The organism is Halomonas sp. 5021 (genome assembly GCF_036663435.1).
In the GTDB taxonomy this organism is placed as follows: domain Bacteria; phylum Pseudomonadota; class Gammaproteobacteria; order Pseudomonadales; family Halomonadaceae; genus Vreelandella; species Vreelandella janggokensis.
The window spans coordinates 1-56,458 of the sequence record NZ_JAXOVU010000006.1; the positions used below are offsets into that span (position 1 = coordinate 1).

Below are 56,458 nucleotides of genomic sequence, written 5' to 3' on the forward strand. Positions count from 1 at the left end.
GTTACTCACCACGGCGAGCAACCCCAGGCGTTGGAAGAGGACGGCATCACCCAGGGTGATGCAAACGGTATGACCCGCTACCACAATCAGGTCACGCTGATCCCCGGCGATGCCCCCTGGCGGGCCACGCCAAATCCCAAGCCCCGTGTCGACGGCCCCCAGGTCGCCTTTGTGGTCGGCCCCGAGGGCGAAGAGATTCACTGCGACGAACACGGCCGGGTCAAGGTCCAGTTCCCCTGGGACCGCTACGCCGAGCCGAATGAAACGGCCAGCTGCTGGGTGCGGGTTGCCCAGGGCTGGGCGGGCGGCGGCTATGGCAGCATCGCCATGCCGCGCATCGGCCATGAGGTGATTGTTTCGTTTCTGGAAGGCGACCCGGATCAGCCGCTGGTCACCGGTCGTACTTATCACGCCGTCAACACCGCGCCGTACCCGCTGCCGGAACACATGACTCGCACGGTGCTGCGCACCCAAAGCCACAAGGCAGAAGGCTTCAACGAGCTGCGCTTTGAAGACGAAGCGGGCGAAGAGCAAATCTGGCTCCATGCCCAGAAAGACCTGGAGCTGCTGACGCTCAACGACCGTATTGAAGAGACCCGCAACGACAGCTTCTTGAAGGTCAATAACGACCGCATCAGCGAGGTCGACAACGACGATCACCACACGGTGCACGGCAACCGTTTCGAGCATACCGAAGGCCAGCAGCACCTGACGGTACAAGGCACCCTGCATATCAACGCAGGCCAGGCCTGGCTTAGTGAAAGCGGCCGGGAACTGCATATCAAGGCAGGTCACAAAGTGGTGCTTGAGGCGGGTGACGAATTAACCCTGAACGCTGGCGGCAGCTTTCTCAAGCTGGATGGCAGCGGCGTCACCGTGGTGGGCCCCAAGGTGCGCGTCAACGCAGGCGGCAGCCCCAGCAGTGGCAGCGGGCAGGCGGTGGAAGGCCCGCTGCTGCCAGGGCATGCGGTGGCGGAAGCGCATGAGGTCATACCGCCCGTCACCCATGAGGCGCTGCTGGAAGCTTCAGCACAGGAGGCTAGCATCGTCCAACTATGCCAAAAGCAGACCGATGGCAGTTGCCCACTGTCTGACTGTCCATGCCGGGGTAGGGCGAGTTAATGCGTTATGCAGTGAATCTTCCAGAGCAAAGAGAACGGCGCTACTGGTTGATCGATACGGCCAGCCTTCCCGAAGGTGAGGTGTTGCGTCGCTTCTATAGCGTAGTGGACCAGCCCATGTTTCGCTGGCTTTACGACGGCACGGCCTATCACGGCGTGCGAGAAAGCGGCCCCGTGCTGTTGGATATCACACACAATGCCAAGGTGTGGCAGCAATGCAGTGCAGACTGGATGCCGTATGCCGCATCGGTGGTCATCGACACGCCTGCCTCTCTGGATGACCTGCAACAGCGCCTGGCCGCCTGTTTGACCATCGACACGTCTGGCAGCGGGATGGGGCTGCTGCGCTTTCACGAGCCAGCCGTCTTGCACCTCTTGCTGGGTGAGGAACAACTCGATCAGACAGACCGCCTTGTCCTGATGGGGGAGGACACTTGCTGGTCGTGGCCGCTTTGCCTGAGTCAGGAAAACATCGTCCATGAACGCTATTTCTCGGCGGGCGGTAACAACTGGCCAGACGGTAAGCCGCTACGATTGGCGCCGGAGACTCAGCAGCGTCTGCAAGGCTTGAGGCAGTTTTCCCGGCTGATGCCCTTACTGGGAGACGCCGTCCACCGTTTCGACCTGCTGCAAAAAGAAGACGACTGCATCACCTCTCTATGGTGGGCGCTGGAGCACTACTGGCACGACACCTGGCAACTCAATCTGTCACGCAAGCAAGCGGTGGAAAACGCGCAAGGCAAGCTGATAGCGAGTGACGCATTTGAACACTTCATCGAGTCCCTTTCTCTCGATGCAATGACATGACAAAGGACACGGGAATGTCACAGAACCATGCGTGCAGCCCCAAGGCGATCTACGTGGAAATCACCGGTCGTCATACGGATAACGACCAGAATGAATACTGGCTTTATCAGGGTGACGCCGCCGAAGAATGCCTGGCAGAGGGAGATGCTTCGGAAGGCCGTTACGGGCCGATTGTCGAGACCCAGCAAACGTACTTAGAAGAAGAGTTGGCAAACTATCGCTTGGTACAAAAGATAGGCGATATTGAAGTGCCGCTACTGCAGGTGGAAGAGGTATCTAAATGCGGCCTGATTCCCAAGCAACGCGCCTTCCAGCACAACCTGATGGTCTCGACCTTGCCCATGCTGTACATCGATCATCAGGAGCTGGCGGCAGGGCCATGCCGTGGCGGCTTCATCTACGTGTTTCTCGACAACCGACTGATCAGGGAGTTGGTGGTATCCGGCGAGCCGAACCAAGCGCCGCGGTTCACCGATAGCGACATCGCGACGTACCGGCAACAGGGTGACGTTTCCACCGTTCGCGAATTCACCGGTCCCGCTCTGGCACAGCTCCATTTGCCCCTCAAGCTCAACGGCGAAGCAGCCAATGTGCGCCTGGCTTTCTCTGATCACCCCTGGCCCTGGGCGCATATCGAACAGTTGGAAGCCAACCCAGCGTTGATCAACCAACGCTGCCAACCGCTTGCCCTCAATGAATCGTCAGTGAGTGCCATGCTGCAGGGCGACATGCGCAACATGTACATCCATAGCGTGGAGGTCGGCCGTGACGAGTGCGCTGGCAAGGCCGCCCTGGACTGGCTGCCGTCCATGCGCCCACGCGATGCGGTATATGAGCAAGCATGGGGTAGCCCAAGAGACTATATTGAAGACCCGACTGCAGAAGGCTGGAGCGCATTAATCGACCAGCTTGAGTCAGAACGTGCCTTTTTCGATTCCGAAGAGGAAGACGCAACGCTCCCGGATATCGATATGGCGAAAAGGCAGCGTAACTTCTCGCCAGGGCTGCGTGGCACCCTGTTACAACAGTGGTGCAACCCCCTAAGGCCTAATGATGAACAGGCTGAAGAATCAGAGTTAGCGCTTATAAAGGCGCCTACCGCCACAGAGGATTGTTTTGCAACGCTACGCGATCAGCAGCTCTGCTGTCTCTTTCTGCGTGATCCTAAGCAGACAGTAGAACACCTGATGGCCGATATCCAAGCCACGACCGAATTGCTGATGGTGCTGGCGGAGAGCATGAAGTACCACCCTCATGGCGCCTCGGCAGAACTGATACATGCTAACTGTTTTATGGCCGAAGGACCGGATGGTGAAAGCAACCCCCGCTACCTGGATGAGTGGTTTGACCGTAAGCTTGACCGTGGTCGGGAAAGCCTGTTTTGTCGGCTAGTCAAAATGGAAGAGCGCCGCCTTGCGCGATTAAGGCGCGATCAGGCCCTTACAGCCCTTGCCGAATTGCTGAATGACGTCTCGCCAGGGGCGCTTGCACATGCTCTGCATGATGCCATGCTTTTCGATGACATCAATCTGCTCGAACCCTATGTCATCCTGGCTCGAAGTATCGATATGTTGCTGAATGGGTTACGGCCCTTTGACCCCAAGGGCACCACAGAGGAACTTGCTGACTACCACTCCCCGGAGCGGTGTCGAGCTACTCTTGATGCCCTCTATGAGGGTAAGCACCCTGTCTCAACGTTCTTCTTCCAAGGGAAGCTGTGCGATGTAAATAACAGCTGGGGTGAAGCTTATGAAAGAGACTTGGATCGAATCACCCAGGCATCGCAGCAAATACTTTCTCAGGAAGCCAACGCGGCTACGATGACGGCAGATGACCTGCTGGCCCTGCAGAACCAGCTTGTCGAAGAAACAAACCCCACGGCGGATGTTATGCGCCGTGTGCTTAATGGCTCCGACGCGATTGTCATTAATACACTGCCTCCGCTGATGGCCGCGATTCCCTGGCTCAAACTGGGCCAGTCCATGTCTGTGGATATCGCTTCGGACTATGCTGATCTAAAAGGCGCCTTGGGAGGCGGCTTGCCGATCAAAGCCGAACTAAAGGGCGGCGGGATTGTATGGATTGCTCCGCGCGAGTTCAAAACCGTCACCGAAGAAATGGCCCAAGCCAGTGCAGCTCTAAAGGCCACTGCCACCACCAATGCTCTTGGGGGCAATCACACCTCGTCGTCCCCTTCACAAACCGTTCGTGTCACTGGTCGGGAGACAACCGAATGGCGTTTTAATATGGCGCGGACAGGCTATACAGCGTTTTGGGCAGTTTTGGTGGTACTAGAAACTGCCAACTTATCAAATAGTAGTGGTGATCTCATCACTGATCCAAGCTTGGAGAGTTTTGCAAAATTCGGTAGCGCATCGGCCGACGCTTTTTTGCTTAGCGCACAAGGATTGAAGCTTGCAAATAGTAAATGGGGTTGGGCAGTCAAGACCAACAACTTTCTAGATACTTCCTATGTCAGATCTGGCGCTTGGCAAGAAGCCATGGCCGATGCGGGAAAATACCGTGGTTTAGCGACATTAGGGGCCGGTTTGTTGACTACCATGCTTGTGGCCAATGATGCTTATCAACTGGCCCAGCGTGGTGAGCAGCGAGCTGCACGATTGACCGCCGCTCAGGCCGCCGCTATAGGCGTGGCGACCGTTTATGGCTCTGGTTTCGGTACAGCTGCCAGTCGTGTATCCGAGGCTAGATTATTACCTTATCATCTTGCTAACCGAGTATTGGGCTGGGTGGGTACACCAAGACCAGTGCCCATCACCGTGATTAGCCTGGCGGCCTCTGTTTTCTTTCAGTACCTGGCTACGAATAACCGTGATGATGGCTTCTCTCTTTGGGTGCATTACGGCCCCTTCGGCAGCCGTCGCGATGAACTGGAATCGCGCTTGGCCCAGCTCGCCGCCCAAGAGGATGATCAGGATTCAGCCGCCATTCATGATTACCTGGTACAGCTAAAAGGGGCCAGCCCCCACCAAGCCTATCTTTACCTACTGCAGGGGCTGCATGACACTTATGCTGAACTTGTCTCTCCTCGAGCGTTAGCTGAGCGATCTCCGCGCTTCGCAGATTGTGATATCGCGGTCAAATTCAGCTGCGCCGGGTTACGCTATGGTGAGTTCCAGCTTCCCCCTCTAGGCGTCAGCGCGGACTATTTGGCGCCGGTGCCTGATATGGGCTTCACTTATCAGTATTACCCGGTCGTCAAGGGGCAGCGCTTGGTGGCCTCTGCGGAGGCAGAAGACCCTGAAGATAAAGCTATCCGTTATCTGGGAATTTCCTTGCCCCGCGAATGGCAGCGCATGGGTATTCCCAGCTCGCACTTAGGTGTAGACCCACGCTGGTTGCGCAATAGCCGTGGCCGTTTTCAGCATGAGCCCGATTACACGCAGGAATATCATCAGAAAGCCAGTCTAGTGCGTCTGTATCTTGATGACCTAACGGGGCAGGGCTCCATTCAGTTCTGGGATCGGGCTAGCAGAACCTATCAACCCATTGAGGACGAAATGACCTTCACTACGCACCCAGCGTCGTTGACCTGGGTATGGAATCAGCAGGGAGGCCGTCGATGAGCTTGCAAGACGAAGCGCTAACACCAGCGGGAGGAGGCTACGACGAAACTGCTTACCGCGCCGATGCTATTCCCGAACAGAGCTATGCCCCTCAAAACGAGATGCTGCGCGGACGCATTTTGGAAACTCGCCTTCCCTGGGGCAGTTATCTAGGTGTCAACCCGACTACCTATCAGTATTCGGAAAGCTGGTTTCGGGAGTATCAATATATCGGCGACAACTATCATGACTATACCATGATAAACGAGCATCGCTGGTCAAAGAGGGTTGATGAAAACATAGGCATTCTTTATCGCCTGTTACGCTTTATCTTTGTTATCTACTCCCATGGTTTTAGCTTTATTCGAACAGGTGGAGGTGTGGGCGGAGGGGTGATATTTACAGGCATCGCAGTCTTCACCTTTTTAGTAGGCACGATAGGGCAGTTCTTTGTGGAAGAACCTCAATTCCCGTTTGTGCTTTTTGGAGTTCCGATAGCTGTTGCTACATTTTGTGGTGTCGCTACTCTTCTTCTGAAGCTTTGGGAAAAGCATGAGTTGAAATTCTACAAAGGTAACCGTAATTGGTCAGATGACTATGCTTTTTGTCGACGCACCGGCATGGTCATGACCTCTCGAGGTGATTTCCCCTTCTATGAGTTTGATCCCTATATCGAAATGCGGGTAGGCACCCAAGGGTCACAGTTTCACTCGTTCAAAGTAATCCACCGCTACCCCCACCGTAGCCCTGACCCGCTTACCAATAACCCACTTGAATTTAGCTTTGCTGTGGATGGCAGTATCGCTCAGCTATACGCCGTCTGGGATATGCTGCAGCGTTATATGGATGTCTCTCAGCCGCTGCCGGATGTACCTGAATTAGAACCCTTTCGTCACCTCGACCCGACCACCAAGGCCTACGACGAAGCGGGTAAGCGTGGTCGTCCCGCTACCTACTGGCGTGATTTATATGCCCATAGCAGCGAGGAGGAACTCAAGGCATTGCGCGAAGCGCATCGCGCCGAGGTGGATGGTGCCCACTGGGGCGGCCGCCCAGACCTGATGGAACTCTCCGTGCCCAACTACCGCGAAACTCGCAAGGGCGAGCCGGAGGACGTCAACGACTTTGGGCGCTTTCCTTGGAAGGCAGGAAAGTTCTCTGATCGGCCAGAAGCGACCCAGTCCGTGGATTCACATGATCAGCAGCAGAACGACGAAAACCGACGCTGATAGCTAATTCGGCAAACATCCATTGGTTATCCGTCCGGGAAGGCAGCAATTGCCTTCCTTGGCGGTAGCGTGCGTAGTCGGCCCCTTATTGACTGAGGACGAAATGACCTTCACAACGCAACCCTCGTCGTTGACCTGGGTATGGACCCAGCCGGGAGGCCGCCGATGAGTTTGCAAAACGAATCGCTAACACCAGCGGAAGGCTACGCCGAGACCGCATTCCAGGCCGACGCCATTCCCCGCCAGGAACCACCGCCAGCAAAAAGCACTTGGAAAAAACTGGGCAGCAATTTAGATGTGGCCCGGCTACCTTGGGGAAATTATATTGGCGTGAATCCCACCCTATATGAGTACGACAATGAGTGGTTTGAGGATTACCAGTATATGAAGGAGGATTATCTAGCCTATGCCATGATTAATGAGTCGCGCTGGTCAAAGTTTGTCGATGAAAATATCAGCTTGCTTTATCGTTTCTTGCGATTTTGGTTTGTGGTCATCTCCCACGGGTTTAGTTTTATAGGTGGGGGGGGTATTTTATTGTTGGACTTACTGTTGTGGCTTCATTGTTGATTGCAGTGCCACAAATTTTTTCTGAGAATCCTGAGCTATCAGTTAACTTATTGATCATTCCAGCATGGACTATCGCTTTCTGCGGAGCAGCTACCATACTGCGAAGACTTTATGAGACATACAGCATTCGCTTTTACAAAAGCAATAAAAACTGGTCTGACGATATCGCTTTTTGTCGGCGCACGGGTATGGTGAAGACCTTCCGTGGGGAGTTCCCTTTTTATGAGTTCGATGCCTTTATCGAAATGCGCGCGGATATGAAGGGTAATCAGTTCCATAGCCTCAAGGTGCGTCATCGCTATCCACAGCACAGCAAAGACGAGCGCAACGGTCTACCGCTTGACTTCGATTTCCCGGCCGACGGGAGCATTGCCCAGCTGTATGCCATGTGGGACATGCTGGGCCGCTATATGGACGTTAGCCAACCGCTGCCGGATATCCCCCGCTTGGAGCCATTCCGTCATCTCGACCCGACCACTAAGGCCTTTGATGAGGCGGGTAAGCGTGGGCGTCCGGCGACCTACTGGCGTGATCTCTACGCCAAGGCCAGCGAGCAGGAACTGAAACAACTCCGCGAAGAGCACCGAAAGGTGGTCGACGCCGCGCCCTGGGGCAGCCGCCCGGACTTGATGGCCCAATCCGTGCCCGGCTATGGCGACAGCTATACCGCTGAGCCCGAAGACGTCAACGCCTACGGCCGTTTTCCCAACAAGGCGGACCGCTTTGTCGAGCGCGCTGAAGCAAAAGAAGCATCCCAGCAGAACAAGCGCGACAGCCATTAACGACACCACAGCAAGCGTTATCAATACGTTCTTTCGGAAGGCCGCTGGCGGCCTTCCCATGGCGGTAGCGTGGCTAAACGGGTATGGAACAAACAAGGAGCTGGAGTATGAGCCTGACGGAACAGCCACAAGATCACTATGCCGAGACCGTCTTCCAGGCTGACGCCATTCCACGCCAGGCACCACCGCCAGAAAAAAGCGTTTGGGGGAAACTGGGAAGTAACTTTGACGTCGCGCGGCTACCTTGGGGGCACTATGTCGGCATTAATCCCTCGGAGTTCGAATATGAATATTCCGGAGGATGGTATCGTGACTACGAGTATATGGGAGAGCAGGATTTCCATGACTTTAATCATATTAACGAATTGCGTTGGTCGAAGTTCGTCGATGAAGATATCAGCCTGATCTATCGTTTTTTTCGATTCTGGTTTGTTATTGTCAGTCATGGTTTTAGTTTTATTGGACCTGGAGGAGGAAAGGGGGGAGGGTGGTTTTTTTCAGCCATTGCTATGGTACTGCTCGTGCTTCTCCTGGTTTTGGAGGTTTTTGATCCAAGTGAAAAATTTCCTTTCGGCGCACTAGCTGTTCCTTTGTCAGTTTTTGCACTCTGTGGTGTGGCGACTGTATTTAAAACTCTGTTTGAGAAACATAGTATTCGTTTCTACAAGAGTAACCAGAACTGGTCGGATGATGTTGCTTTCTGTCGTCGTTCCGGCCTGGTCAAGAGCTTTCAGGGGAATTTTCCATTCTACGAGTTCGATGCCTTTATCGAAATGAGCGCGGACATGAAGGGCAATCAGCGTCACACCCTTAAGGTGCGTCATCGCTATCCGCAATTCAGCAAGGACAAACACAGCGGCTTGCCGTTGGAGTTCACCTTCCCCACCGATACCGGCAGTATCGCCGAGCGCTATGCCATGTGGGACATGCTGGGCCGCTATATGGACGTCAGCCAGCCACTACCTGATATTCCTCGACTAGAGCCCTTTCGTCATCTCGACCCCACCACAAAGGCCTTTGATGAGGAGGGTAAGCGCGGTCGACCGGCGACCTACTGGCGTGACCTCTACGCGAATGCCAGCGAGAAGGAACTGAAACAATGGCGCGAGGAGCACCGAAAGGTGGTCGATGCCGCGCCCTGGGGCAGCCGCCCGGACCTAATGGCCCAATCTGTGCCCGGCTATGGCGACAGCTATACCGCAGAACCCGAAGACGTTAACGCCTACGGCCGCTTCCCCAACAAGGCGGACCGCTTTGTTGAGCGCGCTGATGCAAAAGACTCAACTGCGCAGAACAAGCCTGACAATCATTAACGACGTCGCATTAACTACGATTCCGCCAGCGCTGCCCGCCAACCATCACCAGGTGCAGCGGCAGGTAGACGGCTACCGGCCATATCAGCGCCAGTAGGAACAGATAAAGCACTGGGTCGAGGCTGTCTTGAGGTTGGCCAAAGGGCCCGTGTACCCAGTTGATATTACGGTCTGGGTCGGTGAGCAAGTAGGACAACGGCACCACGATCCAGGTCAGCAGGGTCTGCCACAGCAGGGCGCGGCGCGCGTAGCCCAGTTTCGCCACGCCGATGCCTGCCACCAGCGGGAGTACAACGTGATAAAGCGACATGGCCCGCGTCATGGGTGGGTGCTCGGGGTTGAACATGTACTCGGTGCCACCGATGGGGTGTACGCCGGTGAACGCCGCCGTCGCGACGTCAAACGTCCAGAGGCTACCGACCAGCGCCACTGCCAGCCACTGCATCGACATCAGGGTACGGTGCTCCGTCCAAAGCGCCACCAGCAACAGGAAGTTTGCCACGTTGCACAGCCAGAAGAAATTCTGGGGGCCCAGCAGCACTGCATAGCTCGGCGCCCAGATCAGGACCCACAACGAAAAGGCCAGCTTCAGCCATCGAGGCACACCCGCTACCGGGGAATCGGCCATGGTCGTCTCCTTGTTGGCTAGACAAATCAACGTCGCTAGTTCACGGCACCCTTACTTCTCCAGCTCATCCCGCCAGGAATGGCGCGGTGTAAAGCCGACCAGACGACGCGCTTTCTCAATGCTATAGAAGGTCTCGTGCTCGCCCATTTCCCGCTTGATCGGTACCCCTGAGTAGAAGCGTTCAATCACCTGGGCGTTTGTTAGCCCCACCGATAGATCGTCATTGGCGACGTTGAACACCTGGTAGCCCAGGCCGTCCGTCTTCAGGCAGCAATCGACCATCTGGCCCAGGTCGCGGGCGTCGATGTAGGCGAAGATGTTGCGACGGCGCAGCGCCGGGTTGTCCATGTAGGTCGGGAAATGCTGGCGGTACTCATGGGGCTCGATAACGTTATTGATGCGCAGGCCGTAGATATCGATACCCGAGCGTGCCTGGAAGGAGCGCGCGGTGACTTCGTTGACCACCTTGCTCATGGCGTAGCTGTCCTGGGGCACGGTGGGGTGCTCTTCATCGACCGGCAGGTAATCCGGTTGCACCTCGCCGTCGGCAAAACATACGCCGTAGGTCGTCTCGCTGGAGGCAAAAATCACCTTGGGAATACCCAGCTTGGTGGCGGCATCCAGTACGTTGTAAGTGCTCAAGGTGTTGATGCGATAGGTCTCGTTGTCCGGCCGGTGCAGGATGGCGGGTATCGCCGCAAAGTGGACAATGGCATCGTAGCGCGGCACGCCGGTGCCCGGTTCCAGCTCGTCCATTCCGGCGTAGGCGTGGCAGGCGTTGAACACCTGGCCAGCATCGGTGAGGTCTGTCTTCAGAGTGGTAATGCCGGGCACGTCGGATGTTGCCCAGTCCAGGTTGGTGACGCGGTGACCCTGGTCGCGAAGATAGGCGGTCGCATGGCGGCCCGCCTTGCCACTGCCACCGGTGAATAGAAGTCGCATAGGTATCCCTTGGTTAATGGTAAGCACCACATCACCTTAGCAAACAACGGCTAACCCCGCTGATTGATCACCTGGCTGTGCGCGTCATGACTAAATAGCATTGCGAAAACGCATCATCTGGCTGCCGTCGATGGGGTCGGCGAAGATATCGGCGTAGACACCAAAGGTCTGGCGTAGCCGGAATGCCGTCAGTACCTCTTTAGGCGGGCCGCTATCCACCAGGCGGCCGCCGTCCATTACGCCGATGCGGTCACACTCCATGGCGTGGTTCAGGTCGTGCAGCGAGATAATCACCGTAACCGGAAGCTGCCTGACCAGCTCAAGGATCGACAGCTGGTGGCGGATATCCAGATGGTTGGTGGGCTCATCGAGCAGCAGAATCTTGGGTTGCTGCGCCAATGCGCGGGCAATATGCACGCGCTGGCGCTCACCGCCGGAAAGCGTGTGCCAAAGCCGGTCGGCCATATGCGCCATATCGACATCGACCAGCGCCTGAACCACGATGGCATCATCTTCAGTTGACCAGGGGCGCAATGCGGTAAGAAAGGGCGTCCGGCCCAGCGCCACTACGTCACGCACGCTAATTCTATCGGTGGTATCAGCCTGTTGCTCGACTAAGGCAATAGACTGTGCAATCGCCCGCTGCTTGAGGTTGTGCAGGGGCTGGCTTCCCATTAGCACCTGTCCTGCTTTGGGTTTGTTCAAGCCTGCCAACAGGCGAAGTAGCGACGTTTTGCCCGAGCCGTTCGGCCCCACCAGGCCAAAGGTTTGGCCGGGCTCGACGGCAAGGTTAATGTCAATCAGTAGAGGCGTGCCATGCACTGACCAATCGAGTTTTTGAGCGGTTAACTGCATTAAGACCTCTTGCCGCGCACGAGAATGAGCGCAAAGGCAGGTGCGCCAATCAGTGAAGTAATCACCCCGATCGGTAGCACTTGGCCGGGGATCAGAGTGCGCGAAAGAATATCTGAGCCAATCAAAAAGACCGCCCCAGCAAGCGCCGTGGCTGGAACCAAACGCGTGTGTTGGCTACCTACGATAAAACGCATGGCATGGGGAATTACCAACCCAACAAAGCCAATCGCCCCCACAATAGACACCATCACCGCCGTGACCAGCGCCATGGCGATAATCAGCATGCCGCGCACCGGGCGCACCGCGATCCCCATGGAGGCGGCGCTGTCGGCACCGAAGGTAAAGGCATCCAGGGAGCGGCGGTGCCATAGGCAAACCAGTACCCCAAACAGCGCGGCAGGCACCGCCAAGGTCACATCGGCCCAGCGCACCCCGGAAAGATTGCCCATCAGCCAGAACATGATGCCCCGGGCCTGCTCGGCGCTCGCCGACTTGGTAATGATAAAAGCGGTCAGCGCATTGAACAGCTGTGAGCCTGCGATGCCTGCCAGAATAATCGCCCCCGCTGCCTGAACGCCGCGGCCACCCCCCACGCCGCTGTTGGCCGCATGGGCGAGCATCACCACGATACCAAAGGCGAGAAGGGCGCCCACAAAGGCACCCAGGGAGAGCGAAAGCGCCCCCGCGCCAAGGCCAGCGACGGCAACGGCCACCGCGCCGGTAGAGGCCCCAGCGGAAATGCCCATCAAGTAGGGGTCGGCCAAGGGATTGCGCAGCAGCGCCTGAAGCACGACCCCTGCCAGGGCCAGGCTGGTACCACAACAGGCAGCGACCACGGCGCGGCTAAGCCGGTAGTTCCAGATAATGCCTGCATCGATCCGGTCAACCGCATAATCCGCGCCCAGTAGCTGATTGGCGAGCACTTTGAGAATGGTATCAACGGGAATCGGTGTCTCGCCGATGGCGGTGCCCGCGATCAGCGCCACCACGAGCACCAGCGGCGTGATCCATAACCAGCGCAGTGCAAAACCTGCCGTAGATAGCCGCGTTAACGCAATGCTCATTCGTCAAATGCCATTGTCGCTAGCGCCTCGGCCAGTGTTTCAAGGCCGTAAATAGTGCGCATCGTGGCGCTCATGGCGTGGGCATCCATCTCTATGATGTGGTTGTTTTTAACCGCCGTCATTTCACGGGTAACCGGGTCACTGTGCAGAAACTCACGCTTGGCTTCAATGTCGTCGGCAGGAAAGCGACGGCGATCCATGCGAGCGATAACAAGCACATCAGGGTCAGCCCTGGCGATGCTCTCCCAGCCCACCGTGGGCCACTCCTCATCGGACTCGATCACATTGCGAATACCGAGCTTATCCATCATATAGCCCGGTGCGCCCAACTGACCCGCAACAAAGGGGCTAACCCCCAGGTCTGTCGATGAGAACCAGAACGCCGCTGACAAGTCTTCCGATAAATCAAGGCTGCTCGCCAAGTCGATAGCGCGCTGTTCGCGGTCGTTCAGCTCTGCTACTAACGCCTCGCCAGCGTCTTGAACGTCGTAGATCTTGGCTAACTCGTTGATTCCTTTATAGATGGAGTCCGTCGAGAAGGCGGTGGTGCGGGTGCCATCGCCGCCGGTAGAGTTATCCTTGGTGTCGCAGTCGGCGGGCATAATATAGGTATTAATACCCAGCTCATGAAACTGCTCACGGGTGGCGACACTGCCGGTGGGACCCACGTGCCACTCGTATTGTACCGCCACCAGGTCAGGCCGTTTATTGACCACGGCCTCAAAGCTTGGGTCGTCGTTGGCGATCCGCTCGATCGCTTCATTGACCTCAGCAAACTGGGGCAGGACCGGGGTGAACCACACCGAGGTGCCATTCACTCGATCAGCGAGCCCCAGCGAATAGAGGATCTCCGTGGCTGACTGGCCTACCGTCACCGTTCGCTCCGGGGGCGACGCCACGCTGATCTCTACACCGCAATTGGTTAGCGTAAGCGGGTAGTCGGTGGAAGCGTAAGCGGCCTGGGCAAGGCCAACAGCGCTCGCGGCGATGGCCGTGGTCAATCTCAACATCATGTACACTCCCGTGCATGATGAGCTCCGTACTCGGACAGAAAACACTGGCCGAGCCACTTCGCTCGATGTAAGCAATATATCGGCAGTTCTCCTGACTGACGGGTCATGGCTAGCTCGCCTTCCCAGACAATGTGTCCAGTGGCATCAAGGAGCATCGCTCGCCGCCTACAGTTGCGGGGGCAGTTCCGTTTCGCGGCAAGCCGCGGCGGATTCTCTATTAAGTTCCGGAGGGAACACCGACACTGGCCATTCTAGGTGGCAGGGGGATAGCGAACAACACAAAGCCTAAGGATCTTATGAAACCCTACCATAAAAGCAATGTTATAACATTATATTACGAAAGCTTGTAAAAATCCAGCGGCATTCTTAGCGTCAGCTGATATACGCCTTCGCAAAGTTAATAGCTTGTAACAAATTGGCCTCGCCGCCATGCCTTCCTCTATACTGGACACCTTTTATATTCCCACTTCTTTATGAATGGTTTTATTATCCCTCAGCTAATTGCCATGAATCATATTCAAGTCTCGCAGCCATCAAATCAGCTGGCGGATATTGTCCGGCTGACGGGCTTGGCCAGCACGGGAGGTGCCGGTGAGTGAGTTTCCCTTTGCGGCGGTGGTTGGCCAGGAAGCGCTGAAAACCGCGCTGATCCTTAATGCCATTAATCCGCGTATCGGCGGGGTGCTGGTGAGTGGGCCAAGAGGTAGCGCCAAGTCGACCTTGGCAAGGGCTCTGGCCGCTATTTTACCTGGCGATAGCGACGGGCAGCGTGCTCCTTTTGTGACTCTGCCCCTGGGCGCCAGCGAAGACAGGCTGGTCGGCAGTCTGGATCTGCAAAAGGTGCTGGCCGATGGCGAAGCCACCTTTCATGCCGGGCTGCTCGCTAAAGCCGACGGCGGCGTGCTGTATGTGGACGAGGTCAATCTGCTGCCGGATACACTGGTCGATTTGCTGCTGGATGTGGCCGCCAGCGGTACCAATATCGTCGAGCGCGACGGTATCAGCCACTCCCATCCGGCGCGCTTCAGCCTGATTGGCACCATGAACCCGGATGAAGGCGAGCTACGCCCGCAGTTGCTGGATCGTTTTGGGCTGTGTATCGACCAGGCCGCGAGCATCAGCGTGGAAGAACGTATCGCCATCGTCCAGCAGCGCGAAGCCTTTGACCGCGACCCTGCGGGGGCGACCCGTGGCTTCGAGGAGGCCCAGGCCGCACTGACCGAGCGGATTCATCAGGCCCAGTGCCAACTGGTGGATGTCATTACCCCGTCATGGGTGTATCACACCATCGCCTCGTGCTGTGAAACCGCCGGTGTGGAAGGGTTGCGAGCCGACGTGACCTGGCATCGCGCCGCTCGTGCCCACGCCGCCTGGCGCGGTGCAAGCGAGGTAGCGCAGCAGGATATCGATACCGTCGAGCCGTGGGTGCTGGACCATCGGCGCACCCAATCGCCCGAGCAAACCCCGCCGTCTTCGCCGCCGAAGGCACCGCCTTCGGGAGGCGAGGGGGGTTCGTCATCAACGACTGGTGCGTCGACCGGTAGGTCACCCGAGCAGCGCGGCGAACAGGGTCAGTGGGGCGCCATGCCGCCCCAGGATCAGTCAACCATTCAGCAGGCAGCGCCTGAACTGGCGAATACGCCAAACGGTGTTGGTCAGGCGAAAACGGCGGCGACTCCGGCGTCCGGTGAAAAAGGTCAGGTATCAGGCAAGGGACGCTCGCGGACTGAAACGTCTCGTCTGGACGGCTTTGGCACCCTGATCGCCAACCGCGGCCAGTGGCCCTGGCGAACGCTAAAAATGCGCAAGACACAGGCCGGGCAGCCAAGGGCGCACCTGGTACTGCTGGATACCTCCGGCTCCACTCTGGGGCAGCGCCTGCTGGGCCAGGCAAAGGGGCTCGTAGAATCGCTGGTGCGCCAGGCCTACGCGGCACGTGAGCAGGTCGCCGTGGTGGGGTTTGGCAACGGCGGTGTGGTGCCGCTTCTGTCGCGCCGTCGTGCGCCCAAGCGTGTACAAGATGCGTTGGAGGCGGCGACGGGTGGCGGCGGTACGCCGCTGCGCGAGGCGGTGATCGAGGCCAAGCGCCTGATCCATCAGTGGCAACGACGCGAGCCCGGGCTGCACATCCGCACCTATCTGATTACCGACGGCCGTACCCGTGAATCCGTCGCCGACCTCGGCCCGCTGGGCGACTGCATATTGATGGATACCGAGTCGTCCAGAATCAAGCGCGGCCAGGGCGCACGCATCGCCCAGCAACTGGGGGCGCGCTACGCGACACCTTTTTCTGGACAGGAAACGCCATGAGTGACGATCGCCATACCCACCGCATGCAGCGCAAAAAGGACGTGGTCGACGAGCGCATCAGCCGCGCCACGGAAGAGCGCGGGGTATTGATCCTGCTGAAAGGCAACGGCAAGGGCAAAAGCAGCTCGGCGCTTGGCACTATGGCGCGGGCGCTGGGTCACGGGCAGCGCTGCGCAGTGATCCAGTTTATCAAGGGGCGCCGTGAAACCGGCGAGTACCTGTTCTTCCGCGATCAGCCCAACCTCGACTGGCACATCATGGGCCAGGGGTTTACCTGGGAAACCCAGGATCGCGAGCGCGATATTGAAGCCGCCCAGTCGGCCTGGGCGGTGGCCAAGGGGCTGCTCGAAAACCCTGACTACCACCTCATCGTCCTCGATGAAATGAGCTACATGTTCAAGTACGGCTATCTCGACCCGCTGCCGGTGGTCGAAGCGCTTAACCAACGCCCCGCGCATCAAAACGTGATCATCACCGGCCGGACCATGGCGACGCCGCTTCAGGAAATCGCTGACACCATCAGCACGGTGCAGGACGAGCGTCACGCCTTTCGTGGCGGTGTTAAAGCCCAGGCGGGGATCGAATACTGATGAGCACACCCACTGCAAGTTGCCCAGCGCTATTTATTGCCGCGCCTTCTTCCGGGCAGGGCAAGACCACCTTTACCGCCGCGCTGGCCAGGGCGCTGCGCAACCAGGGCAAGGTGGTGCGCGTGTTTAAAACCGGCCCCGACTACCTGGACCCCCAGGTGCTGGCGCAAGCCGCCGGTCAGCCAGTGGATCAACTGGACCTGTGGATGGCAGGCGATGCCTACTGCCGCCAGCGCTTTTACGAAGCCGCCCAGACGGCGGACATGATCTTGGTCGAAGGCGCTATGGGGCTGTTTGACGGCGAGCCTTCCAGTGCCGACCTGGCCGCGCGGTTTGGCTTGCCCATGGTGGTGGTGATGGACGTCAAAGGCATGGCGCAAACCGCGGGCGCACTCCTGGCGGGGCTGGCGGGCTTTCGCGACGATATCCGCATTGTCGGGCTTATTGCCAACAGCTGTGGCTCCGAGCGCCACCGCGAGCTGATCGAGACAACCCTGCCGACAGACATCCCGCTGCTGGCTGCCATTGCGCGTAACCCGGAACTGTCGCTGCCCGAACGCCATCTAGGCCTGGTGCAGGCCGACGAGATTCGTGACGACCTGGAAGAACGCTTTGAAAAGGGCGCCCGTGTTATCGAGGCGGAAAACCTGCCGCAAACGCTACTCGCTCTGCCGCCGGTGACGTTTTACGCCGCGCCAGAAGTCGCCACGGCGTCGTTACCGTCGCTTGCCGGGCTTACCATTGGTGTAGCCAAAGACGCCGCGTTCAGCTTTATTTACCAGGCCAACCTGGACCTGCTCGAACAGATGGGCGCCAAGCTGCGCTTTTTCTCGCCGCTTACCGACAGCGCCTTGCCCAGCTGCGATGCGCTGTGGCTACCCGGGGGCTACCCGGAAATTCACGCCGCGACCCTGGCGGCCAATGCGGCCATGCACGCGGCGATCAGGCAGTTTTTTGCCGACGACAAACCGATTCTTGCCGAGTGCGGCGGGCTGCTTTATTGCCTGGAAACCCTGACCGACTACGACGACACCACCCACACCATGCTGGGCCTGCTACCAGGGCAGGGCGCGATGCGCGGACGGCGGGGCTGCCAGGGGATGCAAACCGCCGAGCTGCTCGAAGGCCCGGTGCGCGGCCATGCCCACCATCGCTCGATGGCCGAAGGAACGCCTGAGCCCATCGCCCACGGCCGCCGCCAGCGCCACCCTGCGCCGGGGGAGGCCATTTTTCGTGAGCGTGGATTGACGGCCACCTACTTGCACCTGTTTTTTGCCAACAACCCAGCCGCGATCGCGCTGCTGTTTAGCGGCAAAGTGTCGCCAGCGCGTCAGCCTATCGATTCTGAGGACGAGACCCATGCAGTTAAATAAGATACCCGCCACCGTGGTCACCGGCTTTTTGGGCAGCGGTAAAACCACCTTGCTGGCGAGCATTCTGCGCCAGGTGACCGGCAAGCGAATTGCCGTGATCGTCAATGAATTCGGCGAGCAGGACATCGACTCAAGCCTGCTGCGCGGCTGTGCCCTCGACTGCGAAGACGGGCAAGCGGTGGAAGGCGACGACAGCGGCATCTTTGAGCTGGCCAACGGCTGTATCTGCTGCACCGTAGAGGAAGAGTTTCTACCGGTGATGAAAAAGCTGGTCGCCCGCCGCGACGATATCGACCATATTCTGATCGAAACCAGCGGCCTGGCGCTGCCCAAGCCGCTGGTGCAGGCGTTTAACTGGCCGGAGGTGCGCCAGCACTGCACTGTCGATGCCATCATTACCGTAATTGACGGCCCCGCCGTGGCCTCTGGCCGCTATGCCAGCGATGTTGCCAAGGTAGAAGCCCAGCGCCAGGCCGATGAAAGCCTGGATCACGACCCCAGCCTGCAGGAATTGCTCGATGACCAGCTCAGCGCGGCCGATCTGGTGCTGGTCAGCAAGACGGACCTGCTCAGCCCGGACGACAAGGCGCGGGTCGAGGCGTTGATTCAGGCGCGTGTGCCAGAATCAGTGAAGTACCTGTTTGTCGATCAAACCCTGGCCACCAACACCGTTCAACTGGAAGCCCTGATGGGCATTGGAGCGGCCAGCGAAGCCAGCATCGACCTGATCACCAACCACCACGATAAGCACCACGCTGAGGGCGCCCATCACGACCATGCCCACGACAACTTTGATTCCTGCGTGATCAGTCTGGGCGAAGTCGACGGCGAGCTGCTGGCAGCCAAGCTGCAGCACATTGTCAAAACCCAGGAAATCTACCGCGCCAAGGGCTTTGCGGCGATTCCCGGCAAGCCGATGCGCCGGGTGATCCAGGCCGTGGGCGAGCGTCTGGATGGCTACTTCGACCGCCTCTGGGCGGAAGGTGAAACGCGTCAAACCCAACTGGTCATCATTGGCAAGGCGCTGGACAGCGACGCGCTGCGTGAAGCGCTTGCCGAAGCAGAGGTAACAACAGCCGCCTAATGCACCTTTTTGCTGCTAAACCCGGCGGCTTTGTTGATGATGAAGGCATTGTCGATCTTCAACAAAGCCCCGCGGATGTCGTGATTCTCTCGGCCGCCGACAGCAACCTCTCGGCCCTGGCCCAGGCAATCGATCGCCTGGGCGAGCGCTACCCGTCGGTGCGTCTGGCCAACTGGATGAACCTGGTCAAGCCCGCCGCCTACGACCTCTACGAGGATCGGGTGTTGGAAAAGGCGCAGCTTGTGGTCGTGTCGATGCTGGGCGGGCAGGCCTACTGGCAATACGGCTACGAACGCCTGCTGGCTTGGCGGAATGCTAAGCCAGGCCGCCAGTTGATCCTGGTGCCCGGCTGCGACGCCCCGGACGATGCCCTGCTGGAAGCTTCGAGCGTCGACTATGACAGCGCCTATCGGGTATGGCGCTACCTGCGCGAAGGCGGCGTGGATAACGCCGAGCAGCTGCTGCGCTACCTGGGCAGCGAGTGCCTGGCGTTGCCCACCACCTGGAAGGAACCCAAGGTGGTGCCCGCGGCGGTGATCTATGCGCCCAGCGATGCCGCAAGCCAGACGGGGCGTCAGGTGATGAGCCTGAGCGAATGGCGGGCCAACCAGCAGCCGGAGCGGCCGGTGTGCCTGCTGCTGTTCTATCGCAGCCACCTGCAGGGCGCCAATACCCTGGTCGTCGACGGCATGATCGAGGCGCTAAAAGCGCAGGGGCTTGAGCCACTCGCCGTCGCCGTTGCCTCCTTGAAAGAGGCAGACTGCATTGCGTTTGTGAATCACCTGATCGAGCAGACCGGCGCCATGCTGGTGGTCAACACCACCAGCTTCTCCATCAACCGCAATTCCGACGACACCTACCCGCTGGGCGGGGCGATTCCCGAGAGCGTGTTCGTCGGCCAGCCGGTGATCCTGCAGGCGATTCTTTCCAGCAGCACCATGGAGGATTGGCAGGCCTCGGCCGCCGGGTTGAGAAGCCGCGATGTGGCGATGCAGATTGTACTGCCCGAAATGGACGGCCGGGTGATCACCCGTGCCGTGGGCTTCAAGGCGGAAGCGCTGTATAACGAACGCAGCCAGCTGTCGGTAACCCACCATGCCCTGCATCCCGAGCGTGCTGAATTTGTCGCCAAGCTGGCGCGCCGGTTCTGCCACCTGCGCACCACCCCCAATCACGCCAAACGGCTGGCGCTGGTGCTGGCCAATTACCCCAATCGCGATGGCCGGATTGGCAACGGCGTGGGGCTGGATACCCCGGCCTCAACGCTGCAGATATTAACCGCGCTGCAAACAGCGGGTTACCCGGTCAGCGACCTGCCCGACAGTGGCGATGACCTGATCCGCCTGCTGCAGGGGGCGGTAACCAATGACCGCAACGTCATCGACCAGCGCATGTGCTGGCAAAGCATTAGCGTTGACGACTACCTGGCCTGGTTTCAAACCCTGCCCGGTGAGTTGCAGGAAACGGTATGGACGCGTTGGGGCGCGCCCGCGGATGACCCCAAATGCCGTCAGGGGCGGCTGATGATCTCGGGTATCCGGCTGGGCGACACCTTCGTGGGTATCCAGCCCGAGCGCGACTTTATCGACGACCTGACCCAGTCCTACCACGATATGCAGCTGGCGCCGCCGCACAGCTACTTGGCGTTTTACTTCTGGCTGCGCGAGCACTATCAGGTGGAAGCGGTGATTCACGTGGGCAAGCACGGCAACCTTGAGTGGCTGCCGGGCAAAAGCAGCGCCTTGAGCGCCGACTGCTGGCCAGATATAGCGCTCGGCCCGGTGCCGCATTTCTACCCGTTTATCGTCAACGACCCGGGCGAGGGCGCCCAGGCCAAGCGGCGCAGCCAGGCGGTGATTATCGATCACCTGATGCCACCCCTGGCCCGCGCAGAGCTGTATGGCGACATGGCCAAACTGGAAGCGCTCACCGACGAATATTACCAGGCGCTGGATATGGACCCCCGGCGCGAGGCGTTAATCCGCGAGCAGATCCTTGAGCACCTGCGCGAGACCGGCATCGACCAGGAGTTGACCAAGGCGGTCGACAGCCAGGACGAAGCGCTGATCCTGAACGAGCTGGATACCTTCCTATGCGACATCAAGGAATCGCAGATTCGTCATGGCTTGCACGTGCTCGGCACGCTACCGCCAAAGGATAAAGTGGTCGGCACCTTGGTGGCGCTGCTGCGCTTGCCGAGAGGTGAAAGCATTGCCCAGCGCGGCTTGCTGCATAACCTGGCCGATGATCTGGCCCTGCAGGGCGAAGGCCAAGCGCCCTTTGACCCACTGATGGCCGATGCCGGCCCCTGGAACGGGCCTCGGCCGAACGTGCTACGCGAGCTGGATAGCGCCGCCTGGCGCAGCGGCAACGACACCCGCGAGCGGCTGGAAGCGTTGGCCCACCAACTGGTCGAGGCGTACGTGGTCGCGCCGGGCAGTCTGGAGACGTTGGCCGCCCAATATCCCGCGACCGCCGAGCAGCTGCGCTACGCCCGGGACCAGCTTTGGGTCGCGCTTCAGCAGAGCGCCGAGCTGGAAATCAGCTCGCTGCTGGAAGGCCTGGATGGCCTGTTTGTGCCGCCGGGGCCGAGTGGCGCCCCCAGCCGTGGGCGGCTGGATACGTTGCCCACCGGGCGCAATTTCTTCAGCGTGGACAACCGCTCGATTCCATCGCCCGCCGCCTGGACGCTGGGCGAAAAATCCGCCCAGGCGTTCGTTGAGCGCTACCTGCAGGATAACGGCGACTACCCCCGTCGCCTGGGACTCTCCATCTGGGGCACCGCCACCATGCGCACCGGTGGCGATGACATTGCTCAGGCCTTTGCGCTGATGGGCGTGCGCCCCATCTGGTCGCTGGGTTCCCAGCGGGTCATCGATATCGAGGTGATACCCTCGATGCTGCTCAACCGCCCGCGGGTGGACGTCACGCTGCGGGTTTCCGGCTTCTTCCGCGATGCCTTTCCCAACGTGATCCGGCTGTTCGATGCGGCGGTACAGGCGGTGGCCAGCTACGCCGAACCGGGCAACAGCAACACCATTCGTGATGCGGTGATGGCCCGCCAGCAGGTGCTGGAAAAGCAGGGGCTGAGTGTCGAGATGGCCGCCCAGCAGGCGGGCTATCGGATCTTTGGCAGCAAGCCGGGCGAGTACGGCACCGGCCTGAATCGGCTGATCGACAACGGCGCCTGGGAAAATGCCGATGACCTGGCTCAGGCCTACCTGGACAACGGCGCCTACGCCTACGGGCAGTTTGCCGAGTCTGGCACGGCCGCCCCGGATGCCTTCGAGCAGCAGCTTAAAGGCCTGGAAGCGGTGATGCAGAACCAGGATAACCGCGAGCACGATATCCTCGATTCCAACAGCTACTACGCCTTCCAGGGCGGTATGGCCAATGCCAGCCGCTCGCTGAGCGGCAAAACCCCGGATATCTACCACGCTGACCACGCCAACCCCGCCCAGCCCAAGATTCGCACGCTGAAAGAGGAGCTGGCCAAGGTGATTCGCTCGCGGGTGCTCAACCCCAAGTGGATCAACGCCATGCGCGAGCATGGCTATAAAGGCGGCTTCGAGATGGCGGCCACCATCGACTATCTATTCGCCTACGATGCCACCACCGACCTGGTCGCCGACTACCAGTACGCCCAGGTCACCGATGCGCTGGTGCTGGATGACGCCAATCAGCAGTTCCTGCGCGAGCATAACCCCTCGGCGCTGGAAGAAATGGCCGAACGCCTGCTCGAAGCCGCCCAGCGAGGCATGTGGCAGGCACCCGGTGAGCAGGGCGACGCGCTGAAAGACCTGCTGCTGGACATGGACGAGGCCAAGGAGGTCGCGGCGGATGTCGGCTGAGCCCCGCATCAAGGGCTGGTGCCCCGGTGCCTGGCAACCGATGGCAACCGGCGATGGTTTACTGGTGCGCGTGCGCCCACGGCTGGGCCAGCTTGAACGTGGCCAGGTGCTGGCGCTGTGCGACGCGGCGGAGGCCTACGGCAGCGGCTTGATCGAACTGACCAGCCGCGCCAATCTGCAATTGCGCGGCGTGACCGAGGCGAGCTGGCCCGCCCTGATGGAGACCCTGGTCGCCCATGAATTGATTGACGCCGACCCGGAAGCGGAGCGTCGTCCGCAAATTCTATTGGCCCCCGGCTGGCAAGCGGGGGACGATACCCATAAAATCGCCAGCGCGCTTGTCGACCGTTGGGCAGAGTTGCCGGTGGTGCCCGCCAAGGTCGGGATCGCCATTGATGCAGGCAAGGCGCCGGTGCTAGGCGATGCCTCGGCGGACTTTCGTATCGAGCGCGCCAATTCGGGCGGCCTGTTGGTGCGCGCCGACGGTTATTCGTTGGGCACCGCAGTGCGCTCGATTGACGCCGCCGTGGCGCAACTTATTCGCCTGCTGGCATGGTTTGTCGACAGTGGCGGCTGGGACAGCAAACGCATGCGGCGCCATCATGTGCCGCTGCCTGACTGGGCCCCGACCAACGCACGTCCCGCTGCAACGGGCAGCCAATTGCCTCTGGGCAAGCACGAACACGGCGCGGTGTATGGCCTGCCGTTTGGGCGGGTGCCTGCCAAGGTGCTCAGGACTGCGGTGACGCCTGCCGACGTTACCGCCTTGCAGGTGACGCCCTGGCGGCGTATCTGGGTCGCAGGCGCCAGCGTCGAAGTCATCGACGGGTTGATAACCGACGAACAGGACGCCCGCTTGCAGATTGATGCCTGCCCGGGCGCGCCTTATTGCGAGCAGGCCAGCGTGGCCACCCAGCCGCTTGCCGAGCGCCTGCGTGGGGTTACCCAAGGCTCGGTGCATGTATCCGGCTGCGCCAAGGGCTGCGCCCGGCGCTCACCGGCCGACGTGTGTTTGGTCGGCCAGGCCGGTAGATTTGACCTTATAATTAACGGCCGTGCCGATAGCACGCCGGTCAAGACAAACCTCACGGAGACTGAGGTAATCGCTTATTTGGAGAGTTTAGGTGCCCCACATTTATGAAACCGACGGCCCGGCGATTTACCGGGAGTCCTTTGCCACTATTCGCCGTGAAGCAGACCTGGGGCGGTTTTCTCACGATGAAGAGCCGATTGCCGTGCGCATGATTCATGCCGCCGGTCTGGTAGAGCTTGCCGCCTCGATACATTTTGCAGGCGATGTGGTCAGCCACGCCCGCAAAGCGCTCGAAGCCGGCGCACCGATTTTATGTGATGCCCGCATGGTATCAGAAGGCATCACGCGTAAACGCCTGCCCGCGGATAACCCGATTATCTGCACGCTGAATGACGAGCGCACGCCCGCACTGGCCAAAGAGATGGCCAACACCCGCTCGGCGGCGGCGCTTGAACTCTGGCGCCCGCACCTGGAAGGCGCGGTGGTGGCGATTGGCAACGCGCCCACGGCGTTGTTTCATCTGCTCAATATGCTCGAAGACCCTGACTGCCCGCGGCCCGCCGCGATTATTGGCTGCCCGGTGGGCTTTGTCGGCGCGGCGGAATCCAAACAGGCGCTCTGGGAGAGCCAGGTGAGCCCCTGCTGCACGGTGCAGGGACGTCTGGGCGGCAGCGCCGTGACCGTCGCCGCCCTCAATGCCATTGCGGACCGAACAGAATGACCCAGGGAATCATCTACGGGGTCGGCCTTGGCCCGGGAAGCCAGGACTTGATGAGCGTGCGCGCCGACCGCCTGATCCGCGGCGCCTCGCACGTGGCCTACTTTCGCAAGAAGGGGCGTACCGGGCATGCGCGCAGCATCGTCGAGGGCATGCTGGCCCCCGAGGTCACCGAGCTTGCCATGGAATACCCGGTGACCACGGAAATCCCCTTCGACGACCCGCGTTATAACGAGTTGCTGGCCAATTTTTACCAACGCAGCGTGGCGCTGCTGATCGAGCTGGCTGAGGCTGGGCGTGATGTGGTGGTACTTTGCGAAGGCGACCCGTTCTTCTACGGCTCCTTCATGCATCTTTATACCCGGCTACTGGACCACGTGCCGGTCTCCGTGGTGCCGGGGATCACCGGGATGTCGGCGGCCTGGACCGCCACCGGCCAGCCGATCACCTGGGGCGACGATATCCTCACGGTGGTCATGGCCACGCTGCCGGAGTCGTCCCTGGCCGAACGCATTGCCGAGACCGATGCGCTGGTGGTGATGAAAATCGGCCGCAACCTGGACAAACTGCGCCGGGCGCTTGCCCACGCCGGGCGCGAGGACGAAGCCTGGCTGATCGAATACGCCGCCATGCGCCAGGAACGGGTTCAGCCCTTCAAGGACGTGGGCGAGAGCGTGCCCTACTTCTCGATTGTGCTAATTCATGGCCATGGGAGGCGCCCATGAGCGGCTGGCTGAAAATCGTCGGCCTGGGGCCGGGCAGCGACACACTGGTAACGCCCGAGGTGTCGGCGGTGCTTGCCGAGGCCACCGATGTGGTGGGCTATGTGCCCTACGTGGAACGCGTCGCGCCCAGGGCGGGGCTTGTGCGCCATGGCTCGGACAACCGGGAAGAAATCCAGCGGGCCGAGCAGGCGCTGACGATGGCCTCTGACGGCCGTCGCGTGGCGGTGGTGTCCTCCGGCGATCCGGGCGTGTTTGCCATGGCCTCGGCGGTGTTTGAAGCCTTGGAAGCAGGCGATGCCCAGTGGCGCTCGCTGGACGTTCAGGTACTGCCGGGGATTTCCGCCATGCTGGCCGCCAGTGCCAGCGTCGGCGCGCCGCTGGGGCACGACTTCTGCTGCATTAATCTATCCGACAACCTCAAGCCCTGGGCGCTGATTGAAAAGCGCCTGCGCCTGGCCGCCGAGGCCGACTTTGCCATGGCGTTCTACAACCCGCGCTCCAGGGCGCGGCCAGAAGGCTTTGTGCGTACCCTGGAGGTGCTGCTTGACGCCTGCGGGCCGGAAAGGCTGATCATTTTTGCCCGCGCTGTCTCGACTCCGGATGAGTCGATTCGCGTGACCACCCTGGGCGAGGCGACGCCGGAGATGGCAGACATGCGCACCCTGGTCATCGTGGGTTCCAGCCAGACGCGGCGCATTGAAAGGCAAGGCCATGAACCGAGCGAACCCTGGGTTTATACCCCTCGCTCGGTGGGCGCCAAAAGCCAGGCCAGCACGTCATCTAGGGCGTGACATTCCCGACGTGAGGGCAGCCTAGGCCGCTCGATCATCACCACCGGCAGGCCGAGCGTGCGGGCGGCGGTGAGTTTGGACACCGCGCCGTCGCCGCCGGCGTTTTTGCACACCAGACGCTCAACGGCGTGGTCCTTGAGCAAGGCCAGATCGCCCGACGTGGTAAACGGGCCGCGCGCGACGGTGATAGTCTGGTGGGGCAGCGGTATCGGCTGCTCGGGGTGATCGACCAGCCGCAGTACATAGTGATGCTGGGGCATCGCGGCAAAGGCTTCCAGGTGTTGGCGCCCGATGGCCAGCATGATGCGCTGGGGCGGGCCGTCCAACTGGTCCACTGCCTCGTCGATGCTGGCAGCGTGCGTCCAGTGATCGCCGGGCTGGGGTTGCCAGGCCGGGCGGGTGAATGCCATCAGGGGAATATCGCATTGCGCGGCAGCGGCCAGCGCGTGGCGGCTCATCTGCTCGGCGAAAGGGTGGGTCGCGTCAATCAGGTGGGTAATGCCCGCTTGCTTAAGGTAGTCGACCAAGCCAGCCACGCCGCCAAAACCGCCAACACGCGTCGGCAAGGGTTGCGCCTTGGGGGTGCTGACCCGCCCCGCATAACTATAGATGGCCGGGATAGAACGCTCGGCCAGCAGGCTGGCCAGGGCGCTGGCCTCTGAGGTTCCGCCAAGAATCAGGATGTTCATAGTGGTTAACGGTAACGAGGTTCCCTGGCTGACGATAATAGGCTGGGGGGAGAGTGGCACACAGGGTCTCACGGCGGCAAGCCGCGAGGCGTTAGCGCGTGCCGAAGTCGTGTTTGGCGCGCGCCGACACCTGAGCTTGCTTGCACCCCTGAGCACTGACCAAAGCGCCGACCTGAAAGCCGACTTGAAAACCAAGCTGCGTGAATGGCCGGTGCCGTTTGCCGACGGCATCCCCCAACTGCTTGCCGAACGCGGCCGCCGCGTGGTGATGCTGGCCTCCGGCGACCCCTTCTGGTTTGGCGCGGGCACCTCCATCGTTAGCCACCTTGAGCCCCGGGAATGGCAGGCGCTGCCGTCGCCCTCGACGTTCAGCCTGGTGGCTTCCTGCCTGGGCTGGCCGATTCAGGACTGCACCTGCCTGGGCCTGCATGCCAAGCCGTTAACCCGCGTCCGCCCCTACCTGCAGCCGGGCAGGCGCTTGCTGGTGCTGGTCAGGGACGGTGACGCGGTAGCGGAACTTGCCCAGTGGGTCTGCCAATTCGGCTTTGCGGTTTCAAAACTGACGGTGCTGGAAGCCCTGGGCGGCGAGCACGAACGGGTGCGTGCCTTTCCGGCAGCGGCGACGCTTCCCGATGACATCACGCATCCAGTGGCGGTAGCGCTTGAGGTTGCAGGCGAGGGGCCTGCATTGCCGCTGACGCCCGGGCTTGCCGATGGCTTTTTTGAACACGACGGCCAGATCACCAAACAACCCATTCGCGCCATGACCCTGGCCGCGCTGGCGCCCAAGCCCGGCGAGCGGCTGTGGGATATCGGCACCGGCTCGGGCTCGATTGCCATTGAGTGGCTGCTCGCTCACCCGGATAATCAGGCGGTGGGCTTTGAGCAAAACGCGGAACGGGCAGCAAGAGCGCGCAGCAACGCAGTGAACCTGGGCGTTGACTGGCTTGAAGTGAAAGAGGGCAGCACGCCGGACGTGCTAAACGATACGCCGCTGCCCGATGCGGTATTTATCGGCGGCGGGCTATCCCAAGCGCTGTTGGACGACTTATGGCAGCGCCTGCCCGAAGGGGTGCGCGTCGTCGCCAATGCGGTGACACTTGAATCCGAAGCGCTGCTGGCGCAATGGCAACAAAAAGCTGGTGGCGAACTGATGCGCCTGGAACTTGCCAACGCCGCACCCATCGGCACCCGACGGGGCTGGAAGGCCAGCTATCCGATCGTGCAGTGGTGGGGCGTTCGATGAAGGCGCAGACGCTGCATGTGGTTGGATTTGGCTTTCGCCGCGAGGCCACGCTTGCCTCCCTCGCCCAGGCGCTGGATCAGCTTGCCGAGCAGTACGGGGCTATTTACCAATACGGCGCTGGCGCTATCGATAAGCTGGCGGCGGCTCGTTCCATGCTGCCACTAGTCGAAGAGCTAGGACGACTGCGCAACATCGAAGTCATCACCGTAGCGGACGCCGAGCTGCCGACGGTGACAACGCTGACTCATTCCGCGCAAAGTTTACAAGCCCGAGGTACGGGCAGCGTGGCTGAGGCCGTGGCGCTGATAGCGGCGGGCCCAGGGGCAACGCTGCTAGGGCCTCGGATAATCTCAGCGGATAGGCAAGCCACCGCCGCCCTGGCGTTGTCAGAAGTACCAGAAGGAATCACCGAATGACCGTTCATTTCATCGGCGCCGGGCCAGGCGCCCCTGACCTGATCACGCTGCGCGGCCGCGACCTGATTGCCGCGAGCCCGGTGTGCCTCTACGCAGGCTCGCTGGTGCCGCAAGAACTGCTTGAGCATTGCCCATCAGGGGCGCGCATCGTCAACACCGCGCCGCTGTCGCTGAACGAGATCATCCAGGAAATCCAGGCCGCCCACGCGGCTGAGCAGGATGTCGTGCGGCTGCACTCTGGGGATGTATCGGTATGGTCAGCGGTGGGGGAGCAGACCCGCCGCCTGCGTGCCCTCGAGATTCCCTACACCATCACCCCCGGCGTGCCCGCCTTTGCCGCCGCTGCGGCCAGCTTGGGCCAGGAGCTGACCCTGCCGGGCGTGGCGCAATCGGTGGTGCTGACGCGTACCTCCGGGCGCGCCAGCGCCATGCCGGACAACGAAACCCTGGCCAACTTTGCCCAAACCGGCGCGACACTGGCGATTCACCTGTCGGTACATAACCTCGAAAACGTGGTGGCGTCGCTGACGCCGTACTACGGGGGTGACTGCCCCGTGGCCATTGTGTGGCGAGCCAGCTGGCCCGATGAAAAAATCATCAGAGGGCGCCTATCCACCATTGAGGCGTTGGCCGCCAACACGCTGCAACGCACGGCGCTGATTCTGGTCGGGCCGGTGCTCGAGAGCCAGGATTTCCAGGAAAGCGCGCTGTACGCCGTGGGCTACGACCGCCGTTTTCGGCCACAGTCCGCGGACTCGCCGTTTGCCAACCTGCCAGACGAGGAGGGCCGCGACGGATGACGACGCTTTCGCTGATCGGCATCGGCACGGGCAACCCAGACCACGTCACGCTTGCCGCCGTGCGCGCCCTCAACGACGCCGACCTGATCCTGCTGCCGCGCAAAGGCGAAGCCAAAAGCGACCTGGTCGACCTGCGTCGCCTGCTGTGCCAGACCCTGCTGCGCGAGCCCGAGCAGGCTCAAATCGTCGAGTTCGACTTGCCCAAGCGCGGCGAGCGGGGCGATTACCTGGGCGCCGTTGATGAATGGCATCACGCCATCGCCGAGGTGTGGGCATCATTGATGGCGCGCCACCTGCCCGAAGGCGGGCGGGTCGGCATGCTGATCTGGGGCGACCCCTCGCTTTACGACAGCAGCCTGCGCATCGCTGAACGCCTGGGTGCGGCCGGGCGGCAGGTAGACGTCGAGGTGGTGCCCGGCATCACCAGCCTGCAGGTACTCACCGCCGAACACCGCATACCGCTTAACGCCTTGGCCGAGCCCATCCAGATCACCACCGGCCGCCGCCTGCGCGAACGCGGCTGGCCAAGCGATGCCGCCACCGTCGCCGTCATGCTCGACAGCGGCGGGGCGTTTACCGCGTTGCCCGCCGACGATACCTACATCTGGTGGGGCGCCTACCTCGGCATGGAGAAACAGTGCCTGATCAAAGGTTGGCTAAGCGAGGTCAGCGACGAGATCATCCAGCGCCGCGCCACCCTGCGCAAACAGCACGGCTGGATCATGGATATCTACCTGCTGGCAAAACAGCCGCTGATTTGACGCCGGTATCAATATGGAATGTTTTTCCATAAAATAACTGTATCCATTAAATCACCGAGTTTTCAGGAGCGATCATGAGCTTTTACGTTTATCTATCCGGCGAGATCCACACCGACTGGCGCGACGAAATCCAGCGCGGCGCCGACGCGGCAGGCCTGGATATCGTCTTCACCGCCCCGGTGACCGATCACGACGCCTCGGACGCCGCCGGTGACCACCTCGGCAAACCCGAAAATGGCTTCTGGCGCGACCACCAGTCCTCCAAGGTCAACGCCATCCGCACCCGCACCATGATCGAACAGGCCGACCTGGTCGTCGTACGCTTCGGCGACCAGTACAAACAGTGGAACGCCGCCTTCGATGCAGGCTACTGCGCCGCCCTCGCCAAGCCCTACATCACCCTGCACAGCGAAGACATCGTCCACCCGCTGAAAGAAGTCGATGCAGGCGCAAACGCCTGGTGCACCACCACCGACCAAGTCGTCGAGACCCTCCGTTACGTCCTCAAAGCCTAATACGCCCACCCAGCGAAGCACGGTGTCCTGCAGGAGTGCAATTCATTGCACGACCAACAGCCATCGTGCCACCAAGCCCGCAATGCGGGGCTGTAGGAGCCCAATTCATTGGGCGATCAGAGTGTAATCAGCCACCAAAAACGATCGCCCAACGAAGTCGGGCTCTTACAGAAGCCCTCTGCAATGGGGTTGCAAGGGGCCATCCATTGCCATTTAAGAAATCATCACGTCATCAATGCCTGCGTCGAGGGGGTTGTAGGAGCCCAATTTATTAGGCGATCAGCATTAAATCAGCCAACGAAAACAATCACTTGTACAGATTTTCCTTCCTCGCCTTTCCAACCCTAAACACACCACCTACAAAATTTACCTTCCCGACGCGTGACCTAAGCCAATTTTATGAATAGAGTATTAGTGAACAGAGCAAAACAAGCGGGCACGCGAATTTTGTATATGCTGCCAAGTAATCAGTTTGATAAATTGTAAAACAATGGGTTATGAGTATGTGGCTGGCTAGATAATGTCAATAAACGCGTCGGCACATTCATTGATATTATGCAGCCGGGCGTATAATCACTGTTAAAAATTTCTTGTGGTTGAGATTTTATGGATAAATCAGAGATAGCAATTTCCATCTCTCTGGGGAGTCTTTTGGTTTCTCTTGGTGGGCTTTTATTTGCAATCCATAGCTCTCGAAAGGCAAGAAGAATTGAGCGCGCGAGAGTCTACGACAAGGTTTACCATGATGCTTCAGATCTTCTAGTTTACAACTACAAAAAAAAGATAGAAGAGCCATACAGGTCGGAAGATAAATTTCTAGAAAAGGCAGTCAATGAATACGAAAACTCTCATTGGCTAGAGCAGATGTATGGATTTAATATTGATTACCCAGAAGGCGTTGAATCAGAAGAGACGAAACAGGATTACCGAAAAAAGGTACGTGATGAATACTACAAACACCAACATGAAAAGCATGTAGATTCTTTCGTTGAGACCATGGAAAACAGATCCCCGGTATTCAATCTGGATAATCAAGAGTACGCTGAACGATTTAATCGTCTTGTTGATCACGTTACACACAACCTATCTTACTTCAGTCCTCCAGTTGTGGAGTGCTGGGAGAAAATGAGGTTGCTAACCCCTGAGAAGGTACGCAATGAGTACGTTTCGTTAAGGCGCGTAAACGAATCTGCATGCGAGCCTTTAGAAGAACCAATTGAAGACCCTTATCTTGGCATTCTTCTGATAATACGACACGAGTATCGCGAACTAAATAAGCCACTCAAGACAAAATGGGCGGAATTCTGGTTTAATCTTACAACCATCCGTTACCGTGTAAGACGAATTTTTAACAAGAAAAGGCAGTGGGACGTGTAAACACGCCCCTGCTTTTGGCGTTAGATTCTTGAGGAGTATGTTTTGCAGCACGAGCAATCCCTTGCTGATAACTTTAATTCGTTTATGGAGAGGAAGGCCGTAGAGTTTGGCTGCCGATTTCACTCATTTTCATTGGACGGGCAAGATCGCGACGCAGGCGCAGACTACGTGCTTACAGACGTAGATCGATTTGCAATTGTTGAATTTAAGTATTCAGACAAAAATCTCATTAGTGAGAAACATAAACCTCGAAGGCTAAAACTATGTAAAGGCCTTGCCAAAAACGAAAAGATGCGTAATTTGCATGATAAGTGCCATTTTATCTCCTGGACTGAAGGTAAAGAGTTGTCTGTTAAAGCTAACATTTACCGAAAGGAAGTCTGTAATAAGATGATTTTTGGCAATGACTGCGGCTTGATCGTCAACTCTCCCGAGTTTGACGCGCGTATCGGAACTGGCAAGTTTGCAAACGATTTTTTTGGTAGCGAGTCTAGGGCCAGCCTTACACGAAGAAAGTTCGAGGCATATGTTGCTTGGGTATTAAAGGAAACGAGCGGATCGCAGAGGTCAACGCTTGAGCTGATAGCATTTAACCCGAAATCGATGGACTTGGCTCTGGTTCGGCTTGAGTCAATAGAAGCCGCACAGAACTGGGTTCGGGACCACTATTCGCCCCCGAGACAGGGAATTGGTTATCCATAAATCTAACCAGTAGCGGCAGCCGGACCAATTGGTTTCGCTTCGCTCCACAAACTGGCCGCTGCGCACGGCGTTGAGGCTGTAGAAAAACCCCGCTGACCCCTAAGTTTTGGTAGGATTGAGGAAACAGACGAGGAGTGATCAGCATGCCGCGCTTCAAGGCTTATAACTACGATCAGAGCGCCATGGTAGTGATCAACTACCAGGATCAGCTCCAGCCAGGCACCTTTGAACACGCCGTACACTACCTGATCGAGCACAAGCTTGACTTGTCCGTTTTTCATCCCAAGTATCGCAACGACGCGACGGGTCGACTGGCCTATGATCCGGCCATCCTGCTCAAGATCATTCTGTTTGCTTACTCAAAAGGCATCACCTCCAACCGCGAGATGCAATGGTGTTGCGAGACCAACATCATTTTCAAAGCGCTTTCCTGCGATACCGTGCCCCACTTCACCAGCCTGGCAAGCTTCGTCAGCCGCCATGCTGATGAGATTAAAGCGCTGTTCGAGCAAGTGTTGTTGGTGTGCCACCAGCAAGGCTTGTTCGCTAGCCAATCTGGAAGTAACCTGCCTTCATGAAGGATAATGGCTACATCGTGTTTTGGCAGGCAGCGCCTCCAAAGGAATCGACCTAAAAACAAGGTGGGAAAATGCCAAAAGAGAGTTCTCTATCTAACAAAGTCAAAGAGTCAGTAGTAATTGAGAAGTTCATTTTCCACGTTGTTATCAAAGGCGAGGATGAGCCCCGTACAATGGCAAGGGTCGATCTGGAGCCGAATCAACGAGAGTTCTTCTGTCAGCGAATTGCGGATTCTGCTGAAGGGACGCAATTTAAATTCCGAGAGAAAGACATGGGGACAGCACTCCGTTGCAAGCGAATCATTGAGAATCCCGATGAATACTTTCTTGCTGAATCAATTAGCCTAGCGACAGATTTTCAAGAAGAACACAAAGGTAACGTGACGGACGGTGCCTTCATTGTTGCATTTTTTACAATCGAAGTAGCGGAGCAAAGGGTGCCAATGGTTGCTATGATCAAAATGGATCATAGCCGAGTTCTAGAGTACAAAATTAAGCAGGAAGCTGGTGGTTCTGTAGCCAAGATAAGCGAAATACTGAATTCTTTTGTAGAGAGTAAAACTGCTGTTCAAAAATGCGCTATCGTTGATGTTGGGGATACTTTCGACTGGGATGTTCTCGCTTTTGAGAAGCGAAAGAAGGTGGGTATCGCAGACTACTTCAGGGTCTTTCTTAAGGTCTTAGAGGCTGATAATGCGAGCAATCTGACAAGGAAGGCAGTGAGTTCAACTTTCACGTGGGCACGTACCAACACTCAAGATCTGGCCGAGTTGCCTCGTTACTATAAAGATAGAGCCATCGCCTACTTAGAAATGCATGATCATTTTGACACCGCAACTTTTATTAATACGGTTGTGAAAGATGATGATGAGGAAAGAAAAGCTCGGCTTATGGAAAGTCTACATGAAGAACTTTCAGTTACTGGTGTAGCTGGGCAGAGATTTTCTCCAAAGCCTGCTTCAATTCTTGATGCAGATAAGAGAAACAAGATTGTGACGGACAAAAATGTCCAGGTTATCTGGTCGGGAGATGAGGAAGCCGCTGGCATTAGAATCAGTGATCCCGATGAGAATGGGATGATCGACATTCACATTAGAACAAAGTCAAACCCGAGAAATAGAATTAAATGAAAGAAAAGAATCTGATTTTCGAGTTAAGAGACAAGATCTTTGATCTCTATGCGAAAGCCGCTTCATCTGAAGACGGCGTTGAAGATGTGCGCATTGATGGCGAGGAGGATGTTGAACTCCTACAGTTGGCGTCGGAAATAATTCTTCTCGCTAAAAATCTTGACGTACATACATCTATCAGACTTGAGATAGATGAAGAATATACGGAAATCGATGATTTAGAGCCTTACCTAGATGGAACGTATGGGTTTTCGAAATGGTGCTTAAATATTAGTAAGCTAGTTTTGTCGAAAGGTTTAAAAAATAAAGACGACGATACTTCCATGCTGTTTTTCTTTGACGAAAAGGTTTTTAAAGCTTGGCTTTCCGCTTTGGATCCATTGAAAAGCATTAATAATTTATTCGTTGAAAACCAATCCGTTTTAATATTCGTAGTTGGGCTAAAGGCTAGCTTTGGGGGACCCAGACTTGCTGTTTTACCTTTTGAAAGTTGTGAAGTTATCGACAGCTGGTGGCCATTTAAAAGTGAGTTACCCCAAGAGAATACTCTCAGAGAGCATGTGCATTTAGTTCCTTCTGAGCCAATTAGTCTTTCTCCTCAATCTTTTGAACTCACATGGGGTGACTTTGGCTGTGACTTGGCTAGTTTATTTCGTAGAATGTCCGGAATGTGTGCAGCAGCGGGCTTAGCTGATGTGATCTATGGTCAAGAAAAAATAGTTCTTAAAGGTGTTCGGCACCTAGAGATTCCACTGCTGGAGAAATCTGAGGAAGTACCCGATAAAGATTCACTAACTTTAATACAAAGTGCTTTGTCGTGGGTATATGAAGAAAGAGTAGATACAAGGAAAAGGCTTCTCTCAGATAGATTATGTTTGGAGTCAGATAATGAAGCCAGTTTTATCTCCTTATTGGTCCAGCATTTGGACGACTCGTTAAAACAATCAAAGGACCAATATCGATTTGTAATTCTAGATCGAAAAGACGAATATGCAAAGGAATTGCGAGATCTTTTAAAAGATTTAAGACAACAAGCTGATTTGTATGCAGAGAAAGTAAGGGGGTTAATAGCTGGATTGCTCAGGGATACACTTGCTGCTTTCGTGTTTGTTGCGCTCTCGTTAAGTTCTCGGCTTGGTTCTAATGCAGATGTTCTTATGTCGGGTGCCGGTGTTCTTTTTTTTAAGGCCTTAGCTATTTATTTTATCGTTTCTGCTTTCTTTCAGTCGACTTCTGCTTTAAGAGATATATGGCTTTCCGATAAAGAGCTTGAGAAGTGGTCTGAAATAACTAGAGAGTATTTTTCTAGAAAGGAAATACACGGAAGAATCAATGAAGACTTGAGAGGGCGTCGCGATACTTTTTATTTTTATATGGTTTTGATTGTGATTTCGTATTTAATAATGGCGGGGCTAAGCTGGAATATGTTATATCTCGCGAAATGCTTCACAGATATTGGTGGCGCTAATTAGAAGTATTCAGATGTAAGTTGCCAATTAGAGAACCAAGATAGATTCATTTTGAGACCTGAAACGTTCTGCAAAGAATCCTGAAAACGGAAAATAAACTCTGTCTCTGTTTTGGTTCCCGGGTGGAAAGTCGGCAAGGCGTTTTAGCCATATGAGAAAATTTAACAAGTCAAGATAGTGAGTCAGATTTTGCCTCGCAAAGCTCAAAATGGAAAATCTGCCCCAGCTTGGGGCGTTGAGACTGTAGAAAAATCCACTAACACCTAACTTTGGTAGTATCGAGGAAAAAGACGAGGAGTGGTCAGCATGCCGCGCTTCAAGGCTTATAACTACGATCAGAACGCCATGGCGGTGATCAACTACCAAGATTAGCTCTACCCAGGCACCTTTGAACACTCTGTAAATTACCTGTTTGAGTACATCTCGCCCCGCCAGTTCTTCATCCCAAGCACTGCAACGGTGCGACAGTTCTGCTGGCCTATAATGCAGTCATTCTATAAATCCAGGTTCCTCAAGGCGATCAACCAATATTATGACCAGAAAAACACTAGGCTTGAAAACAAAAAGGCAGGTAGACACCCAGCCCGCCGACGAAGTCGAAGATCAATTCCCTAATGATCCCGAAAAACGTTTTTTAAATGGCGTTGCTATTCATCCTTCCCCACGCATTGATTTAGAGTCTGGTTCTCAGCAGCGCACTGTGCGGGCGATGGATTTGATTACGCCTATTGGTATGGGGCAACGTGGGTTGATTGTGGCGCCGCCAGGCTCTGGCAAAACGACGATGTTAAAACATATCTGTCAGGCCGTGGCCGAGGCTCATCCTGACATAAAGCTGTATGCCTTGCTGATTGATGAGCGCCCTGAAGAAGTGACCGACTTTAAGCGCAGTGTGACGGCAGAGGTACATGCCTCGTCGTCAGACGAAACCTACACACACCATGTGCGTATGGCCGATAAGCTCCTTGAGACGGCGCGTAAACAAGCAGGCGAGGGTCATAATGTGATGATTGTGATCGATTCTCTTACGAGACTCTCGCGAGTTCATAATGCCGAGCAGCGGGGCAATGGTCGTACGATGTCGGGTGGGCTGGATAGCCGAGCGATGGAAATACCGCGAAAACTGTTTGGCGCTGCGAGAAAGATCGAAAACGGCGGATCGCTCACCATTCTGGCCACCGTGCTGGTGGAGACGGGAAGCCGTATGGATCAGGTGATTTTCGAGGAGTTCAAGGGCACGGGCAATATGGAGCTGGTGTTATCCCGCGACGTGGCCAACCAACGGATCTTCCCGGCGATAGATATTGCCAAAAGCGGTACCCGGCGAGAAGAGCTTTTGATTGATGAAAGAGATATTGAGAAAGTACGCACACTGCGCAGAGCGCTAACGCCTCTTAAGCCAATAGAAGGCGCGCAGAAGCTGCTTGCGCTGTTGGAGAAATACCCCACGAATGCCGAGCTGTTGGATGCTTTCTCGCCCGCTGAGTAGAGGTGAAGCTCACCCTTGTATTCGTTCAAGAGGCGAGCTTCTTTGTTAAGGCTTAACGACTGCTTTTTTTGACATGGTCCAGGTTAGAAGCGGGTACGGCTTTTTTAACCGGAAAGCCCTCAACTTCTTTGCGCTCAATCGTGTTTTTCAGCCGCTTTTCAATCGCACACAGATTTTTAAAGTCGCTGATGTCGACCAGCGAGATGGCTTCACCGGAGGCACCTGCACGGCCGGTGCGGCCAATGCGGTGGATGTACTCTTCTGGTTGGAAGGGTAAATCGTAATTCACCACACGGCTCAGTTCACCAATATCCAACCCTCGAGCGGCCACCCCGGTGGCGACCAGGTACTTCAGTTCGCCCGCTTTGAACTGATCCAGCACCTTCTCACGCATGGCCTGGCTTCTGCCGCCATGAATGGAATCTGCTTGAATACCGCGTTTTTCCAGTTGGGCGACCAGCTTGGCCGCACTGTGTTTTTTCTCGACAAAAATAAGCGCCTGATCCCACGCTTGTTCGTTGATCAAATGGCTCAATAGGGCGGACTTGGTGTCTTTGTCTACTGTGATCAGCCACTGTTTGATCGTGGCGGCGGCGCGGACATTGGGCGTAATCGAGATGTCAGCCGCCAGGTTGGTCATCTTGCTATCTGAAAACGCATTGGCGATGGCGCGAACGTCATTGGTCATGGTGGCCGTGAACAACAGATTCTGACGGTTTTCAGGCAGGCGCACGATGATTTTGTGAATATCATCGACAAAACCCATGTCGACCATTCTGTCTGCTTCGTCCAATACCATGGCTTCAAGTTCATCAAAGTGCAGCGCACGCTGATGCGCCAAATCGAGCAGTCTGCCCGGTGTGGCGACCAGAATATCCACGCCTTCGATTAAGCGCTCCTTTTGCGGCGCGGTATCCACGCCGCCATACGCGGCCATTGAGGTTAAGGTCGTGTGCTTAGCGTATTGCGCCACACTGGCTTCGACCTGAACCGCTAATTCACGGGTCGGCACGAGAATCAGCGCACGTATGCGTTTGCCGCGCAAGGTTTCCGCGTTACTGAAGCGTTCCAGCAGAGGCAGCACAAAAGCAGCGGTTTTGCCTGTGCCGGTTTGTGCGGTGGCGATCAAGTCGTTACCCGACAGAATGGCAGGAATGGCTTGTTCCTGGATGGGCGTTGGCGTTTTGTAACCGAGCTCGGTAATCGCTTGAACAAGAGGACTGGATAATCCTAGTTTTGCAAATGGCATAAGGCGCTCTGACAGATAGTCGTGAGGGGTGTCGAAAATAAAAAGTGGTGCAGTATAGCGCGAGAGCTGCCGTTCGTTTCTCGAATTATCCAATCAGCGTCATAGTGTTGCGACCTAACTCCCTGCTTACGGCGTTAGAGGCCATCTTTGGTGTCACATTCTGACATTAATCAGCACAAGGCCGACTTATGCACGTTGACCGGTCTATCGATCCACCCGAGCCCGCTGCTCAGCCTGATCCAGTAATACCGGGCCGCTACCCGATTCGGCCAGTATGTCGTCTGGGTTATAGAGCGGGCACCGGGTCATGCTCAGGCAGCCACAGCCGATGCAGCCCGCCAGGTTATCGCGCAGCTTCTGTAGGTAGGCAATCCGACCATCAAGCATCTGCTGCCAGTTTTTTGAGAGCTGCTGCCAGTCTTCAACCGTCGGTGTGCGGTTATTGGGTAAAGATTCAAAGGCCTGCTTTATCTCTTCCAGGCTGACACCGACTTTCTGCGCGGCTTTGATCACCGAAATCCGCCTTAGCACTTCTGGTTTATAGCGGCGCTGATTGCCCGCATTGCGCCAGCTATGAATTAGCCCCTGCTGCTCGTAAAAGTGCAGGGTACTGACGTTAATCCCGCAACGCTTGGCGACCTTGCCAACACTCCAGACAGTTTCTGCCATGACTATCCCCTAAATTTTTTTGCCATTTTTCCGCAAAAATCGCTTTACCTCAAGTTAAGTTGAGGTTTTATCCTGCCATCTCACTTAACGCAAGGAGAATCTCATGTACTTGGAACACGTTAATCTGGTGGTTGCTGATATGGATGCCATGCTGAAATTTTACCGCGCCGTCTTCCCGCACTGGCGGGTCCGCGATGAGGGTCATGGCGAGTGGTATGGCAAGCCACGCAAATGGATCCACTTTGGAGACGATGATCACTACCTGGCGCTAAGCGATCATGGGGAAGGGGAGAACCGTGATCTAAAAGGCCACAGCGTTGGGCTGGCCCATTTTGCCTATGTGACCGATAACCTCGATGCCGTTGTTACTCGATTAAACGAAGCCGGTTATGACGTTGCCAAACCCGGCGCCCCAGAGCCGTTTCGCAAGAATGTCTATTTTGTCGATCCGGCGGGTTTTGAAGTAGAGTTTGTCGAATACCTCAGTGACATCCCGGCCGAGCGGAATTTAAACCGCGATGTTCAGTAGGGACACTTTTGGCCGCTGCCTTTGCTGGACATGCACTGGTAGCGGCTTTCATGCCGCTACAAATGTGAGAGGGCAATGCTCAAACAAGTCGGCGGTGTAGAAATTCAGCCTACGCATAGGGCGATGTGCCACTGCGGCATGGTAGTGCTTGAGCTCGATCTGCCTGATGGCCTTGTCGACCCCAAAAGGTGTAATTGCTCGATGTGCAGGCGCAAAGGCGCGGTGATGGCCTATGTGCCATTGGGTGGTCTTCGTGTTATCAATGGCGCTGAGCAGTTAAGGCTTTATCAGTTCAATTCGGGAGTCGCAAAACACTACTTCTGTTCAAACTGTGGCATCTACACGCACCACCAAACGCGCTCGAATCCCGATATATACGGATTCAATGTCGGGTGTTTGGAAGGTGTTAACCCGCATGACTTACCTGATCTTCCCGTTAGTGACGGTATCAATCATGAAGCTGATTTGTAGGTTAATTCAGTCGGCAAAAAAGCAGGCGGGTCATTCAACCAATGGGTGTAGCGCTAATTAAGTGGGGCTTACGCTGCCCAAGAGTTTAGTAGAGCTGACACTCATTTATGCCGCATCAATACTTGGTCCACATAGCTTCCATCCCGGAGGCTTTCGATTGTCGTTTCGGCCATTTCAGCTTCCATCTCGCCCTTACTCCTTGCCTGCTCAAGATATGCCTCGACCAGTCTTGGTGCGTCTTGAGTATCAGCCAGTATGGCCGCGCCTACCCAATTGGCGGGAATTTTACCATCAGAATTATGTCGCTCGGCGTAACGTTCTTCGACAGATGAGTAGCACGCCTTGCCTCTATCATTACCTTTCACTTCTTCTATCAGAATGCAGCGAAAAAGTGGGAGTGAATCATTGCTCGGCGCAATGTCGTAAGCGCTTTCCACATCGCTTAGGGCGCGTTCGTAGTTTTGTTGGTATACGGCAATCTGAGCTCTATTGATCAACGCTGCATGGTTGTTGGGGTCTGCATTTAGTGATTGCTCGATCAGTTCCTTCGCTCTGTCCAGTCTTTCGCTATTTTCTTCCGCTATGCCGAAGGTAACTTCTTCGTTGGCTTGCCTTTGGAGATCGATAGACTCGTCATCAATGCTATTGCCCGAGCTTTCCTGGCAAGCTGACATTAAAAGGAAAATTGGCAGAATAAGGAGTAATTTTTTAATCATGTCATTTTGCCACTACTTGGATAGAAATCATCTTGCTAGTGCTTGGCGGCATTGGCGTCACTGAACCTGAGCTTGTCTGGTAAATGAAAGTGCCCTGGAAGTGAAGCGAAAGCGTTGTGTCAGGTTGTGGTTCAGGTAATCGGATGGTGGCGTGGCCTACCGGCGTATACTGGGGGTCGTCTGGCCAGGCATTGATACCACTATTCTCAAGAACTACTGCCTGAATAAGTTGGTTGCCATCCTTGAGTTCAGCACGCATATTAAGCACGGCGGAGCCTGACCCTGGCGATAGTGCAGAAGGAGCCCAGCCCAGCGAAGAAATATGGAGGGCATTTCCTCTAATAACGATATTGTTCCGAAATGAATAGCCGCCATTCATGCCCACGCCCTCCACGAGTAGATAGGCGGGTTGATTCATGGTGACTTCGGCTGTTTCGGCGACAAATTCGTATATAGATTCTTCGTTGTTTTCGGTAGGAGAAAGCTCAGATGAGGGGATGCCCTCCTGGTTTGGTGCATCATCAGCGGCTGCGCTTGCTTGATGGGTGGGTGTCTGTATGCCTCCTGTGGTGGGTGAGCCAGTTATCGCAGAAGAAGCTGCCACGATATAGCCACCACATGAGGTCGCACTACCATGAATGGCAGTTGGAGAGCCCTCCACCGAATACCAACTGGCACCTGATGAAATGACTGCGCCACAAGAGCTCTTGTCTCCTATCCTGGCAACCGGTATGCCATCGACCATAGTGGCGGATGCGCCGGAGACAATGTTGTGTGGGCTTCCTTTACACTGACATATGACTCTGTCGCCTACCTTGGCAAGATCCATCGAACGTTCCTTATATATAGTGCATCATGGAAGATTAGCACTCATATGATCGGTCATGCTACTGATCGGGGGGGAGCTGAAACTCTATTAATCCGGGTAATAGAAAAGGTAATGCACAGTGATTAACACCAAAATTTACAAGGCGGTTTACGAACTGGCGGAAAAGCTGATGAAGGCTGCCGCCAAGGATGACAGAGAAACATTTGATGCGCTGTATGCCGAGTTGCAGGCAATCTGCATCGATAACGAGAACACCGATAAAGACCACCCGGAACAATGGGAAACCCTGGCGGATTTTACCGAAGAGCTGGAAGACGCGCTTGCGGGATACGAAAAAGCTCTGGAAAAAGCCAACGCCATTGATTCCAACGACCATCGGGCTTCCATTGGTTTTTCCATGGCGATGTTGCAAGCTGAGGCAGGCCAGACCGACGCGGCTATCGCCAGTTTACGACAGGCAGAAATCAGCGCGCAGGGCATTGAAGATGACGAGCTGAAAGCCGACATCGATGAACTGCTTGAGAAACTAACTACCGGCCAGGAACCCCATTTTGACCAATAACGATATTTTTCGCCGCATCCGCTACACCTTCGATTTAAAAGACAGCACCATTGTGGATATCTTCGCGCTGGCAGAAGTGCCCGTTACCCAGCCGCAGGTGACGGCCTGGCTGAAAAAGGATGACGACGATGCCTTTGTCACGATGAGGAACAAGGAGCTGGCGGCGTTCTTGAACGGGTTTATCAGCTTCAAGCGTGGCAAGCGCGAAGGCCCGCAACCCGAGCCAGAAGCGCAACTGAACAATAATATGGTGTTCCAGAAACTGCGCATTGCGCTGAACATGAAAGCGGATGATGTGCTGGACGTTTTTGAGTTGGTCGGACTGCCGTTGAGCCACCATGAACTCAGCGCCTTTTTCCGCAAGCCAAGCCACAAGAATTACCGTGAATGCAAGGACCAGATGCTGCGCAATTTCCTGCTCGGCATTCAGCGCCAGTTACGGCCAGCCCAGGAAGGCTCAGGCTCAAACGCCTGAAGGGCAGGTGGCGCGGAGAGCCAGCCCAGGCACTGGGCTTTGTTCCACTTCGTCACGATAGCTTGTGCTTTCAGGCCTATCCTTGCGGGAGGACTTGTGGGAGGAATAAGTGAGACAACGCATGATGATTGCCGTTATGGGGGCGTTGCTGGCGATGTCGACAGGTGCAAACGCGAACAGCCTTGATTTTGAAGCGCTGGCCTCTTCACAAGCATCACGCCCGCTGCCCGCGCTGCAAACGTATGAAGCGCGGGACGGAACATCGCTCGCGTACCGCCATTATCCAAGTGATGCCCGTACTGCGCTGATCCTCGTGCATGGCTCTGGAACCGACAGCAGGTACCTGGCGACGCTCGCCCATGAATTAGCCGCTTCAGGTGCTGTCAGTGTCTACACGCCGGATGTGCGCGGGCATGGTCCTTCGCCGGTGCGCCGTGGCGATATCGACTACATTGAGCAGCTTGAAGATGACCTGGCGGACCTCATTGCCCATATCAAAGAGACCAACACCGATGTCTCAAGGGTGGTCGTTGGCGGTCATTCATCCGGGGGCGGGCTCGCGGTACGCTTTGCCGGAGGGCAGCATGGTCACCTTGCCTCGGCGTATCTGCTGCTGGCGCCTTACCTTGGGCACGATGCGCCCACTGTGCGGGATAATTCCGGTGGTTGGGCCGAGCCAAGTGTCGCCAGGATTGTGGCGATCTCGATGCTCAGCGCGATTGGCATCACGCATTTCAACGGGGCGGATGTATTGCGGTTCAACTTGCCACCTGAATACCGTGATGGCTCAGAGACGCTCGCCTATTCATTTCGGCTGATGAGCGGTTTTAGTCCAGCTGATTTTCGTCAGGCGCTGGGCTCAGTGCAGGTGCCCGTTCTGGTGGTCACCGGTGCTGAGGACGAGGCGTTGTATGCGGCTCAATTTGAGCCCGTGCTGCGTCCGCTTGTGCCGCATGCGGACATCACCACGGTGGAAGGCGCATCGCACCTGGGACTAGTGGTCAGTGAAGAGGGTATCGCGACGGTTCGCCAGTGGCTTCAGGGATTATAGTGGGCAACAACAAGTGCGGGCGCTGCCCATAGATATTGGCGGATCTTTCAAACCCCCTAAAGAAACCTCGCCAGTTTCCGATATCTCTTTATATCGGACGAACGTTATCGAACCAATTTGTTCGACCGTCCTCAATGTATCGAGAATCAGCCATGCCCAAAAAACTCAGTTGCATCATCACGGCGGCACTGCTGTCTTTCAGTGCGCATGCCATGGCCCATACTGCCAATGAGGCGGAGGCCGCTGCGCTTGCCTGGTTGAACGCGATTGATAACGGTGACTACGAGCAAGCCTGGGAGACCTCATCGCCTATACTAAAAGCGCCGCTGTCACAGGGAATGCTGGCCCGCACCATTGAGCTTGTGCGCCGGGACTTTGGCGAAGTGGCCTCGCGCAAGCGCGTTCGTACCAGCCACCAGACGTCCATGCCGGGTGCGCCGAGCGGCGACTATATCGTCTTCACCTTCCAAACCGGCTTCGAGAACAGCGGACGTCGGCTCGAAACCGTTACCCCCCACCTTGAAAACGGCACCTGGCGGGTGAGCAGCTATTACGTGGAAACGCCATGATTTGCCCGCTACCAGCGCTGCATGCCTGGCGCATCAGCTTGCCCAGGTTTATTTCCCGATAGGGATAAAAATGCTAGGTTGGCACTAAATCGAGTCAATTTTTCCCGGTAAGGAAGTAAACGCTCCGCACCATCACCAATCCCGCCACAACTGCTATGTTGAAAGTACACCAACGCGGCAATATTACTTGTTCAGTAAATATACAGGGTGTAGCTTCTGTATATGTTGATTCCGATAGTGGATGTGCTGACATAACGGCTGCTTAACCAGGTAGCCAGGTAATGTTTCAGGACGCGAGGCGCGGGGAGAGTTGATATGCGAAGCCTTTCTCACAAATCCCCTTGGCTGTGGTTATCGCTGGCAGGCGTGCTGATGCTAGCGCTGTCGTTTGCCTGGCAGGCCACGGCACAGACTTCTTCGCGTAGCGCCCTGGTGATGAGCATTGAAGGGCCCATTGGCCCCGCCACCAAAGATTATCTTGAGCGCGGGCTGCGCAAGGCCCGTGAGCAGAACAGCGAGGTGATTGTCGTTGAGCTGGATACGCCGGGGGGCCTGGTCGACACGACCCGCGACATGATCCGTGAAATGCTGAATGCCGACATTCCTGTGGCGATGTATGTCTCCCCCAGCGGCGCGCGGGCGGCCAGTGCGGGCACTTACCTGCTGTATGGCAGCCACGTTGCTGCCATGGCTCCAGCGACCCATCTGGGGTCTGCCACGCCGGTGCAGATGGGCGGTTCCGGCTTTCCCGGCAGCGCTGATGAAGCGGATGACAACGCCGAAGGCCAACCGGAAGGCGAGAGTGAAGGCGCCTCTGGAGGCGAGAGCAGCGCCATGGAACGCAAGGTCATGGAAGACGCAGTGAGCTTTATCCGCAGCCTGGCCGAGCGTCACGACCGGAACGCTGATTGGGCCGAAGCGGCGGTGCGCGAGGCGGTCAACCTCACTGCCAATGAGGCACTGGAGCAGAACGTCATCGACGTGATTGCGCGGGACCTGAATGATCTGCTTTCGCAAATAGACGGCATGTCGGTGGTCATGGAGCGGGGTGACCGGACGCTGGAGACAGCCGACCTTGCCGTTGAGCGCTTTGACCCTGATTGGCGCACAGAGCTGCTTTCGCTGATTACGAACCCTAATATTGCTTACTTCCTGCTGATCATCGGCTTTTACGGGCTGATCTTCGAGCTTTCGAGCCCCGGCAGCCTGTTCCCTGGCACCATCGGGGTTATTTCGCTGCTGTTGGCGCTCTTTGCCTTTCAGATGCTGCCGATCAATTACGCGGGCCTGGCGCTGATCATCGTCGGTCTGGCGCTGATGGTGGGCGAAGCGTTAATGCCCAGTTTCGGCGTGCTGGGGGTCGGCGGTATTGTGGCCTTTGTGCTGGGGTCGGTCATGCTGATGGATGCCGAGTACCTGGCCATTTCGTTGCCGCTGATTGGCGGCGTGGCGCTGGTATCCGGCGGGCTGATGCTCTGGACCTTGACGCGTTTTGCAACGCTGCGCCGACGCCCGGCCCACACAGGCGTGGAGCAGTTGATTGGCGCAAGCGCCATTGCCCTGGAAGATTTTGAGACTCGCGGCCATGTGCAACTGCACGGCGAGCGCTGGAACGCGGTGAGTAACGTGCCAATCAAGCAAGGAGACGAGGTGAAAGTGGAGCGCCTTGACGGCTTGACGGTTTACGTATCACCCCCGTAACGCCTGGCTGATCCTGCGTTACTCATCAATCACTGATCAATCGCTAGACGAGGTGTCCCATGTTGCTATCGTATTTAGTGCCTGTCGTGCTGGTGGTGCTGCTGATCGCCGCCTCCATTCGCATTTTGCCGGAATATAAACGGGGTGTGGTGTTCTTCCTGGGCCGTTTCCAGACAGTGAAGGGGCCGGGTCTGGTCATCGTGATCCCCGCCATTCAAAAGATGCAGGTGGTCGATCTGCGCGTTATCACCATGGACGTGCCCGAGCAGGACGTCATCTCTCAGGACAACGTGACGGTAAAGGTCAACGCCGTGCTTTACTTTCGCGTGATCGACCCGGAAAAGGCGATTATTCAGGTCGAGAACTTCTCTCAGGCCACCAGCCAGCTTGCTCAGACCACGCTGCGTTCGGTGCTGGGTAAGCATGACCTTGATGAAATGCTTTCCGAACGCGATAAGCTCAACGACGACATCCAGGAAATCATCGACGCTCAGACCGACGCCTGGGGTATCAAGGTGGCAAACGTTGAGATCAAGCACGTGGATCTTGATGAGAGCATGATCCGCGCCATTGCCCGTCAGGCCGAGGCAGAACGCGAGCGGCGCGCCAAGGTGATTCATGCCGAGGGCGAGCTGCAGGCTTCGAGGAAGCTGGTCGAGGCCGCCAACGTGATGCAGGAAAACTCCGCCGCGTTGCAGCTACGCTACCTGCAGACCATGAGCGACATGAGCAACAAGAACGCCTCGACGATCGTCTTCCCGCTACCCATGGACATCATGGAGGCCTTCAAGGACATGAAAGCCAAGCATATGCCGCCTGCATCGAGTACGCCAAAAGACGACGCTTAAACGTCCCAGCTGGTGCTATAGAGAAGGGTCGACGCGGCGGTAAACGGCGGCAAGTACGCTATAGCACCCAAACGCTAGCAGGCCGGTGGCGACAAACCCAAAAAGCCATTGCCCGAAGGCCTGGCGCCGCAAGGTGTTAAACGCTTCAGCCGTGCCGCCTGCGGCGTTGGGGTCGAACTGGTAAGCGGCGATCATGAATAAACTACCCACGATCACAAAGACGAGCCCGCGGACCACCAAGCCGAAACGGCATATCGGGTAGGCCCAGGCTTGGGTGCGCGAAGGCATGGCGAAGTGCTTGTCAAATTTTGCCTTGTAGCCTTTGACGGCGTGGGCGATACCCGCACCGATGATGGCGATGCCGACAGCAGCCACCAACCAGCGGCCAAAGGGTTGCTGAATCAGCCAACTGACCATGCCTTCCGAGCCACCGCTTGAGCCACTGGAGGAACCGGACGAGAGAAAACGGAAGACAAGGCTGGCGGCAAAAAATGCCAGCAAGGTGTGGGTAATCGCACTGACAAACAAGCCTGCGCGAATCACCAGCCCTTTGGCACTGGTGCCGTGACGGTCGGGGTCCTTGAAAACTTGTATACAGCGCCACATGGCGTATCCAAGCAGCCCTACGGCGATAATGCCCAGCATCACCTTACCAAACGGCGCACCCAGCACGGCTTCCAGCGCGCCGCGACTGCCTTCCGCCTGGCCGCCCTGATCTATGGCGGTGAGCGCCGCCAATCCCCCCACCAACAGGTAAACCACGCCGCGTGCGGCATAGCCCATGCGGGCGAAGGCGCTGATGGCGTCGCGGTGGTCGGGCGTGGGCGTAGAGCTTGCCATGGTGTCCTCCTGACCAATAAGGCTGTTGCCAATTATCCATAAGCAACTTGAATGAGCGGCATCTATACTGTGTCTGCACTTTGTGATTGTCCAGCGTAGGCGCATCAGACCTTGGTGACCAGTTGAGCGGGGAGGCCTACCTATTTACTTTTTTCATTGTTTGAGTAGCGCATGAATCCATCGTCTTCTCCAGTTTTCTGGCGCGATCAGCGTATGCCCCATGTGGAACTGCGTAAAATCAGCGATGCGCGGCAAGTTTGCTATGCGCCTCACAGTCACGTGCACTGGTCGCTGGGCGCCGTTACGGAAGGCAGAAGTACCTTTAGTTACCGCGATACGACGTATCAGATTAACGCGGGTGACCTGGTGATGATGAACCCGCATTGGGTACATGCCTGTAACCCCATCGAGGATCAGCCCTGGGCGTACCTGATGCTCTACGTCGATACTGCGTGGCTGAGTAACTTGCGCTATCAGTTGGGGCTGCTTGAAGCGCCTAATTGGCAAGATATTGCCACCGCTGTGCTTACCCAGCCTGCGCTTTTTGCAGCGTATTGCGATATGACGTCCTGCCTGCTGGATGAGCGGCAAGCGATTGACGATAAGCAAGCAGTACTAACTGAATACCTGTCTAGACTTATGCAGGTGCTTGCCCAAGCGCCTCCAGCGGCATTGCCGGAAGCGCCCAGCACGCTAGAGCAGGTTGCCGCCTATTTACGAAGTCATTGCACCGCCGACATTTCGCTTGAAAGCTTATGCCAGCAGTCTGGCTACAGTGCGGGTCATCTAATCCGCGCGTTCAAACAGCAGTACGGGCTAACGCCCCATGCCTACTTGATTAATCAACGCATCCAGATCGGGCAAGAGGCACTAAAGCAAGGGCAACCGATTGTCGAGGCGGCGCTGAACGCTGGCTTTAATGACCAACCCCACTTTCAGCGGACCTTTAAGCGGCTGGTGGCAGCAACACCCAACCAGTACCGCTCTCCGCTAATCGATTAATAAGTAGATAGCGCTGGCGGCTAAACATCCTGCCAACAAGCGGTTAGCCGATAACAGAATGATAGGGCGGTGAACATAGCGTTTGAGGAAAGCGCCTGCGTATACCCAACTGGCAAGCGATAGCCAACAAATGGGCAGATAGAGCCCCGCGAATAGCCAAAGTTGGTAGGGGTCGTTACCGCTGGTATAGGCACCAATGCCAGCGGCAGATGCCAGCCATGCCTTGGGATTAAGCCACTGCATCATCGCGCCGGACATGAATCCTGGCGCTTTCTCGGCACCTTGCTCATGCAAGCGTCCATCGTGCTGGAAAAGTTGATAGCTGAGGTAAAGCAAAAACAGGATGCCCGCCCAGCGTAAAATATCCTCCAGCAGCGGCACCACTTGCAGCAGCGAGTAAAGCCCTGCACCAATCCCTAAAAACAGGGCGATGAAACCTAGTGTGGCACCCGTTACAAAGACAAGGCCCTGGCGAATGGGGTGGTTCGTGCCGCTACTCAAGCAAACGATATTGACCGGCCCTGGCGAAATGGACGCGGCAAGGGCAAATGCGGACATGGGTAGCAGCAAGGGCAGTAGTGAAGCGTTCATTATCGTCCTCCTTGGTAGTACAAGGAGTTTGCAGTGGCGTATGGCGAGTATATTGAACAAAATTGATCTGCAAATAGCTTTTTAGCTATTGTTAAGTATCTTTAAAGCTGGCAAGGGCGCTTTAAATTTATCGAAGGGAGGCAAAGGGTTATGAAAACCATCGGCTTGCTGGGGGGCATGAGCTGGGAGTCCACGCAGACCTATTACCGTATGCTCAATCAAGGCGTGGCGGAGAAGCTGGGGGGCTTTCACTCGGCGAAAATAGTGCTCTATAGCGTGGATTTTGCCGAGATCGAAACGCTTCAACGCCAGGGCGACTGGGAGGCGATGGCGGACATCCTGGCGAATGCGGCTTGCTCGCTGGCGGCAGCGGGGGCGGATTTTCTGGTGATCGGCACGAATACCATGCATAAAGTAGCTGCCGAGGTGGAGGCCGCATCAGGCCTGCCCCTTTTGCATATTGCCGAGGCAACCGCCGATATTCTGGCCCAGCAGGGGGTAGACCGCGTTGGCTTGCTGGGTACCCAGTTCACCATGGAGCAGCCTTTTTACCGGCAGCGACTGGAGGCGCGGGGGATCGAAGTTATCGTGCCTGAGCCCGAGCAGCGTGAGGTCATTCATCGCGTGATTTACCAGGAACTCTGCCGGGGGACGATTAACCCCGCCTCGAAAGAGGCTTATCTGGACGTGGTGGCGACGCTTTCAGCGCGGGGCGCGCAAGGCGTGATTCTAGGCTGCACCGAGATTGGTTTGCTGATTAACCAGAGCGATACCCCGGTTGCGCTTTTTGACACCACCGAGATTCACGCCCAGCGTGCGGTGGCCTGGGCACTGGGTGATGGGGTGGCCTCCTGAACGCTTGCCGTTAATGGCCAAACACCGACCAGCCGGTTTTCTGGACAAACATTTCGAGTGCCTGGGTGCCTAGCAGGCTATTGCCGTAGGCATCGAGCCCCGGTGACCAGACGGCGATCGCCCCGTGGCCTGGCGCGATGGCCAGAATACCGCCCCCTACGCCGCTTTTTCCGGGGAGCCCGACGCGGAAGGCGAATTCCCCCGAGGCGTCGTAATGGCCGCACATCATCATCAACGAGTTGATCCGGCGGGCTCGCTGGGGGGCCACCACCCGAATACCGCTGGGTTTGTTGATACCATCTGACGCCAGAAATAGCCCCGCATGAGCGAGCTGCTCGCAGCTCATGGCAATGGCGCACTGGTGGAAGTAGGTGCCCAGCACTTTATCGACGTCATGGCGTAGATGCCCAAAGGCTTTCATGAAATGCGCGAGTGAGGCGTTGCGGTCACGGTGGGCCATCTCTGAGGCAGCTACCGCGTGGTCGAAGTAGATGCTGTCGTCATCGGCGATATAGCGCACAAAGCTGAGAATCTCGCCCAAGGTCTCTTTGGGTTCGTGCCCCATCATGATCGCATCGACCACTGCAATGGCGCCGGCATTGATGAACGGGTTACGCGGCTTGCCGCTTTCATGCTCTAGCTGGACGATGGAGTTGAACGGATCGCCCGATGGCTCGCGGCCCACTTTCGACCACAGCGAATCACCCTCTTGCCCCAGCGCAATGGTCAGCGTGAATACCTTGGAGATACTCTGGATGGAAAAGGGTGTGGTCGCGCACCCCGCCGAGTACACCTTGCCGTCCACAGTGGCCAGCGAAATGGCAAACTGCTGCGGGTCGACGTGGCTTAGCTCGGGGATATAATCCGCTACTTTGCCACGCTCCTGTGCTTTCGCCATGGTGGCGGCAATGTCGTCGATCAAGGCTTGCATGGGCGTATCGTGACCGTCAGTTGAGGCGGGCAATAACCCTAGCGAAAAATCCCGGCGCTGTCTGCTGTTGCAGTCAGCAAGATTCGGGTCGGCAACTCGCCTGTGAGCGCTTAGGCTGTGAAGGTAACGTTTAGCGGTTGATCATAAGACAACGTGAGAGACGACAATGAACGACTATGAGCGTATCGAGAAAGCCATGGATTACATGGTGGCCCATGCGGCAACGCAGCCCAAGCTGGAAGCGGTGGCCGCCCACGTTCATTTGAGCGCCTTTCACTTTCAGCGGTTGTTCTGCCGTTATGCCGGGATCAGTCCCAAGCGCTTTTTGCAGGCACTTACGCTGGAGCGCGGCAAGCAACTGATGCAGTCTTCTACCTCGCTGCTGGATATTGCTCATACGTTGGGGCTTAGCGGCGGCTCGCGGCTTTATGATCACTTTGTGCAGCTGGACGCGGTCACACCGGGAGAGCACAAGCGCCAGGGGCAGGGCGTCGAGATTGCTTACGGCGTTCATGCCACGCCGCTGGGCAGCCTGTTCGTAGCGGTCACGCCGCGGGGTATCTGCCGTATGGGGTTTGTGGATGCCACCAGTGCCGACGAGTTACGGGCACGGCTTGCCAAAGAGTGGCCACTTTCCACGCTTCATCACGATCCTGACGCCACGCGTTTTGCGGTGGAAGCGCTTTTCAACAGGTCAGGCGATGCCTCTGCCACGTTGTCGCTGCATGTGACCGGTACCAACTTTCAAATCGCCGTATGGCGGGCGCTGCTGACCATTCCAGAAGGCCAACTGGCCAGCTATTCGCACATTGCCCAGGCACTGGGCACCCCCAAGTCCTCGCGCGCGGTGGGCAATGCCGTGGGCGCCAACCCCATCGCGCTATGGATACCCTGCCACCGGGTAATCCAACAAAGCGGCGCGCTAGGCGGCTACCGCTGGGGCTTGGCTAAAAAGCAGATGGTGCAGGCCTGGGAGTTGGCGCAGTTGAATACGGCGGCGCATGAGTTTGAAGTGAGTTAACCAACCCCTTCGTTGCTTGGCCCCGTTGCGCTAGCTAACCCCTCCCGCTACAGTTTCGCTCTTATCCAACTGGGCGAGACATCTGCTATGGCCACATTGATGATCCAGGGCACCACCTCGGATGCGGGCAAAAGCACCGTGGTGGCTGCGCTCTGCCGTGCATTGGCCAGGCGTGGCATATCGGTGGCGCCATTCAAGCCCCAGAACATGGCGCTCAATAGCGCCGTTACGGAAGATGGTGGCGAAATTGGCCGTTCCACCGCGCTCCAGGCACAGGCCGCTGGCGTTAAGCCACACAGTGATATGAACCCGGTGTTGCTCAAGCCGGAAACCGACCGTGGCGCCCAGGTGATTTTACGCGGCAAGGTGCATGGGCATATGGATGCCATGGATTACCATGCCTTCAAGCGCACCGCCAAAGAGAGCGTGATGGCCGCGTGGAAGGCGATGGAAACCCGCTTCGATGTGATTATCGCCGAAGGCGCGGGCAGCCCCGCTGAGATCAACCTGCGCCAGGGTGACATCGCCAATATGGGCTTTGCCGAAGCGGCTGACTGCCCGGTAATACTGGTGGGCGATATTGAGCGAGGCGGGGTGTTTGCTCAGTTGGTGGGGACGCTTGCACTGCTGAGCGAAAGCGAGCAGGCGCGTATGAAAGGGTTTGTGATCAACCGCTTTCGTGGCGACATGAGCTTGTTAACCCCAGGCATTGACTGGCTGACGGCACACACCGGCAAGCCGGTATTGGGCACCTTGCCCTACCTTCAAGGGTTGCTGCTGGATGCCGAAGACAGCATCGGCCTGACCCACGCGCCCACCCAGGGAGAATCGTTCAACGTGGTGGTGCCTGCGTTGCCCCGCATCAGCAATCACACCGATTTTGATCCATTGCGTTTGCATCCTCAGGTCAACCTCACCTTTGTCGGCGCAGACGAGCCGATTCCTGCGGCCGATGTGATTATCCTGCCGGGCAGTAAAAGTACGGCGAGTGATCTGGCATGGTTAAAGCGCCAGGGGTGGGATAGGGCAATTCAGCGCCACCTGCGCTACGGCGGCAAGGTGCTGGGTATTTGCGGTGGTTTTCAAATGCTCGGCGAATGGGTGGAGGACCCTGACGGCCTGGAAGGCAAGGCCGAGCGTGTCATGGGATTGGGGCTACTATCGCTCACCACGCGCATGGTGGCGGGCAAACAGCTACGCAATGTGGGTGGTGTAACAGTGGCTGAAGGGGCGAGCGTCACGGGCTACGAGATCCACAATGGCGTTAGCGAGGGCGCTGCGCTGGCGCAGCCGCTTTTTGATCTAGGCACCCACCTTGATGGCGCCGTCAGTGACGATGGGCAGGTGATGGGGACTTACCTGCACGGCCTGTTTGATCATTCCGAGGCTTGCCAGGCGCTGTTAGCGCGCCTGGGCTTGTCAGCAGCCCAGCGTCTGGATTATCGCGCCCATCGCGAGCGAGAATTGGACCGTTTGGCCGATACGTTAGAGGCGCACCTGGATATCGAGGCCCTCATTGCTCTTTTGGGAGCTGGCGCGTCGCCATTACGGTAATCTCGACGTGGCAGCCTCCACAGATATTGGGCGATTCGGTACAGGTTCTCGCAGGGTAGCGGCCCGGCTCGAAGAACTCGGCATAGACGCTGTCCATATCGTTGATAGTCATCAGGTCAGTCAGGTGAACGTCCACGCGTAGCGCGTCTGCCAGGCTGCCGCCTTCCATTTCCAGCATGCGTGAAATGGCGCGCATCACTAACCGGGTTTCTTCCTTGACGTCGCCCTTGGCCGCATGGCCGTTCGATAGGTCAGAAACCGTTAGCCCCGAAATAAACACATAGCGATCATCCATCACCATATGACTACCGGGGAAGCTCGGCGTTGGCATGGTGGGGTCGTTCATAAATTTCGTCATAATCATCCTTCTATGGTGCCTGGTAAACAATCCGACACGTTAACACTTGCTAGGTTCATGTTGCGTGGCGCTGTTAAAATAGCCGTGTTTACACTAGGCTTGCCGCTTTTGGCGAGCGGGGGACCTCATGAAAGTAATCCAAATAGACCAGGCAGCACAGCAGGATGCCTGCCTGGCACGGCTGTGTGCAGAGGTTTATGGCCAATCCGCCGGGCTGACGCCGCTCGTGGTATTTACCGGTACACGCAATGTACTTCTGGCCGAAGAAGCCGCGCGCTTGGTGGCGGCGGTCGACGGCGAAGGCAAGCCCCAGGCTCTCGCGCTGCTCGTGTTGGACGAAGAGGGCGAAGGGATGGCGCTTACCCACGCCTGCGATCTGGTGGCTCACCAGGCAAAGGCGTGGCTGGTAAATGAGTTGGCGCTAAAAGCGCCGCTGCGTGTTGATGCTAGCGACGCTGCACAGGAAGCGTTTTATCAGCAGTGCGGCATTAAGCGCTGGCTGGACGGTGCCGAGGGTCAGCGGATCGGGTTAGGCGCTCGTCACCCGGCCAATACCATCGAGCAGCTCACCGCGACGGTCACCCTCGACGAGGCGCTGATTTTACGCCGCTTCAAGCATGACCCGGCAGCGTTTGAGCAGGCTAAACAGTTATTTGTCGATGGCCTGGCCCATTTCCCCGAAGCCTTTTAAAGGCCAATCTTGCAGTGACCAGGCGGCTACTTTTTCGCCAGCTCGCGCATGGCGGTTTCCAGCCCTTCCATGGTCATGGGGTACATGCGGTCATCAATGATTTCGCGGATTAGTTGGGTAGAGTAAGTGTACTCCCATGCCCGGGGTGGCATCGGGTTAAGCCACGCCAGGCGGGGAAACGTTTCGCATAAACGCTTCAGCCACACGCCGCCCGCTTCGTCGTTAAAGTGCTCTACGCTACCGCCGGGGTGGGTGACCTCATAGGGCGACATGGCCGCGTCACCGACAATCACGACCTGGTAATCCGCGCCGTAGGTGTGCAAAACATCCATGGTCGGAATCCGCTCGTTACCCCGACGCATGTTGTTTCGCCAAACCCCTTCGTAAAGGCAGTTATGAAAGTAGTAGTGCTCCAGGTGCTTGAACTCTGAACGGGCGGCAGAGAAGAGTTCTTCGCAGACGCGAATATGATCATCCATCGAGCCGCCCACATCCAGAAACAGCAGCACCTTCACCGCGTTATGGCGTTCTGGGCGCATCTGGACGTTGAGTAGCCCGGCGTCCTTGGCGGTTTCGCGAATGGTGCTATCCACGTCGAATTCTTCAAGCGCGCCCTGGCGGGCAAACTTGCGCAATCGACGCAGCGCCATTTTGATATTGCGCGTGCCCAGCTCCAGCGAGTCATCGTAGTCGCGAAAGCGCCGCTCGTCCCATACCTTGGTGGCGCGCCGGTGGCGTGAACCATCCTGACCGATGCGAATGCCTTCGGGGTTATAGCCGTAGGCGCCAAATGGGCTGGTGCCGCCGGTGCCAATCCATTTGTTACCGCCCGCGTGGCGTTCTTTCTGCTCTTCCAGGCGTTTTTTAAATGTCTCAATCAGCTCTTCGAGGCCGCCCAGGGATTCGATCTTGGCTTTCTCTTCGTCCGTCAGTTGCTTCTCGAACTCACGGCGCAGCCAATCGTCGGGGATCAGCGCTTCAATGGCGGCGTCCATGTCCTCAAGGCCTTTAAACCAGGCGGCAAAGGCACGGTCAAAGCGGTCGAAGTAGCGCTCGTCCTTGACCATCACCGTACGTGCCACCTGATAAAACGCTTCCATATCGGCAAATACCACGCCGCGCTCTACCACGGCGTGAAGGTCGAGCAGCTCGCGCAGCGAGACCGGCACGCCTGAGCGTTTTAAAGTTTCAAACAAGCCGATAAACATGGCTTAGCGGCCCCTGCCTTTCTGGCGACGGATCATGAACGCCAGGCGTTCAAGCAACTGAGTATCCTGCTCGTTCTTGACCAGCGCACCGGCCATGGGCGGCAGCGCTTTTGCCGGGTCGCGGTTATAAAGCGCTTCCTGAGCCAGCTCATCAGCCATCAGCAGTTTCAGCCAGTCCACCAGTTCCGAGGTTGAGGGCTT

55 protein-coding genes, 1 pseudogene and 1 riboswitch (1 of these 57 cut by a window edge) are annotated in these 56,458 nt (G+C 57.2%); of the genes and pseudogenes, 40 read left to right on the forward strand and 16 right to left on the reverse strand.

Annotation, left to right across the window (positions count from 1 at the left end):
• From R3F64_RS11060 to R3F64_RS11090, 7 genes are all read left to right on the forward strand, one after another.
• Window positions 1-1,122: type VI secretion system Vgr family protein (locus R3F64_RS11060; protein WP_332611444.1), on the forward strand; the 1,122-nt coding region annotated here is incomplete at its 5' end.
• On the forward strand, window positions 1,122-1,928 hold the full coding sequence (locus R3F64_RS11065) for a DUF4123 domain-containing protein (RefSeq protein ID WP_199285153.1): 807 nt from the start codon (window positions 1,122-1,124) through the stop codon (window positions 1,926-1,928). The genes R3F64_RS11060 and R3F64_RS11065, both read left to right, overlap by 1 nt.
• 14 nt (window positions 1,929-1,942) lie before the next feature.
• Entirely contained in the window at window positions 1,943-5,515 is a 3,573-nt protein-coding gene (locus R3F64_RS11070; RefSeq protein ID WP_332611448.1) for a hypothetical protein, read from the forward strand.
• Entirely contained in the window at window positions 5,512-6,723 is a 1,212-nt protein-coding gene (locus tag R3F64_RS11075; RefSeq protein ID WP_199285155.1) for a hypothetical protein, read from the forward strand. Before R3F64_RS11070 ends, R3F64_RS11075 begins: the two co-directional genes overlap by 4 nt.
• Window positions 6,724-6,888: 165 nt before the next feature.
• Window positions 6,889-7,293, forward strand: coding sequence for a hypothetical protein (locus R3F64_RS11080; protein WP_199285156.1), 405 nt, complete (start codon window positions 6,889-6,891; stop codon window positions 7,291-7,293).
• A gap of 188 nt (window positions 7,294-7,481) precedes the next feature.
• Window positions 7,482-8,075: a hypothetical protein gene (locus R3F64_RS11085; protein WP_199285157.1), complete on the forward strand. Its 594-nt coding sequence runs from the start codon at window positions 7,482-7,484 to the stop codon at window positions 8,073-8,075.
• A 107-nt stretch (window positions 8,076-8,182) separates the two neighbouring features.
• Complete coding sequence (locus R3F64_RS11090) at window positions 8,183-9,388, forward strand: hypothetical protein (RefSeq protein ID WP_199285158.1); 1,206 nt, start codon at window positions 8,183-8,185, stop codon at window positions 9,386-9,388.
• A gap of 10 nt (window positions 9,389-9,398) precedes the next feature.
• Here R3F64_RS11090 and R3F64_RS11095 read toward each other — a convergent pair whose 3' ends face one another.
• The 5 genes from R3F64_RS11095 to R3F64_RS11115 form a co-directional block, all read right to left on the reverse strand.
• The gene (locus tag R3F64_RS11095; RefSeq protein WP_199285159.1) at window positions 9,399-10,016 is read right to left on the reverse strand and encodes a hypothetical protein; all 618 of its coding nucleotides are present in this window, start codon (window positions 10,014-10,016) and stop codon (window positions 9,399-9,401) included.
• A gap of 51 nt (window positions 10,017-10,067) precedes the next feature.
• A complete protein-coding gene (locus R3F64_RS11100; RefSeq protein ID WP_199285160.1) occupies window positions 10,068-10,958 on the reverse strand; it encodes an NAD-dependent epimerase/dehydratase family protein in 891 nt (296 codons plus the stop codon).
• Between the two features lie 90 nt (window positions 10,959-11,048).
• A complete protein-coding gene (locus R3F64_RS11105; RefSeq protein WP_199285161.1) occupies window positions 11,049-11,813 on the reverse strand; it encodes an ABC transporter ATP-binding protein in 765 nt (254 codons plus the stop codon).
• Window positions 11,813-12,877 carry a FecCD family ABC transporter permease gene (locus R3F64_RS11110; protein WP_066319060.1) on the reverse strand — a complete coding sequence of 355 codons (1,065 nt, stop codon included), beginning with the start codon at window positions 12,875-12,877 and terminating at the stop codon, window positions 11,813-11,815. The genes R3F64_RS11105 and R3F64_RS11110 overlap by 1 nt, the downstream gene beginning before the upstream one ends.
• Window positions 12,874-13,890, reverse strand: coding sequence for an ABC transporter substrate-binding protein (locus R3F64_RS11115; RefSeq protein WP_332611454.1), 1,017 nt, complete (start codon window positions 13,888-13,890; stop codon window positions 12,874-12,876). The genes R3F64_RS11110 and R3F64_RS11115 overlap by 4 nt, the downstream gene beginning before the upstream one ends.
• 64 nt (window positions 13,891-13,954) lie before the next feature.
• Window positions 13,955-14,145, reverse strand: a riboswitch (cobalamin riboswitch).
• 336 nt (window positions 14,146-14,481) lie between these two features.
• Here R3F64_RS11115 and R3F64_RS11120 point away from each other — a divergent pair.
• The 9 genes from R3F64_RS11120 to cobJ are packed head-to-tail and all read left to right on the forward strand — an operon-like array spanning window position 14,482 to window position 26,365.
• Entirely contained in the window at window positions 14,482-16,200 is a 1,719-nt protein-coding gene (locus R3F64_RS11120; protein WP_332611456.1) for an AAA family ATPase, read from the forward strand.
• Window positions 16,197-16,790 carry a cob(I)yrinic acid a,c-diamide adenosyltransferase gene (gene cobO / locus R3F64_RS11125; RefSeq protein ID WP_268902222.1) on the forward strand — a complete coding sequence of 198 codons (594 nt, stop codon included), beginning with the start codon at window positions 16,197-16,199 and terminating at the stop codon, window positions 16,788-16,790. The genes R3F64_RS11120 and cobO overlap by 4 nt, the downstream gene beginning before the upstream one ends.
• Entirely contained in the window at window positions 16,790-18,163 is a 1,374-nt protein-coding gene (locus R3F64_RS11130) for a cobyrinate a,c-diamide synthase (protein ID WP_309783138.1), read from the forward strand. Before cobO ends, R3F64_RS11130 begins: the two co-directional genes overlap by 1 nt.
• Complete coding sequence (gene cobW, locus R3F64_RS11135; protein WP_332611461.1) at window positions 18,150-19,247, forward strand: cobalamin biosynthesis protein CobW; 1,098 nt, start codon at window positions 18,150-18,152, stop codon at window positions 19,245-19,247. Before R3F64_RS11130 ends, cobW begins: the two co-directional genes overlap by 14 nt.
• A complete protein-coding gene (gene cobN, locus R3F64_RS11140) occupies window positions 19,247-23,098 on the forward strand; it encodes a cobaltochelatase subunit CobN (protein WP_332611463.1) in 3,852 nt (1,283 codons plus the stop codon). Before cobW ends, cobN begins: the two co-directional genes overlap by 1 nt.
• Window positions 23,088-24,239: a cobalamin biosynthesis protein CobG gene (locus tag R3F64_RS11145; protein WP_199285164.1), complete on the forward strand. Its 1,152-nt coding sequence runs from the start codon at window positions 23,088-23,090 to the stop codon at window positions 24,237-24,239. The genes cobN and R3F64_RS11145 overlap by 11 nt, the downstream gene beginning before the upstream one ends.
• Window positions 24,223-24,852 carry a precorrin-8X methylmutase gene (locus R3F64_RS11150; RefSeq protein WP_199285165.1) on the forward strand — a complete coding sequence of 210 codons (630 nt, stop codon included), beginning with the start codon at window positions 24,223-24,225 and terminating at the stop codon, window positions 24,850-24,852. Before R3F64_RS11145 ends, R3F64_RS11150 begins: the two co-directional genes overlap by 17 nt.
• Window positions 24,849-25,574, forward strand: a complete 726-nt coding sequence (gene cobI / locus R3F64_RS11155; RefSeq protein WP_085919577.1) for a precorrin-2 C(20)-methyltransferase — start codon at window positions 24,849-24,851, stop codon at window positions 25,572-25,574. Before R3F64_RS11150 ends, cobI begins: the two co-directional genes overlap by 4 nt.
• Complete coding sequence (gene cobJ, locus R3F64_RS11160; RefSeq protein WP_199285166.1) at window positions 25,571-26,365, forward strand: precorrin-3B C(17)-methyltransferase; 795 nt, start codon at window positions 25,571-25,573, stop codon at window positions 26,363-26,365. The genes cobI and cobJ overlap by 4 nt, the downstream gene beginning before the upstream one ends.
• Here cobJ and R3F64_RS11165 read toward each other — a convergent pair.
• The gene (locus R3F64_RS11165) at window positions 26,308-27,054 is read right to left on the reverse strand and encodes a cobalt-precorrin-6A reductase (protein ID WP_085919579.1); all 747 of its coding nucleotides are present in this window, start codon (window positions 27,052-27,054) and stop codon (window positions 26,308-26,310) included. The two genes, cobJ and R3F64_RS11165, sit on opposite strands and share 58 nt — an antisense overlap.
• On the opposite strand from R3F64_RS11165, the gene cbiE reads away from it, so the two are divergent.
• From cbiE to rho, 11 genes and pseudogenes are all read left to right on the forward strand, one after another.
• Window positions 27,047-28,300, forward strand: a complete 1,254-nt coding sequence (gene cbiE / locus R3F64_RS11170; RefSeq protein ID WP_332611467.1) for a precorrin-6y C5,15-methyltransferase (decarboxylating) subunit CbiE — start codon at window positions 27,047-27,049, stop codon at window positions 28,298-28,300. The two genes, R3F64_RS11165 and cbiE, sit on opposite strands and share 8 nt — an antisense overlap.
• Entirely contained in the window at window positions 28,297-28,716 is a 420-nt protein-coding gene (locus R3F64_RS11175; protein ID WP_332611469.1) for a cobalamin biosynthesis protein, read from the forward strand. Before cbiE ends, R3F64_RS11175 begins: the two co-directional genes overlap by 4 nt.
• Window positions 28,713-29,516: a precorrin-4 C(11)-methyltransferase gene (gene cobM / locus R3F64_RS11180; protein WP_332611471.1), complete on the forward strand. Its 804-nt coding sequence runs from the start codon at window positions 28,713-28,715 to the stop codon at window positions 29,514-29,516. The genes R3F64_RS11175 and cobM overlap by 4 nt, the downstream gene beginning before the upstream one ends.
• Window positions 29,513-30,277, forward strand: a complete 765-nt coding sequence (gene cobF, locus R3F64_RS11185) for a precorrin-6A synthase (deacetylating) (RefSeq protein WP_332611473.1) — start codon at window positions 29,513-29,515, stop codon at window positions 30,275-30,277. The genes cobM and cobF overlap by 4 nt, the downstream gene beginning before the upstream one ends.
• Window positions 30,278-30,351: 74 nt before the next feature.
• The gene (locus R3F64_RS11190) at window positions 30,352-30,792 is read left to right on the forward strand and encodes a YtoQ family protein (protein WP_332611475.1); all 441 of its coding nucleotides are present in this window, start codon (window positions 30,352-30,354) and stop codon (window positions 30,790-30,792) included.
• Between the two features lie 606 nt (window positions 30,793-31,398).
• Window positions 31,399-32,169 (forward strand): hypothetical protein, encoded by a 771-nt coding sequence (locus R3F64_RS11195; protein WP_332611476.1) that lies wholly within the window; start codon window positions 31,399-31,401, stop codon window positions 32,167-32,169.
• 42 nt (window positions 32,170-32,211) lie between these two features.
• On the forward strand, window positions 32,212-32,871 hold the full coding sequence (locus R3F64_RS11200; RefSeq protein WP_332611478.1) for a hypothetical protein: 660 nt from the start codon (window positions 32,212-32,214) through the stop codon (window positions 32,869-32,871).
• A 143-nt stretch (window positions 32,872-33,014) separates the two neighbouring features.
• Window positions 33,015-33,425, forward strand: a pseudogene (locus R3F64_RS11205) (transposase); the annotation flags it as partial.
• Window positions 33,426-33,520: 95 nt separating this feature from the next.
• The gene (locus R3F64_RS11210) at window positions 33,521-34,579 is read left to right on the forward strand and encodes a nucleoid-associated protein (RefSeq protein ID WP_309783174.1); all 1,059 of its coding nucleotides are present in this window, start codon (window positions 33,521-33,523) and stop codon (window positions 34,577-34,579) included.
• Complete coding sequence (locus R3F64_RS11215; protein WP_332611483.1) at window positions 34,576-36,051, forward strand: hypothetical protein; 1,476 nt, start codon at window positions 34,576-34,578, stop codon at window positions 36,049-36,051. The genes R3F64_RS11210 and R3F64_RS11215 overlap by 4 nt, the downstream gene beginning before the upstream one ends.
• A gap of 529 nt (window positions 36,052-36,580) precedes the next feature.
• A complete protein-coding gene (rho, locus tag R3F64_RS11220) occupies window positions 36,581-37,537 on the forward strand; it encodes a transcription termination factor Rho (protein ID WP_332611485.1) in 957 nt (318 codons plus the stop codon).
• Window positions 37,538-37,589: 52 nt separating this feature from the next.
• On the opposite strand, the gene R3F64_RS11225 is transcribed toward rho, so the two are convergent.
• Together R3F64_RS11225 and soxR are read right to left on the reverse strand one after the other, a co-directional pair.
• Complete coding sequence (locus R3F64_RS11225) at window positions 37,590-38,786, reverse strand: DEAD/DEAH box helicase (RefSeq protein ID WP_332611486.1); 1,197 nt, start codon at window positions 38,784-38,786, stop codon at window positions 37,590-37,592.
• A 204-nt stretch (window positions 38,787-38,990) separates the two neighbouring features.
• Window positions 38,991-39,455 carry a redox-sensitive transcriptional activator SoxR gene (gene soxR, locus R3F64_RS11230; RefSeq protein WP_066319114.1) on the reverse strand — a complete coding sequence of 155 codons (465 nt, stop codon included), beginning with the start codon at window positions 39,453-39,455 and terminating at the stop codon, window positions 38,991-38,993.
• A gap of 103 nt (window positions 39,456-39,558) precedes the next feature.
• On the opposite strand from soxR, the gene R3F64_RS11235 reads away from it, so the two are divergent.
• Together R3F64_RS11235 and R3F64_RS11240 are read left to right on the forward strand one after the other, a co-directional pair.
• Complete coding sequence (locus R3F64_RS11235; RefSeq protein ID WP_332611489.1) at window positions 39,559-39,984, forward strand: VOC family protein; 426 nt, start codon at window positions 39,559-39,561, stop codon at window positions 39,982-39,984.
• 75 nt (window positions 39,985-40,059) lie between these two features.
• Window positions 40,060-40,455 carry a GFA family protein gene (locus R3F64_RS11240; protein ID WP_332611490.1) on the forward strand — a complete coding sequence of 132 codons (396 nt, stop codon included), beginning with the start codon at window positions 40,060-40,062 and terminating at the stop codon, window positions 40,453-40,455.
• Between the two features lie 101 nt (window positions 40,456-40,556).
• Here R3F64_RS11240 and R3F64_RS11245 read toward each other — a convergent pair whose 3' ends face one another.
• Window positions 40,557-41,171, reverse strand: coding sequence for a tetratricopeptide repeat protein (locus R3F64_RS11245; protein ID WP_332611492.1), 615 nt, complete (start codon window positions 41,169-41,171; stop codon window positions 40,557-40,559).
• A gap of 1 nt (window position 41,172) precedes the next feature.
• Window positions 41,173-42,000 (reverse strand): PAAR domain-containing protein, encoded by an 828-nt coding sequence (locus R3F64_RS11250; RefSeq protein ID WP_332611494.1) that lies wholly within the window; start codon window positions 41,998-42,000, stop codon window positions 41,173-41,175.
• A 118-nt stretch (window positions 42,001-42,118) separates the two neighbouring features.
• Between R3F64_RS11250 and R3F64_RS11255 the strand changes: the two genes are divergently transcribed.
• From R3F64_RS11255 to R3F64_RS11280, 6 genes are all read left to right on the forward strand, one after another.
• Window positions 42,119-42,562, forward strand: coding sequence for a tetratricopeptide repeat protein (locus tag R3F64_RS11255; protein WP_268902203.1), 444 nt, complete (start codon window positions 42,119-42,121; stop codon window positions 42,560-42,562).
• Window positions 42,552-43,037 carry a DUF1456 family protein gene (locus R3F64_RS11260; RefSeq protein ID WP_268902202.1) on the forward strand — a complete coding sequence of 162 codons (486 nt, stop codon included), beginning with the start codon at window positions 42,552-42,554 and terminating at the stop codon, window positions 43,035-43,037. Before R3F64_RS11255 ends, R3F64_RS11260 begins: the two co-directional genes overlap by 11 nt.
• Window positions 43,038-43,158: 121 nt before the next feature.
• Window positions 43,159-44,088, forward strand: a complete 930-nt coding sequence (locus R3F64_RS11265; protein ID WP_332611495.1) for an alpha/beta hydrolase — start codon at window positions 43,159-43,161, stop codon at window positions 44,086-44,088.
• Window positions 44,089-44,240: 152 nt separating this feature from the next.
• The gene (locus tag R3F64_RS11270) at window positions 44,241-44,657 is read left to right on the forward strand and encodes a DUF4019 domain-containing protein (RefSeq protein WP_085919239.1); all 417 of its coding nucleotides are present in this window, start codon (window positions 44,241-44,243) and stop codon (window positions 44,655-44,657) included.
• Window positions 44,658-44,972: 315 nt separating this feature from the next.
• Window positions 44,973-46,358: an NfeD family protein gene (locus R3F64_RS11275; RefSeq protein WP_332611498.1), complete on the forward strand. Its 1,386-nt coding sequence runs from the start codon at window positions 44,973-44,975 to the stop codon at window positions 46,356-46,358.
• Window positions 46,359-46,417: 59 nt separating this feature from the next.
• Window positions 46,418-47,206: a slipin family protein gene (locus R3F64_RS11280; protein ID WP_332611500.1), complete on the forward strand. Its 789-nt coding sequence runs from the start codon at window positions 46,418-46,420 to the stop codon at window positions 47,204-47,206.
• Window positions 47,207-47,221: 15 nt separating this feature from the next.
• Here the strand turns inward: R3F64_RS11280 and R3F64_RS11285 are convergent, their stop codons facing one another.
• On the reverse strand, window positions 47,222-48,046 hold the full coding sequence (locus R3F64_RS11285; protein WP_332611502.1) for a DUF1206 domain-containing protein: 825 nt from the start codon (window positions 48,044-48,046) through the stop codon (window positions 47,222-47,224).
• 171 nt (window positions 48,047-48,217) lie between these two features.
• Here R3F64_RS11285 and R3F64_RS11290 point away from each other — a divergent pair, with 171 nt between their 5' ends.
• Window positions 48,218-49,048 carry an AraC family transcriptional regulator gene (locus tag R3F64_RS11290; protein ID WP_332611504.1) on the forward strand — a complete coding sequence of 277 codons (831 nt, stop codon included), beginning with the start codon at window positions 48,218-48,220 and terminating at the stop codon, window positions 49,046-49,048.
• Here the strand turns inward: R3F64_RS11290 and R3F64_RS11295 are convergent.
• Window positions 49,037-49,639: a LysE family translocator gene (locus R3F64_RS11295; RefSeq protein ID WP_176243683.1), complete on the reverse strand. Its 603-nt coding sequence runs from the start codon at window positions 49,637-49,639 to the stop codon at window positions 49,037-49,039. The two genes, R3F64_RS11290 and R3F64_RS11295, sit on opposite strands and share 12 nt — an antisense overlap.
• A gap of 150 nt (window positions 49,640-49,789) precedes the next feature.
• Here R3F64_RS11295 and R3F64_RS11300 point away from each other — a divergent pair, with 150 nt between their 5' ends.
• Window positions 49,790-50,494, forward strand: a complete 705-nt coding sequence (locus tag R3F64_RS11300; protein ID WP_332611509.1) for an aspartate/glutamate racemase family protein — start codon at window positions 49,790-49,792, stop codon at window positions 50,492-50,494.
• A 10-nt stretch (window positions 50,495-50,504) separates the two neighbouring features.
• Here R3F64_RS11300 and R3F64_RS11305 read toward each other — a convergent pair whose 3' ends face one another.
• On the reverse strand, window positions 50,505-51,425 hold the full coding sequence (locus tag R3F64_RS11305; protein WP_309783213.1) for a glutaminase: 921 nt from the start codon (window positions 51,423-51,425) through the stop codon (window positions 50,505-50,507).
• A 166-nt stretch (window positions 51,426-51,591) separates the two neighbouring features.
• Between R3F64_RS11305 and R3F64_RS11310 the strand changes: the two genes are divergently transcribed.
• Together R3F64_RS11310 and R3F64_RS11315 are read left to right on the forward strand one after the other, a co-directional pair.
• Window positions 51,592-52,446 (forward strand): bifunctional transcriptional activator/DNA repair enzyme AdaA, encoded by an 855-nt coding sequence (locus R3F64_RS11310; protein WP_332611513.1) that lies wholly within the window; start codon window positions 51,592-51,594, stop codon window positions 52,444-52,446.
• 87 nt (window positions 52,447-52,533) lie between these two features.
• The gene (locus R3F64_RS11315) at window positions 52,534-54,000 is read left to right on the forward strand and encodes a cobyric acid synthase (RefSeq protein ID WP_199285201.1); all 1,467 of its coding nucleotides are present in this window, start codon (window positions 52,534-52,536) and stop codon (window positions 53,998-54,000) included.
• Here the strand turns inward: R3F64_RS11315 and R3F64_RS11320 are convergent.
• On the reverse strand, window positions 53,960-54,358 hold the full coding sequence (locus R3F64_RS11320; RefSeq protein ID WP_085919248.1) for a RidA family protein: 399 nt from the start codon (window positions 54,356-54,358) through the stop codon (window positions 53,960-53,962). The genes R3F64_RS11315 and R3F64_RS11320 overlap by 41 nt on opposite strands.
• A 127-nt stretch (window positions 54,359-54,485) precedes the next feature.
• Here R3F64_RS11320 and R3F64_RS11325 point away from each other — a divergent pair, with 127 nt between their 5' ends.
• Window positions 54,486-55,049, forward strand: a complete 564-nt coding sequence (locus R3F64_RS11325; RefSeq protein ID WP_199285202.1) for a hypothetical protein — start codon at window positions 54,486-54,488, stop codon at window positions 55,047-55,049.
• Between the two features lie 26 nt (window positions 55,050-55,075).
• Here R3F64_RS11325 and R3F64_RS11330 read toward each other — a convergent pair whose 3' ends face one another.
• Both R3F64_RS11330 and R3F64_RS11335 read right to left on the reverse strand, forming a co-directional pair.
• Window positions 55,076-56,257, reverse strand: a complete 1,182-nt coding sequence (locus R3F64_RS11330; RefSeq protein ID WP_085919250.1) for a vWA domain-containing protein — start codon at window positions 56,255-56,257, stop codon at window positions 55,076-55,078.
• A gap of 3 nt (window positions 56,258-56,260) precedes the next feature.
• On the reverse strand, window positions 56,261-56,458 hold the 3' end of the coding sequence (locus R3F64_RS11335) for an AAA family ATPase (protein WP_199285203.1). The gene runs 657 nt beyond the window's last position; 198 of the gene's 855 nt are visible here — the last part of the coding sequence; the start codon falls outside the window, past its right edge — the gene reads right to left on this strand; the stop codon is at window positions 56,261-56,263.

Bases quoted from the DNA above. Each gene is read 5' to 3' on its own strand.
- R3F64_RS11065 (WP_199285153.1), top strand. From the start codon at position 1,122: ATGCGTTATGCAGTGAATCTTCCAGAGCAAAGAGAACGGCGCTACTGG.
- R3F64_RS11100 (WP_199285160.1), bottom strand. From the start codon at position 10,958: ATGCGACTTCTATTCACCGGTGGCAGTGGCAAGGCGGGCCGCCATGCG.
- cobJ (WP_199285166.1), top strand. From the start codon at position 25,571: ATGAGCGGCTGGCTGAAAATCGTCGGCCTGGGGCCGGGCAGCGACACA.
- R3F64_RS11270 (WP_085919239.1), top strand. From the start codon at position 44,241: ATGCCCAAAAAACTCAGTTGCATCATCACGGCGGCACTGCTGTCTTTC.
- R3F64_RS11315 (WP_199285201.1), top strand. From the start codon at position 52,534: ATGGCCACATTGATGATCCAGGGCACCACCTCGGATGCGGGCAAAAGC.
- soxR (WP_066319114.1), bottom strand. From the start codon at position 39,455: ATGGCAGAAACTGTCTGGAGTGTTGGCAAGGTCGCCAAGCGTTGCGGG.
- R3F64_RS11130 (WP_309783138.1), top strand. From the start codon at position 16,790: ATGAGCACACCCACTGCAAGTTGCCCAGCGCTATTTATTGCCGCGCCT.
- R3F64_RS11225 (WP_332611486.1), bottom strand. From the start codon at position 38,786: ATGCCATTTGCAAAACTAGGATTATCCAGTCCTCTTGTTCAAGCGATT.
- R3F64_RS11305 (WP_309783213.1), bottom strand. From the start codon at position 51,425: ATGCAAGCCTTGATCGACGACATTGCCGCCACCATGGCGAAAGCACAG.
- R3F64_RS11195 (WP_332611476.1), top strand. From the start codon at position 31,399: ATGGATAAATCAGAGATAGCAATTTCCATCTCTCTGGGGAGTCTTTTG.
- R3F64_RS11300 (WP_332611509.1), top strand. From the start codon at position 49,790: ATGAAAACCATCGGCTTGCTGGGGGGCATGAGCTGGGAGTCCACGCAG.
- R3F64_RS11190 (WP_332611475.1), top strand. From the start codon at position 30,352: ATGAGCTTTTACGTTTATCTATCCGGCGAGATCCACACCGACTGGCGC.
- R3F64_RS11240 (WP_332611490.1), top strand. From the start codon at position 40,060: ATGCTCAAACAAGTCGGCGGTGTAGAAATTCAGCCTACGCATAGGGCG.
- R3F64_RS11165 (WP_085919579.1), bottom strand. From the start codon at position 27,054: ATGAACATCCTGATTCTTGGCGGAACCTCAGAGGCCAGCGCCCTGGCC.
- cbiE (WP_332611467.1), top strand. From the start codon at position 27,047: ATGTTCATAGTGGTTAACGGTAACGAGGTTCCCTGGCTGACGATAATA.
- cobI (WP_085919577.1), top strand. From the start codon at position 24,849: ATGACCCAGGGAATCATCTACGGGGTCGGCCTTGGCCCGGGAAGCCAG.
- R3F64_RS11275 (WP_332611498.1), top strand. From the start codon at position 44,973: ATGCGAAGCCTTTCTCACAAATCCCCTTGGCTGTGGTTATCGCTGGCA.
- cobO (WP_268902222.1), top strand. From the start codon at position 16,197: ATGAGTGACGATCGCCATACCCACCGCATGCAGCGCAAAAAGGACGTG.
- cobM (WP_332611471.1), top strand. From the start codon at position 28,713: ATGACCGTTCATTTCATCGGCGCCGGGCCAGGCGCCCCTGACCTGATC.
- R3F64_RS11080 (WP_199285156.1), top strand. From the start codon at position 6,889: ATGAGTTTGCAAAACGAATCGCTAACACCAGCGGAAGGCTACGCCGAG.
- R3F64_RS11095 (WP_199285159.1), bottom strand. From the start codon at position 10,016: ATGGCCGATTCCCCGGTAGCGGGTGTGCCTCGATGGCTGAAGCTGGCC.
- R3F64_RS11210 (WP_309783174.1), top strand. From the start codon at position 33,521: ATGCCAAAAGAGAGTTCTCTATCTAACAAAGTCAAAGAGTCAGTAGTA.
- R3F64_RS11250 (WP_332611494.1), bottom strand. From the start codon at position 42,000: ATGGATCTTGCCAAGGTAGGCGACAGAGTCATATGTCAGTGTAAAGGA.
- rho (WP_332611485.1), top strand. From the start codon at position 36,581: ATGACCAGAAAAACACTAGGCTTGAAAACAAAAAGGCAGGTAGACACC.
- cobF (WP_332611473.1), top strand. From the start codon at position 29,513: ATGACGACGCTTTCGCTGATCGGCATCGGCACGGGCAACCCAGACCAC.
- R3F64_RS11235 (WP_332611489.1), top strand. From the start codon at position 39,559: ATGTACTTGGAACACGTTAATCTGGTGGTTGCTGATATGGATGCCATG.
- R3F64_RS11110 (WP_066319060.1), bottom strand. From the start codon at position 12,877: ATGAGCATTGCGTTAACGCGGCTATCTACGGCAGGTTTTGCACTGCGC.
- R3F64_RS11085 (WP_199285157.1), top strand. From the start codon at position 7,482: ATGGTGAAGACCTTCCGTGGGGAGTTCCCTTTTTATGAGTTCGATGCC.
- R3F64_RS11295 (WP_176243683.1), bottom strand. From the start codon at position 49,639: ATGAACGCTTCACTACTGCCCTTGCTGCTACCCATGTCCGCATTTGCC.
- cobW (WP_332611461.1), top strand. From the start codon at position 18,150: ATGCAGTTAAATAAGATACCCGCCACCGTGGTCACCGGCTTTTTGGGC.
- R3F64_RS11245 (WP_332611492.1), bottom strand. From the start codon at position 41,171: ATGATTAAAAAATTACTCCTTATTCTGCCAATTTTCCTTTTAATGTCA.
- R3F64_RS11325 (WP_199285202.1), top strand. From the start codon at position 54,486: ATGAAAGTAATCCAAATAGACCAGGCAGCACAGCAGGATGCCTGCCTG.
- R3F64_RS11320 (WP_085919248.1), bottom strand. From the start codon at position 54,358: ATGACGAAATTTATGAACGACCCCACCATGCCAACGCCGAGCTTCCCC.
- R3F64_RS11280 (WP_332611500.1), top strand. From the start codon at position 46,418: ATGTTGCTATCGTATTTAGTGCCTGTCGTGCTGGTGGTGCTGCTGATC.
- R3F64_RS11090 (WP_199285158.1), top strand. From the start codon at position 8,183: ATGAGCCTGACGGAACAGCCACAAGATCACTATGCCGAGACCGTCTTC.
- R3F64_RS11070 (WP_332611448.1), top strand. From the start codon at position 1,943: ATGTCACAGAACCATGCGTGCAGCCCCAAGGCGATCTACGTGGAAATC.
- R3F64_RS11265 (WP_332611495.1), top strand. From the start codon at position 43,159: ATGATGATTGCCGTTATGGGGGCGTTGCTGGCGATGTCGACAGGTGCA.
- R3F64_RS11105 (WP_199285161.1), bottom strand. From the start codon at position 11,813: ATGCAGTTAACCGCTCAAAAACTCGATTGGTCAGTGCATGGCACGCCT.
- R3F64_RS11290 (WP_332611504.1), top strand. From the start codon at position 48,218: ATGAATCCATCGTCTTCTCCAGTTTTCTGGCGCGATCAGCGTATGCCC.
- R3F64_RS11115 (WP_332611454.1), bottom strand. From the start codon at position 13,890: ATGATGTTGAGATTGACCACGGCCATCGCCGCGAGCGCTGTTGGCCTT.
- R3F64_RS11175 (WP_332611469.1), top strand. From the start codon at position 28,297: ATGAAGGCGCAGACGCTGCATGTGGTTGGATTTGGCTTTCGCCGCGAG.
- R3F64_RS11145 (WP_199285164.1), top strand. From the start codon at position 23,088: ATGTCGGCTGAGCCCCGCATCAAGGGCTGGTGCCCCGGTGCCTGGCAA.
- R3F64_RS11075 (WP_199285155.1), top strand. From the start codon at position 5,512: ATGAGCTTGCAAGACGAAGCGCTAACACCAGCGGGAGGAGGCTACGAC.
- R3F64_RS11330 (WP_085919250.1), bottom strand. From the start codon at position 56,257: ATGTTTATCGGCTTGTTTGAAACTTTAAAACGCTCAGGCGTGCCGGTC.
- R3F64_RS11285 (WP_332611502.1), bottom strand. From the start codon at position 48,046: ATGGCAAGCTCTACGCCCACGCCCGACCACCGCGACGCCATCAGCGCC.
- cobN (WP_332611463.1), top strand. From the start codon at position 19,247: ATGCACCTTTTTGCTGCTAAACCCGGCGGCTTTGTTGATGATGAAGGC.
- R3F64_RS11310 (WP_332611513.1), top strand. From the start codon at position 51,592: ATGAACGACTATGAGCGTATCGAGAAAGCCATGGATTACATGGTGGCC.
- R3F64_RS11215 (WP_332611483.1), top strand. From the start codon at position 34,576: ATGAAAGAAAAGAATCTGATTTTCGAGTTAAGAGACAAGATCTTTGAT.